51 protein-coding genes, 1 tRNA gene and 1 pseudogene (2 of these 53 cut by a window edge) are annotated in these 56,108 nt (G+C 63.4%); 27 read left to right on the top strand and 26 right to left on the bottom strand.

The window, feature by feature from the left end; all coding sequences use genetic code 11:
• A protein-coding gene (locus J5X93_RS24930) for a LysE family transporter (RefSeq protein WP_090344276.1) crosses the window boundary here: on the top strand, positions 1-268 show its end. 365 nt of this gene lie to the left of the window's left edge; 268 of the gene's 633 nt are visible here — the last part of the coding sequence; its start codon lies beyond the left edge, outside the window; its stop codon occupies positions 266-268.
• A gap of 55 nt (positions 269-323) precedes the next feature.
• On the opposite strand, the gene J5X93_RS24925 is transcribed toward J5X93_RS24930, so the two are convergent.
• Together J5X93_RS24925 and J5X93_RS24920 are read right to left on the bottom strand one after the other, a co-directional pair.
• Positions 324-1,076 carry a slipin family protein gene (locus J5X93_RS24925; protein ID WP_043208196.1) on the bottom strand — a complete coding sequence of 251 codons (753 nt, stop codon included), beginning with the start codon at positions 1,074-1,076 and terminating at the stop codon, positions 324-326.
• A 2-nt stretch (positions 1,077-1,078) separates the two neighbouring features.
• Positions 1,079-2,425 (bottom strand): NfeD family protein, encoded by a 1,347-nt coding sequence (locus tag J5X93_RS24920; protein ID WP_250034194.1) that lies wholly within the window; start codon positions 2,423-2,425, stop codon positions 1,079-1,081.
• Positions 2,426-2,521: 96 nt separating this feature from the next.
• Between J5X93_RS24920 and J5X93_RS24915 the strand changes: the two genes are divergently transcribed.
• From J5X93_RS24915 to J5X93_RS24905, 3 genes are all read left to right on the top strand, one after another.
• Positions 2,522-2,980 (top strand): aminoacyl-tRNA deacylase, encoded by a 459-nt coding sequence (locus tag J5X93_RS24915; protein WP_043208200.1) that lies wholly within the window; start codon positions 2,522-2,524, stop codon positions 2,978-2,980.
• Between the two features lie 60 nt (positions 2,981-3,040).
• The gene (locus tag J5X93_RS24910) at positions 3,041-3,283 is read left to right on the top strand and encodes a DUF2789 domain-containing protein (RefSeq protein WP_043208202.1); all 243 of its coding nucleotides are present in this window, start codon (positions 3,041-3,043) and stop codon (positions 3,281-3,283) included.
• A 70-nt stretch (positions 3,284-3,353) separates the two neighbouring features.
• Entirely contained in the window at positions 3,354-3,992 is a 639-nt protein-coding gene (locus J5X93_RS24905) for a hypothetical protein (RefSeq protein ID WP_043208204.1), read from the top strand.
• A gap of 89 nt (positions 3,993-4,081) precedes the next feature.
• Here the strand turns inward: J5X93_RS24905 and J5X93_RS24900 are convergent, their stop codons facing one another.
• The 6 genes from J5X93_RS24900 to J5X93_RS24875 all read right to left on the bottom strand — a co-directional run bounded on the left by J5X93_RS24900 (position 4,082) and on the right by J5X93_RS24875 (position 8,401).
• On the bottom strand, positions 4,082-4,519 hold the full coding sequence (locus tag J5X93_RS24900; RefSeq protein WP_043208206.1) for a CBS domain-containing protein: 438 nt from the start codon (positions 4,517-4,519) through the stop codon (positions 4,082-4,084).
• A 278-nt stretch (positions 4,520-4,797) separates the two neighbouring features.
• On the bottom strand, positions 4,798-6,531 hold the full coding sequence (locus J5X93_RS24895) for a dipeptidase (RefSeq protein WP_250034191.1): 1,734 nt from the start codon (positions 6,529-6,531) through the stop codon (positions 4,798-4,800).
• A 151-nt stretch (positions 6,532-6,682) separates the two neighbouring features.
• Complete coding sequence (locus tag J5X93_RS24890) at positions 6,683-7,006, bottom strand: hypothetical protein (protein ID WP_043208210.1); 324 nt, start codon at positions 7,004-7,006, stop codon at positions 6,683-6,685.
• A 55-nt stretch (positions 7,007-7,061) separates the two neighbouring features.
• The gene (locus J5X93_RS24885) at positions 7,062-7,592 is read right to left on the bottom strand and encodes a DUF5384 family protein (RefSeq protein WP_043208212.1); all 531 of its coding nucleotides are present in this window, start codon (positions 7,590-7,592) and stop codon (positions 7,062-7,064) included.
• Between the two features lie 11 nt (positions 7,593-7,603).
• Positions 7,604-8,113 carry a hypothetical protein gene (locus J5X93_RS24880; protein WP_232092057.1) on the bottom strand — a complete coding sequence of 170 codons (510 nt, stop codon included), beginning with the start codon at positions 8,111-8,113 and terminating at the stop codon, positions 7,604-7,606.
• A 211-nt stretch (positions 8,114-8,324) separates the two neighbouring features.
• A tRNA-Arg gene (locus J5X93_RS24875) sits at positions 8,325-8,401 on the bottom strand.
• A gap of 185 nt (positions 8,402-8,586) precedes the next feature.
• On the opposite strand from J5X93_RS24875, the gene J5X93_RS24870 reads away from it, so the two are divergent.
• The 8 genes from J5X93_RS24870 to J5X93_RS24835 all read left to right on the top strand — a co-directional run bounded on the left by J5X93_RS24870 (position 8,587) and on the right by J5X93_RS24835 (position 15,838).
• Positions 8,587-9,336: a GntR family transcriptional regulator gene (locus J5X93_RS24870; protein WP_043208214.1), complete on the top strand. Its 750-nt coding sequence runs from the start codon at positions 8,587-8,589 to the stop codon at positions 9,334-9,336.
• The gene (locus J5X93_RS24865) at positions 9,333-11,057 is read left to right on the top strand and encodes a fumarate reductase/succinate dehydrogenase flavoprotein subunit (RefSeq protein ID WP_182816715.1); all 1,725 of its coding nucleotides are present in this window, start codon (positions 9,333-9,335) and stop codon (positions 11,055-11,057) included. The genes J5X93_RS24870 and J5X93_RS24865 overlap by 4 nt, the downstream gene beginning before the upstream one ends.
• Before the next feature lie 113 nt (positions 11,058-11,170).
• Positions 11,171-11,416 (top strand): 4Fe-4S dicluster domain-containing protein, encoded by a 246-nt coding sequence (locus tag J5X93_RS24860; RefSeq protein ID WP_043208219.1) that lies wholly within the window; start codon positions 11,171-11,173, stop codon positions 11,414-11,416.
• Between the two features lie 123 nt (positions 11,417-11,539).
• Positions 11,540-12,946, top strand: a complete 1,407-nt coding sequence (locus J5X93_RS24855; protein WP_182941996.1) for an ABC transporter substrate-binding protein — start codon at positions 11,540-11,542, stop codon at positions 12,944-12,946.
• Between the two features lie 15 nt (positions 12,947-12,961).
• Positions 12,962-13,744 carry an ABC transporter permease gene (locus J5X93_RS24850; RefSeq protein ID WP_250034189.1) on the top strand — a complete coding sequence of 261 codons (783 nt, stop codon included), beginning with the start codon at positions 12,962-12,964 and terminating at the stop codon, positions 13,742-13,744.
• Positions 13,744-14,601, top strand: a complete 858-nt coding sequence (locus J5X93_RS24845; RefSeq protein WP_250034187.1) for an ABC transporter ATP-binding protein — start codon at positions 13,744-13,746, stop codon at positions 14,599-14,601. The genes J5X93_RS24850 and J5X93_RS24845 overlap by 1 nt, the downstream gene beginning before the upstream one ends.
• A complete protein-coding gene (locus tag J5X93_RS24840) occupies positions 14,598-15,563 on the top strand; it encodes a HEAT repeat domain-containing protein (protein ID WP_043208225.1) in 966 nt (321 codons plus the stop codon). The genes J5X93_RS24845 and J5X93_RS24840 overlap by 4 nt, the downstream gene beginning before the upstream one ends.
• Positions 15,563-15,838 (top strand): DUF971 domain-containing protein, encoded by a 276-nt coding sequence (locus J5X93_RS24835; RefSeq protein WP_070572047.1) that lies wholly within the window; start codon positions 15,563-15,565, stop codon positions 15,836-15,838. The genes J5X93_RS24840 and J5X93_RS24835 overlap by 1 nt, the downstream gene beginning before the upstream one ends.
• 84 nt (positions 15,839-15,922) lie before the next feature.
• Here J5X93_RS24835 and J5X93_RS24830 read toward each other — a convergent pair whose 3' ends face one another.
• Both J5X93_RS24830 and J5X93_RS24825 read right to left on the bottom strand, forming a co-directional pair.
• A complete protein-coding gene (locus J5X93_RS24830) occupies positions 15,923-16,786 on the bottom strand; it encodes an ABC transporter ATP-binding protein (protein WP_043208230.1) in 864 nt (287 codons plus the stop codon).
• Positions 16,783-18,375 (bottom strand): ABC transporter permease, encoded by a 1,593-nt coding sequence (locus J5X93_RS24825; RefSeq protein ID WP_250034185.1) that lies wholly within the window; start codon positions 18,373-18,375, stop codon positions 16,783-16,785. The genes J5X93_RS24830 and J5X93_RS24825 overlap by 4 nt, the downstream gene beginning before the upstream one ends.
• 299 nt (positions 18,376-18,674) lie before the next feature.
• Here J5X93_RS24825 and J5X93_RS24820 point away from each other — a divergent pair, with 299 nt between their 5' ends.
• Complete coding sequence (locus J5X93_RS24820; RefSeq protein ID WP_250034184.1) at positions 18,675-19,736, top strand: ABC transporter substrate-binding protein; 1,062 nt, start codon at positions 18,675-18,677, stop codon at positions 19,734-19,736.
• A 34-nt stretch (positions 19,737-19,770) separates the two neighbouring features.
• Positions 19,771-20,676: a TauD/TfdA dioxygenase family protein gene (locus J5X93_RS24815; RefSeq protein WP_250034182.1), complete on the top strand. Its 906-nt coding sequence runs from the start codon at positions 19,771-19,773 to the stop codon at positions 20,674-20,676.
• A gap of 169 nt (positions 20,677-20,845) precedes the next feature.
• On the opposite strand, the pseudogene J5X93_RS24810 reads toward J5X93_RS24815, so the two are convergent.
• A pseudogene (locus J5X93_RS24810) lies at positions 20,846-21,759 on the bottom strand (LysR family transcriptional regulator).
• Between the two features lie 193 nt (positions 21,760-21,952).
• On the opposite strand from J5X93_RS24810, the gene J5X93_RS24805 reads away from it, so the two are divergent.
• From J5X93_RS24805 to J5X93_RS24785, 5 genes are all read left to right on the top strand, one after another.
• Positions 21,953-24,298, top strand: a complete 2,346-nt coding sequence (locus tag J5X93_RS24805) for a TonB-dependent receptor (RefSeq protein ID WP_182941990.1) — start codon at positions 21,953-21,955, stop codon at positions 24,296-24,298.
• A gap of 16 nt (positions 24,299-24,314) precedes the next feature.
• Positions 24,315-25,991 (top strand): aryl-sulfate sulfotransferase, encoded by a 1,677-nt coding sequence (locus tag J5X93_RS24800; protein WP_043208242.1) that lies wholly within the window; start codon positions 24,315-24,317, stop codon positions 25,989-25,991.
• A gap of 300 nt (positions 25,992-26,291) precedes the next feature.
• Complete coding sequence (gabD, locus tag J5X93_RS24795) at positions 26,292-27,734, top strand: NADP-dependent succinate-semialdehyde dehydrogenase (protein WP_043208245.1); 1,443 nt, start codon at positions 26,292-26,294, stop codon at positions 27,732-27,734.
• Positions 27,735-27,914: 180 nt separating this feature from the next.
• Positions 27,915-29,192, top strand: a complete 1,278-nt coding sequence (gene gabT, locus J5X93_RS24790) for a 4-aminobutyrate--2-oxoglutarate transaminase (RefSeq protein WP_043208247.1) — start codon at positions 27,915-27,917, stop codon at positions 29,190-29,192.
• Positions 29,193-29,330: 138 nt separating this feature from the next.
• Positions 29,331-30,539, top strand: a complete 1,209-nt coding sequence (locus J5X93_RS24785) for a response regulator (RefSeq protein WP_043208248.1) — start codon at positions 29,331-29,333, stop codon at positions 30,537-30,539.
• Positions 30,540-30,553: 14 nt separating this feature from the next.
• Here the strand turns inward: J5X93_RS24785 and J5X93_RS24780 are convergent, their stop codons facing one another.
• On the bottom strand, positions 30,554-31,585 hold the full coding sequence (locus J5X93_RS24780) for a GGDEF domain-containing protein (protein WP_043208359.1): 1,032 nt from the start codon (positions 31,583-31,585) through the stop codon (positions 30,554-30,556).
• A gap of 98 nt (positions 31,586-31,683) precedes the next feature.
• Positions 31,684-32,868 (bottom strand): delta-9 fatty acid desaturase DesA, encoded by a 1,185-nt coding sequence (desA, locus tag J5X93_RS24775; RefSeq protein ID WP_043208250.1) that lies wholly within the window; start codon positions 32,866-32,868, stop codon positions 31,684-31,686.
• Between the two features lie 150 nt (positions 32,869-33,018).
• Between desA and dibA the strand changes: the two genes are divergently transcribed.
• Positions 33,019-34,914: a phosphodiesterase DibA gene (gene dibA, locus J5X93_RS24770; RefSeq protein ID WP_250034179.1), complete on the top strand. Its 1,896-nt coding sequence runs from the start codon at positions 33,019-33,021 to the stop codon at positions 34,912-34,914.
• A 98-nt stretch (positions 34,915-35,012) separates the two neighbouring features.
• Here the strand turns inward: dibA and J5X93_RS24765 are convergent, their stop codons facing one another.
• The 9 genes from J5X93_RS24765 to tcyJ all read right to left on the bottom strand — a co-directional run bounded on the left by J5X93_RS24765 (position 35,013) and on the right by tcyJ (position 43,918).
• Positions 35,013-35,657: a methionine ABC transporter permease gene (locus J5X93_RS24765; protein WP_043208255.1), complete on the bottom strand. Its 645-nt coding sequence runs from the start codon at positions 35,655-35,657 to the stop codon at positions 35,013-35,015.
• Entirely contained in the window at positions 35,647-36,753 is a 1,107-nt protein-coding gene (locus J5X93_RS24760) for a methionine ABC transporter ATP-binding protein (protein ID WP_043208257.1), read from the bottom strand. The genes J5X93_RS24765 and J5X93_RS24760 overlap by 11 nt, the downstream gene beginning before the upstream one ends.
• A 1-nt stretch (position 36,754) precedes the next feature.
• A complete protein-coding gene (locus J5X93_RS24755; protein ID WP_043208259.1) occupies positions 36,755-37,555 on the bottom strand; it encodes a MetQ/NlpA family ABC transporter substrate-binding protein in 801 nt (266 codons plus the stop codon).
• Complete coding sequence (locus J5X93_RS24750) at positions 37,548-38,936, bottom strand: LLM class flavin-dependent oxidoreductase (protein WP_250034178.1); 1,389 nt, start codon at positions 38,934-38,936, stop codon at positions 37,548-37,550. The genes J5X93_RS24755 and J5X93_RS24750 overlap by 8 nt, the downstream gene beginning before the upstream one ends.
• The gene (locus tag J5X93_RS24745; RefSeq protein WP_090344310.1) at positions 38,936-40,141 is read right to left on the bottom strand and encodes an SfnB family sulfur acquisition oxidoreductase; all 1,206 of its coding nucleotides are present in this window, start codon (positions 40,139-40,141) and stop codon (positions 38,936-38,938) included. Before J5X93_RS24745 ends, J5X93_RS24750 begins: the two co-directional genes overlap by 1 nt.
• Positions 40,142-40,238: 97 nt before the next feature.
• Positions 40,239-41,465: an SfnB family sulfur acquisition oxidoreductase gene (locus J5X93_RS24740; protein ID WP_182941986.1), complete on the bottom strand. Its 1,227-nt coding sequence runs from the start codon at positions 41,463-41,465 to the stop codon at positions 40,239-40,241.
• A 235-nt stretch (positions 41,466-41,700) separates the two neighbouring features.
• Positions 41,701-42,456, bottom strand: coding sequence for an L-cystine ABC transporter ATP-binding protein TcyN (gene tcyN / locus J5X93_RS24735; protein WP_043208268.1), 756 nt, complete (start codon positions 42,454-42,456; stop codon positions 41,701-41,703).
• A 2-nt stretch (positions 42,457-42,458) separates the two neighbouring features.
• The gene (gene tcyL / locus J5X93_RS24730; protein ID WP_043208270.1) at positions 42,459-43,127 is read right to left on the bottom strand and encodes a cystine ABC transporter permease; all 669 of its coding nucleotides are present in this window, start codon (positions 43,125-43,127) and stop codon (positions 42,459-42,461) included.
• The gene (gene tcyJ, locus J5X93_RS24725) at positions 43,124-43,918 is read right to left on the bottom strand and encodes a cystine ABC transporter substrate-binding protein (RefSeq protein ID WP_043208272.1); all 795 of its coding nucleotides are present in this window, start codon (positions 43,916-43,918) and stop codon (positions 43,124-43,126) included. Before tcyJ ends, tcyL begins: the two co-directional genes overlap by 4 nt.
• 292 nt (positions 43,919-44,210) lie before the next feature.
• On the opposite strand from tcyJ, the gene epsC reads away from it, so the two are divergent.
• On the top strand, positions 44,211-45,143 hold the full coding sequence (epsC, locus tag J5X93_RS24720; RefSeq protein WP_043208361.1) for a serine O-acetyltransferase EpsC: 933 nt from the start codon (positions 44,211-44,213) through the stop codon (positions 45,141-45,143).
• Between the two features lie 342 nt (positions 45,144-45,485).
• Complete coding sequence (gene betT / locus J5X93_RS24715; RefSeq protein WP_178113783.1) at positions 45,486-47,447, top strand: choline transporter BetT; 1,962 nt, start codon at positions 45,486-45,488, stop codon at positions 47,445-47,447.
• Positions 47,448-47,521: 74 nt separating this feature from the next.
• Here betT and tauD read toward each other — a convergent pair whose 3' ends face one another.
• The 4 genes from tauD to tauA all read right to left on the bottom strand — a co-directional run bounded on the left by tauD (position 47,522) and on the right by tauA (position 51,161).
• Entirely contained in the window at positions 47,522-48,355 is an 834-nt protein-coding gene (tauD, locus tag J5X93_RS24710; RefSeq protein ID WP_090344316.1) for a taurine dioxygenase, read from the bottom strand.
• Positions 48,356-48,396: 41 nt separating this feature from the next.
• The gene (gene tauC / locus J5X93_RS24705) at positions 48,397-49,236 is read right to left on the bottom strand and encodes a taurine ABC transporter permease TauC (RefSeq protein WP_090344319.1); all 840 of its coding nucleotides are present in this window, start codon (positions 49,234-49,236) and stop codon (positions 48,397-48,399) included.
• Positions 49,233-50,027 (bottom strand): taurine ABC transporter ATP-binding subunit, encoded by a 795-nt coding sequence (gene tauB / locus J5X93_RS24700; RefSeq protein ID WP_043208280.1) that lies wholly within the window; start codon positions 50,025-50,027, stop codon positions 49,233-49,235. The genes tauC and tauB overlap by 4 nt, the downstream gene beginning before the upstream one ends.
• A 162-nt stretch (positions 50,028-50,189) precedes the next feature.
• A complete protein-coding gene (gene tauA / locus J5X93_RS24695; RefSeq protein WP_250034175.1) occupies positions 50,190-51,161 on the bottom strand; it encodes a taurine ABC transporter substrate-binding protein in 972 nt (323 codons plus the stop codon).
• 497 nt (positions 51,162-51,658) lie between these two features.
• Between tauA and J5X93_RS24690 the strand changes: the two genes are divergently transcribed.
• The 5 genes from J5X93_RS24690 to J5X93_RS24670 all read left to right on the top strand — a co-directional run.
• A complete protein-coding gene (locus tag J5X93_RS24690; protein ID WP_090344324.1) occupies positions 51,659-52,975 on the top strand; it encodes an OprD family porin in 1,317 nt (438 codons plus the stop codon).
• A gap of 162 nt (positions 52,976-53,137) precedes the next feature.
• A complete protein-coding gene (locus tag J5X93_RS24685; protein ID WP_043208283.1) occupies positions 53,138-53,776 on the top strand; it encodes a peroxiredoxin in 639 nt (212 codons plus the stop codon).
• A gap of 443 nt (positions 53,777-54,219) precedes the next feature.
• Entirely contained in the window at positions 54,220-54,474 is a 255-nt protein-coding gene (locus J5X93_RS24680) for a DUF3077 domain-containing protein (protein ID WP_070090815.1), read from the top strand.
• A 266-nt stretch (positions 54,475-54,740) separates the two neighbouring features.
• Positions 54,741-55,334 carry an NADPH-dependent FMN reductase gene (gene ssuE / locus J5X93_RS24675; protein ID WP_070090814.1) on the top strand — a complete coding sequence of 198 codons (594 nt, stop codon included), beginning with the start codon at positions 54,741-54,743 and terminating at the stop codon, positions 55,332-55,334.
• Between the two features lie 92 nt (positions 55,335-55,426).
• On the top strand, positions 55,427-56,108 hold the 5' portion of the coding sequence (locus J5X93_RS24670) for a sulfonate ABC transporter substrate-binding protein (RefSeq protein WP_070572025.1). The gene runs 284 nt beyond the window's last position; 682 of the gene's 966 nt are visible here — the first part of the coding sequence; its start codon is at positions 55,427-55,429; the stop codon falls past the right edge of the window.

Here is a 56,108-nt window from a genome sequence, read left to right as displayed (position 1 = left end):
CAGCAACCCCAAGGCACTGGTGTTCATGCTCGCGGTGTTGCCGCAGTTCATCAATCCGCATGCGCCGCTGGTACCCCAGTACCTGGCCATCACCGCCACCATGATCACCGTGGACATGCTGGTCATGGCCGGCTACACCGGCCTGGCGGCCCGCGTACTGCGGTTGCTGCGCACACCCAAGCAGCAAAAGCGCATGAACCGCACGTTTGCCGGCCTGTTCATCGGTGCGGCGGCGTTTCTGGCGACCTTGCGCCGCGCGCCGGTCTGAACCGTTCGCAGCCCCCACAGGCTTGGCTTCGAGCCGGTGGGGGCTGCAGTGAGGATCAACGCGGCTTATCGACCAACCCTTTGAGCAAGTCCACCGGCAGCGGAAACACGATGGTCGAGCTCTTGTCCCCGGCAATCGCCCCCAGCGTCTGCATGTAGCGCAACTGCATCGCCCCCGGCTCCTTGCTCAACATCTGCGCCGCCTGCATCAGCTTCTCCGAGGCCTGCAGTTCACCTTCGGCGTGGATCACTTTGGCCCGCCGTTCACGCTCGGCTTCGGCCTGACGGGCGATGGCCCGAACCATCGATTCATTGAGGTCAACGTGCTTGATCTCGACGTTGGCCACCTTGATGCCCCACGCATCGGTCTGCGCGTCGAGCACTTGGCGTATGTCCAAGTTGAGCTGCTCACGCTCGGCCAGCAGTTCGTCCAGCTCATGCTTGCCGAGTACCGCGCGCAGGGTGGTCTGGGCCAGCTGGCTTGTGGCGCTGAGAAAGTCTTCCACCTGGATGATCGCCTTCTGCGGGTCGAGCACGCGAAAGTACAACACGGCATTGACCTTGACCGAGACGTTGTCGCGGGTGATCACGTCCTGGGGCGGCACGTCGAGTACCACGGTGCGCAGATCGACCCGCACCATCTGCTGGATCCCCGGGATCAGGATGATCAAGCCCGGCCCTTTGACCTGCCAGAAGCGCCCCAGTTGGAACACCACGCCCCGCTCGTACTCGCGCAGGATGCGCAGGGCCGACAGCAACAGCAGGCCGATGACCGCCAGCAAGGCGCCAAAACCGAATTGAACGAACATCTTTACTCTCCTTGCGCGCAGGGCGCGGTGGCACTGACCTCCAGCATCACGCCATGGCGGGCCGTCACGCGCACATGTTGGCCAGGCTGCAGTGGGGTCGCGCACTGGACTTGCCATTGTTCGCCCTGGGCCTGCACAGAGCCGCAGAACGGATTGTCTGCCACCACCTGGGTCACCGTGACCAAGCTGCCCACCAGCCCGGCATCGCCACTGACCAAGGCGCGGCGCCTGGCCTTGATGGCCATGCCCAAGACGCCGCCGAGCAACAGTGCCGAGACCGCCGCCAAGGCGACGATCAGCCCCAGGGGAATGCCGAAGCCCGGCGCGTCGGTGTCCATGAGAATCACCGCGCCGACCACGAACGCGACGATGCCGCCGAAGCCGACCACACCGAAGCTCGGCAAGAACGCCTCGGCGACCATGAAGGTCACGCCCAGTAGGATCAGCGCTACCCCCGCATAGCTCACCGGCAGCAACTGCATGGCGTACAGGGCCAGCAGCAGGCAGATGCCACCGATCACACCGCCGACGCCGGAGCCCGGGTTCATGAACTCGAACAGCAAGCCATAGATCCCGATCATGATCAGGATGAGCGCCACGCTGGGATTGGTGATCACTGCTAGCAGTCGGGTGCGCCAGTCCGGCAGGTGTTCGACGATGGCGGCGCCGGCGGTGTGTAACTGGCGCGGCTGGCCGGCAGCGATGAAGGACTTGCCGTCCAGTTGCTTCAACAGGTCCGGGAGGTCATCGGCCAATTGGTCGATGACTTTGATGCGCACCGCCTCGCTGGCCGACAGGCTGACCGCCTCGCGCACGGCCTTCTCTGCCCACTCGGCGTTGCGCCCACGCAGCAGGGCCAGACCGCGAATGTACGCGGCGGCATCATTGACCTGCTTGCGCGCCAGGGTGTCGTCTTCGCGCAGCGCGTTGGGCTCAGGTTTGCCCGGCGGTGCCGCCCCGATCTGCACAGGCGTGGCGGCGCCCAGATTGGTGCTTGGCGCCATGGCGGCCACGTGGCTGGCATAGAGGATATAGGTGCCGGCGCTGGCTGCCCGGGCCCCGCTGGGGGCGACGAAGCTGGCCACGGGCACGGGGCTTGCGAGAATCGCCTTGATGATCTGGCGCATGGCGCTGTCCAGCCCGCCCGGGGTGTCCAGGCGGATCACCACCAGTTGCGCGTTTTGTGCCTGTGCCTGTTCCAGGCCGCGTACCAGGTAGTCGGCAGTGGCTGGGCCGATGGCATCGTCGACATCCAGCAACCAGACGCTGGCACCGGACGCTGCAAAGCCACTCGGAACCATGCCGAGCACGAGCATCAGCAGCAGCCAGCGCCAGCCGCGAGCGATCACCTGTCGTCACCTTGTCCGGGCCTGTCACCGAAGTTTAGTCGTACCCGCCGGACCTCGGCCTAAACTTCCTAGATGGGGGTAAACCGGAGGTGCATCATGCGTATGGCCAAAACCCTGCAGCAGCGCCTGGACAAGGCCAACTGCGACTACGACATCATTCCCCATCCTCACTCGGCCACGAGCCTGGAATCGGCGCGCACGGCCGGCGTACCTGCCGAGCGGGTCGCCAAGTCGGTGATGCTCGATGACCGGCATGGCAACTACATCATGGCCGTGCTACCGGCCAACCGCCATCTGGACATGAGCAAGGTACGTATGTCCGGCGCCTGGCAACTGACCCGTGAAAGCGGCCTGCCGAGTCTGTTCGGGGACTGCGAGCGCGGCGCTGTGCCAGCCCTGGGCGATGCCTATGACATAAAAATGCTGCTCGACCCGAGCCTTACCCGCCAGGGTGATGTCTATCTGGAGGCGGGGGATCACGATCACCTGATCCACATGAGCATGGAGCAATACCTCAAGCTGGTTCCCCGCGCCGAAGTGCGCGAACTGTGCTGATGATCATCAACCCACTGCCGGGCCGGCGTCGTGGACGGCCGCCCGGCCCGAGGAGGCACCATGGAAGCACCGAACCATCCATTCGCCGAACTGTTCAAGCAACTGGGGCTGGCGGACGATGCCGAGAGCATCGACAAGTTCATCACCACGCATTCACCACTCAAGAACGAGATCAAACTGGTGGATGCGCCGTTCTGGACCGAGGCCCAGCGGGCCTTTCTCAAGGAGAGCGTGATAGAGGATGCCGATTGGGCCGTGCCGTTCGATCAACTCAACGAGGCCTTGCGTCGCCCCCGCAAATAAAGCGCCGAGCGGCACCTGATGGGTGAATTGGCCGTTGCTATGCTCAGGTAAAACAACAGGGGATAGCGCGATGAAAGATCCCTACGCATCAGGCTTCTGGTGCTCCGTGACGATCCTGGGCACGCTGACGGCCGGTTACTTCTACGGCATCCGCCACGTCCACTCCATGGACCACGCGCTGCAGTTCATGTATGCCGCCGCCGCCATCACGGCGGCGGTGGCGCTTTGCGCTCTGGCCTGGAGCGCCTGGCAACAGTTGCGCTTGAACAAGCGCGAGGTGATCCAGGGGCATACGTTGGTGACCATCTGGAACACCAAGGTGGCCCTGCGTCGGGTCGAGACGGTTTTCGATCGCTATTTCTGGGGAAGCTACTGGCATTCAGGGCGGACCTTCGAAGAGGTCATGGGTGAGCTCAAGGGCACACCCCTGGAGCAGAGTCTGGACGCGCTCAAGCGTCAGTGCCGGGAACTGGACCGCGAGATCCGTGACCATCAACACCGCTGGTTGGCCAACGCCCGCGACCTTTCCAGCGTAGCCACGGCCATGGCGCGCGAGCGCTATCAGCTGGACCTGTGCGACCCCCAGGGCCGCGATGGCGGCAATACCGCGGTGCTCAATCGGGACCTTGAGGTGTTGGTGTACACCTGGTCAGCGCGCCTGCGCAGCTTCGACCATCAGTTGGACGAGCTGGAGCGCGCATACCACTAGCGTCTGGGAGCCAAGCGCCATGGAGCCGCTGCGACGGGAGCACAGCAGCCCTGAGAACCGGACGGACGAGTGCGGCCACTCAGCGGGCATCAATCACCGCGGATGTACTGCTCCAACTGCATGATGAGATTGGCCTGTTCGGCGATGGTTTCCTTGACCAAGTCGCCGATCGACAGCAGGCCGAGCAACTCGCCGTTGCTCACCACCGGCAGGTGGCGCAGGTGCCGGTCGGTCATCAGGTTCATGCAGTACTCTAGGCTCTGCCTGGGCTCGACCGTGACCACCGGCGCACTCATGATCTCGCGCACTGGCGTCGCCGCCGATGAGCGCCCCTTGAGCACCAGCTTGCGGGCGTAGTCGCGCTCACTGACGATCCCCACCACTTGGTTGTTTTCCACCACCGGCAAGGCACCGACGTTCTTCTCCGCCAGCAGCTTCAGGGCGTCGAGCACCGAGTCGTCAGGGCCGATGGTGTAGACGGTCTGATGCTGGGACTTGGTCTTGAGGATTTGTTCGACGTTCTTCATACGGGCCTCTGCGGGGTGAAAACCGATGTGTCGGAATAACTAAAGCATCCGGCACGCCAGCCTGCACGGCAATGCAGGAAACGGCATGGACTCGATTGAAAAACGTCATGTGATCTTTAAAAGGCCTGCTCGCGCGCATCTGTAACAGGCCAGCACAGCGATGGACCGCACAGCGGCCCCAGGCTCAATAGGATCAAGGCATTCAAGACAGCCGCTCCCACAAGGCCTTGGATGGACAATGTGGGAGTGGGCAACCGGCACGGCTTGCAGAATGCCGATCAGAGTTTGGGCATCTGTCCAATCCGCGCGATCATCTCACTGACGATCTGCAGATCCAGCATGAACTGCTCCACGGTCTTGAACTCGTTGTCGTTGTGCCCGGTGTACTTCACGTTGGGCATCGCCAGGCCGAACTGCACGCCGTTAGGCAGGTCATGCACCGAGGTGGCGCCAGCAGAGGTGCCGAACTCGTGAGGCAGGCCCAGGTTCTGGCTGGCCACATCCAGCAGGGCCTTGACCCATTCACCCTCGGGGTTGCGGTACATCGGCTCGTCGAGGCTGTACTCGAAGGCCACCGAGGTGTGGCTGCCGCGCGCCCAGTTGCCCAGCTTGTCGGCCAGCTCGTCCTTGAGGGTGGGCAGCGGCTTGCCTTTGGGGATGCGCAGGTTCACCGCAAGCTTGAGGGCTTTCTGGTCGAGCCCGACGTAGGTCAGCGAGGCGGTCAGCGGCCCCATGAACTTGTCTTCGAAGTTCACGCCCAGCTGTTTGCCCAGGTAGTCCAGCCCCCAGTTGTCTGCCGCATAGCGCGCCGCATCGGTGATGTGGTTTTGCTTGAGGGGCACTTGGTTGCCCAGGCCATTGAGGAAGACGAGCATCCGCGAAACCGGGTTGACGCCCGATTCAGGCTCCGAAGAGTGGGCCGAGACACCGGTCACCGTGAGGATCACTTCCTTGCCGGCCACCTTGGCGTCGATGGTGAAGTCGCCACCGTTGCGCTTGACGTACTCGGCGCCTGCCTTGTTCAGGGCATCGGCCAGGGCGGCGGGATTGTCGCCGAGCAGGGTCGCCACCGAAGTGGTGGGGATCTGGTTGGTGGCCAGGCCACCGGTGAGTGTGGTGACTTCCGCGCCCGTGCCGGTGGCCGGACGCCGATGGAAGCTCGCCATAACGGTGCCATAGCCTTTTTCGGCGATCACCACTGGATAGCCGCCATCGAGCGCCAGGTTGTAGTTGGGCACCGGGTTGCGGGCGAAATAGTAGGGGATGGCATCACCGCTGGTTTCTTCAGTGGTGTCCACCAGCAGCTTGAACTGCCGGGCCAGCGGCAGTTTTTCGTCCTTGGCCACCTTGAGCGCGTACAGCGCCACGACGATGCCGTTCTTGTCGTCCTCGGTGCCACGCCCGTACATGCGGTCCCCTACCAGGGTCACCTTGAACGGGTCCAGGCGCGTGCCGTCTTCGAGTTTCCAGTTACCCGGGTTCACCGGCACCACATCGGCGTGGGCGTGGATACCGACGACTTCCTTGTCGTTGTCGCCTAGGGAGATTTCATAGACCCGGTTGTCGATGTTGCGGAACTTCAGACCGAAGCCCTCGGCCAGGGTCTTGATCTTTTCGGCGATTTTGAGGAACTGCGGATTCTCGTGCTGCGGAACGCCCTCGACCTGGAAGGTCGGAATGGCCACCAGCTCGCGCAGGGTTTCGGTGGCTGCCTTGCCGTATTTGATCCGGGTGTACAGGCCGAGCAGTCGGTTGATCTCGTTTTGCTGATCAGCGTTGAGCGGCTTGCCGGCCAGGTAGGTGGTCAGCGTTTCGTTCAGCGTGTCGGCCTTGGCCAGGTGGCTGTCGTTGAGCTTGCCGATGAACTGTTTGAAGTCCGTTGGTTCCTGGCCTTCGAAGGCCGTGAGAATGGCACTGGACTGCTGCACGGAGAGGTTGGCCTGGGCCTGGAGGCTGTAAAAACCAATGCCGGCCAGCAACAGCGTCGTGGCAGCGAGTTTTCTGAGATACATGGATGTCGCACTCCTTCGCGAATCGTGAATGTCCGTGCAGGGCGCACGTGGATGCTCACGCTAACATCAATGACTTGGAGGCGGGAGGGTGTCACAGCAACGAAAAGGCCCAGGTCGTGACCTGGGCCTTTGTGAGTTGGGGCCTGCGTAATCAGAGCCCGTTGGGCAAGAACCGCGTAGCGCCACTGACATCGTCGATTTTCTTGATACGAAAAGCCTTGATGCAGGTTTCGTTGCGGGTGTTGCTGTCCGGGCAATATTGCTTGACGAAGTCGCCAAAATCCATGTCCTGGCCGTTGACGCTCAGGACGCGTTTGAAATACTCGCCCTGAATGCCCTGTGCCTGACGCGAGTCGGTCATCGCTTGATCGACGACCAGCCGACCATGCAGGTCGACGGTGGGGAACTCGGCTTCTTCTTTCAGACAGCCGCTCAGCAGCAGGCCCGCTGCGGCCAGCGTGATCAGTCGTAGCATGGTGTGATCTCTGCAGTAGGCGCCCCGATGCTGCACCGGGGGCTCCTATGAATGGTTATTCGCCGAACAGGCTGCCAGCGCGCTTGACCTCTGCCTTGCCAGCATCTTCGAGCAAGGACTTGGTGCCTGAGGTCACGTTGCGGGCGGCATCGGCATTGGACTGGATCACGTCGGTGCGTGCGGCGCTGTCGCGTAGTTCGGCATCGATGTAATCGTTGGCGCGGGCGACCTTGGCTTTTTTCGCTTGCAAGGCCAGGCGGCGCTCTTCCAGCTCCAATGCGCGCAATTCGTCTTCATAGCCTTCTTCACGGGCCTGCACGCGCTTGCGCTCAGCCGCCTGTGCCTGCTGCTGTTCAGCCGCGCGCTGGGCGGCGGCACGCTGGGCGGCGGCGCGCTGCTGGCGGGCGGCTGCTTCGCGGGCATCGGCACGCCGCTGGGCCGCTTCGGCCTGGCGCAGGCGTTCGGTTTGCGCTGCGGCTTCAGCCTGTTTGGTCTGTTGTTCGATTTGATACAGCTGATCGAACTGACCGGCCATGGCGGTAGCGGCAGACAGTGCGAGGGCGGTGCCCAGAACAATAGATTTCATGCCTGCCGACCTCAGCTCTTCTTCGGTTCTGGGCAGGTGGCATTTGGTTGAATGCGGGTTTCGTTGGCCATGGTCATGACCATGAGGGAAATACCACCCACCTCGAAGTCGCATGGACGGCCAACCTGGGCCGAGGTGTAGATCTTGCCGTTTTCCTGGTAACCGATCAGCACGCCTGGCACCAGGGAGGTGTCGCTGACCAGCGAGCCTGCCATAGCACCACCGGCACCACCGGCGACGCCGCCGACGATAGCGGTGTCCTTGTTGTGGCCTGCGCCCAATGCTGCACCACCCAAAGCGCCCAGAACACCACCGACCATCATCGCGGCTTTCTTGTTCTTCTCGTTGCTGACTTTGATCTTGGTCGGAGAAACCGTGAGGATCTTCACGGTCTTGGCCTCTTGCTGAGTGTTCACCTGGCTGGCGTCAAACACATCTGATTGGTACTGCTCGCCGGTTGCCTGGCAACCTACGAGAACGGCGGCAACGGCCAATGGCAGACACTGTTTCAGCATTTTCATTCCCAAATTCCTTGGAGGGGTGTGAGTAACCTTGCAGCAGTCCATTTCTAATGGAGGCGTAATGCCATCATTTTAAGCGCAGAGTTTCGCTTCGGTAAAGCTGGTCGAATCAAGAAGTAAGGAGGTTAGCGCAAACAGGAATAACGCTGGAAGGGATGTATCAACCGGCCAGAAACGACAAAGCCCGCACAAGGCGGGCTTCGGTGATACATGGCGCACTCGGCGGGATTCGAACCCACGACCCCTGCCTTCGGAGGGCAGTACTCTATCCAGCTGAGCTACGAGTGCAACGGGGCGCAATGATACCCATCTCGTGGGGTTGCGTCCATCGCCTTGATCTGTAGCTGTTTTTGCCACAACGGCATGGTCGCCGAAAATATCCATATTCGAAAACGATATTTCTCACATAACGCTTATGCGCTATCCTCTGGTCACAACTTGTTATAACAAGTCACGTCAGAGTGAAGAGAATCATGGCCGAATTGCTCCCCCTGTCCCCGGTGCCGCTGTACAGCCAGCTCAAGGAGCTGCTGCGTGAGCGCATCCTCGACGGTACCTATCCGCCCCACAGCCGCATGCCCTCCGAAGCCGAGCTTGGCAAGGCCTTCGACGTCAGCCGCATCACTGTGCGCCAGGCCTTGGGCGATCTGCAGAAGGAGGGTCTGATCTTCAAGATCCATGGCAAAGGCACCTTCGTTGCCAAGCCCAAGGCGTTCCAGAACGTCACCACCCTGCAAGGCCTGGGCGAATCCATGAGCCAGATGGGTTACGAGGTGATCAACCGCCTGCGCAGCTTCCGTCATGTACCGGCCAGTGCACTGGTGGCCGAGCGTCTGCAGGTGGAGGAGGGCAGCTTGGTCACTGAGATCCGCCGGGTGCGGCTGATCAACCGTGAGCCGGTGTCGCTGGAACTGACCTGGCTGCCCAAGGCCGTTGGCGAAAAGCTCGAAAAGGCTGACCTGGTCACCCGCGACATCTTCCTGCTGCTGGAAAACGACTGTGGCATCGCCCTGGGCCACGCCGACCTGGCCATCGATGCAGTGCTGGCCGATGCCGACCTGACCCAGGCGCTGGAAGTGGAGGAGGGCTCGCCAATCATGCGCATCGAGCGTCTGACTCACGCCGCCGACGGCACGCCGCTGGACTTCGAACACCTCTACTACCGCGGCGATGCCTTCCAGTACCGCCTGCGCATCGACCGCCAGAAGGGAGCCAAGGCATGAGCATCGAGACCCGCGACTACGACATCATCGTCATCGGCGGCGGCACCGCAGGGCCTATGGCCGCGATCAAGGCCAAGGAACAGGACAAGTCCTTGCGCGTGCTGCTGCTGGACAAAGCCAACGTCAAGCGCAGCGGTGCCATCAGCATGGGCATGGACGGCCTGAACAACGCGATCATTCCAGGCCACGCCACGCCCGAGCAGTACACCAAGGAAATCACCGTAGCCAACGACGGTATCGTCAATCAGGCCGCTGTGTATGCCTACGCCACCCACAGCTTCGAAACCCTCGAGCAACTGGACCGCTGGGGCGTGAAGTTCGAGAAGGACGAGACCGGCGACTACGCGGTGAAGAAGGTCCACCACATGGGGGCTTACGTGCTGCCCATGCCCGAGGGCCACGACATCAAGAAGGTCCTCTATCGCCAACTCAAACGCGCGCGGGTCGAGATCACCAATCGCATGGTCTGCACCCGCGTGCTGCTCGATGGCGAAGGTGCCGCTGCCGGGGTCATGGGCTTCGATTGCCGCAGCGCAGAGTTCCAGGTGATCCGCGCCAAGGCGGTGATCCTCGCCTGTGGTGCGGCCGGGCGGCTGGGCCTGCCCTCGTCGGGCTACCTGATGGGCACCTATGAGAATCCGACCAATGCCGGCGATGGCTACGCCATGGCCTATCACGCGGGGGCGGAGCTTGCGAATCTGGAGTGCTTCCAGATCAACCCGCTGATCAAGGACTACAACGGCCCGGCCTGCGCCTACGTCACCGGCCCCCTGGGTGGTTACACCGCCAACAGCAAGGGCGAGCGCTTCATCGAGTGCGACTACTGGAGCGGGCAGATGATGTGGGAGTTCCACCAGGAGCTCGAAGGCGGCAACGGTCCGGTGTTCCTCAAGCTCGATCACCTGGCCGAGGAAACCATCCAGAACATCGAAGAGATCCTGCACAGCAACGAGCGCCCCAGCCGTGGGCAGTTCCACGCCAACCGTGGCACCGATTACCGCCAGCACATGGTCGAGATGCACATCTCCGAGATCGGCTTCTGCTCCGGGCATTCAGCCTCTGGTGTGTGGGTCAACGAAAAGGCCGAAACCAGTGTTCGCGGCCTGTATGCCGCCGGTGACATGGCTGCAGTGCCGCACAACTACATGCTCGGCGCTTTCACCTATGGCTGGTTCGCTGGGGTCAACGCTGCCCGCTACGTCGCTGGGCGCCCCTTCGCCGAGGTGGACACGGCTCAGGTCGAGCGCGAGCGCGAACGGGTGTTCGCGCCTTTGCACCGCGAACACGGCCTGCCACCGGCCCAGGTCGAGTACAAGCTGCGGCGCATGGTCAACGACTATCTGCAGCCGCCGAAGGTGACCAAGAAGATGGAGATCGGCCTGGCCCGCTTTGCCGAGATCGAGCGTGACCTGTCGCAGATGAAGGCCAGCAACCCCCATGAGCTGATGCGTGCCATGGAAGTGAGCGTGATCCTCGACTGCGCCGAGATGGCCGCAAGGGCTTCGCTGTTCCGCGAGGAGAGCCGCTGGGGGCTGTATCACCATCGGGTGGATTTCCCGGAGCGCAACGATGGCGAGTGGTTCTGCCATTGCCACCTGAAGAAAGGCGAGGACGGCCAGATGACCAGCTTCAAGAAACCCATCGAGCCCTACCTGATTGCCCTGGATGCCCAAGAGCAGACTGCCTATGACCGGCTGCGGGTCAAAGCCGACGCTGCCTAGGCATCGACGAATCCAGTGGGAGCGGCTTTTCCCGCGAACAAGGCACCGCCGGGCAAGACCGTTGCCCCCGCAGGACGGTGCAGAGGCTCAACGAACCCCGAGGACTCCGTGAAATGGCCTACCAACCCCAAGAGATTTTCTTTCGCAGCAACGCCCCGGTCACCATCGACGAAGACAAATGCATCGCCGAGAAAGGCTGCACCGTCTGCGTCGAGGTCTGCCCCATGGACCTGCTGGCCATCAACCCGGCGACCCAGAAGGCCTACATGGCCTTCGACGAATGCTGGTACTGCATGCCGTGCGAGAAAGACTGCCCGACCGGCGCGGTGAAGGTGGACATTCCCTACCTGCTGCGCTGAACCACGCCACACGCCATCCGGCCCACCACCGGACGCCCATTCGAAATGCCCCCTCGTTTCCCACCACCGCGCCAGGTGGCGGAGACGACGCCAACACCTAAAAACGATTCGAGGGGAAACACCATGCGCCTTGCAGCAACCGTGGCCGGCCTCGCGCTGGCAACCATTGGCCTGAATGCCAACGCCGAAACCATCCGCATCGCCATCGGCACCCAGGACACCACCATCAACTGCGCCACTGGTGGCCTGCTAATCCGTGAGCTGGGCCTGCTGGAGAAGTACCTGCCCCATGACGGCAAGTACAAGGACGCGACCTACCAGGTCGAGTGGAAGAACTTCACCAGTGGCGCGCCGCTGACCAACGAAATGGTCGCGGGCAAGCTGGACTTCGGCGCCATGGCCGACTTCCCCGGCTCGTTCAATGGCGTCGCGCATCTGGATGCTGGCAAGCGCAGCCTGTTCATCAGTGTGCTGTCCGGCAGCGTACAGGGCAGCGGCAACGGCATCGTGGTGCCGGCGGCGTCGACCGTGCAGGCGCTCTCCGAACTCAAGGGCAAGACCATCTCGGTGCCGTTCGCCTCCACCGCCCATGGCATGCTGCTGCGCGCCGTCGCCGCCCAGGGCTGGGACCCGCAAAAAGACGTGCGCATCATCGCCCAGGCCCCAGAGATCGCAGGCTCGGCGTTGCGCAGCAACCGCATCGAGGCGCACGCCGACTTCGTGCCCTTCGCCGAGCTGTTCCCCAACCGTGGTTTCGCCCGCAAGATCTACGACGGCGCCCAGGCCAACGCACCGACCTTCCATGGCGCCCTGGTCGATGCCGACTATGCCAAGCAGTACCCAGAAGTGGTCACCGCCTACCTGCGCGCCAGCCTCGAAGCCGACCGTCTGATCGCCGCCGAGCCCGAGAAGTACAGCGAGCTGATCGAGAAGGTCACCGGCATCGAAGCCGAGGTGAACTACCTGTTCCACGGCCCGCTGGGCCTGCAGACCCGCGACCTGACCTGGAAACCTGAGTACCGCCAGGCCGTGGCCACATCCATCGATACCCTCAAGCTACTGAAGAAGACCGACCGAGGCCTGGACACTGCCCAGTTCATCGACGATCAGTACATCCGCGCCGCCTTCAAGCAGGCTGGCCTGGACTACGACAAGGCGCTGAAGAACTACGCTCCACTGCCGCTCAGTGCCACCGATGCGCTGACTGGCCAGCCGATCAAAGATTTCAGCCGCCTGGCGCAGATCTGGGTGCGCGGCGAAGACAAGGTCCGCCACTACGCCTCGCCAGAGGCCGCCCTTGGGGCCCTGGCGCAACTGGACCAGGAGGGCAAGGACATCCGCGCGATCTACGCCCAGGCCGCCGACAGCGGCATCAAGCTGCTGGCCAACCAGGCCTGGTTCGTGCGCAACGCCAAGGGCGAGCTGGCGGCCTTCCTGCTCAAGGACCAGGCCGAACAGTACGCCAAAGCCCACGGCGGTGAGGCGCTGGACTTCGTCAGTGCCAACCGCAAGCTGCTCGCCCAGCGCTGATCCGGAGGCAATGTCATGACCCGCGACCTCACGCGTTGGCCGCTGCGCCTGGCGTCCTTGCTGGCCTGCCTGCTTTTCTGGCAGGTGGCGGCCAGCCATAAGCTGGACCTTGGCCTGTTCACGTTTACCTATGTGCCCACGCCGAGTGCCGTGCTCGAGGCCGCCTGGCAGCTGTTGGCATCGAGCGCCTTGCTGGCGCATGTGTCCAGCAGCCTGGCGCGGGTATTCGCCGGTTATCTGGCCGCCGCAGTGTTGGGTGTCGCGCTAGGGCTGTTGATCGGTCGCTCGACGTGGGCCGAGGACACCCTGTTGCCACCGCTGGAAGTGCTGCGGCCGATCCCGGCGGTGGCCTGGATTCCGCTGGCGATCCTGATGTTTCCGTCGTCTGAGCTGTCGATGGTGTTCATCACCTTCACCGGCGCGCTGTTTCCCATCCTGCTCAATACCGTGCACGGCGCAGAGGCGGTCGACCCGCGCCTGGTGGCCTCGGCGCGCAGTCTAGGCGCAGGACGCGGCGCGATCCTGCGTGAGGTGGTATTGCCGGGCGCGCTGCCGAGCATCGTCACCGGGCTGGCCATCGGCATGGGCACGTCGTGGTTTTGCCTGGTCACCGCCGAGATGATCTCCGGACAGTTCGGCATCGGCTATTACACCTGGGAGTCCTACACCTTGCAGAACTACCCGGACATCATCGTCGGCATGCTGTTGATCGGCGTGCTGGGCATGGGCAGCAGCACCCTGGTCAAACGCCTGGGCGCGCTGGCCACTCCCTGGTACTGCGCGCGGAGGGCAGCCTGATGAACAGCTATCGACAGGCGCCGCAGGCCGGACGCATCGAGGCGCATGGCGTGTCGATCCGCCTGGGCCAGGGGCGCGATGCCTTCGAGGCGGTGCAAACCTTGGACTTTGCCGTCGCTCCAGGCGAGTTCGTGTGCATCCTCGGGCCTTCGGGCTGTGGCAAATCAACCCTGCTCGGCGCCTTGGCCGGCCACCTGGCGCCCAGCGCCGGGCGGCTCGAGGTCGATGGCCAGGCAGTCGAAGGCCCTTCGCCCCAGCGCGGCATGGTGTTCCAGCACCACACCTTGCTGCCCTGGCGCAGCGTGCTCGACAACGTCGCCTTCGGCCTGAAGATGCAGGGCGTGGGCAAGGCCGAGCGCCAGCGCCGCGCCCAGGACATATTGCAACGGGTGGGGCTCGCCGACTTCGCCGAGCGCTGGCCGAGCCAGCTTTCCGGCGGCATGCAGCAACGCGCCGAAATCGCCCGCGTGCTGATCAACCGCCCACATCTGCTGTTGATGGACGAACCCTTCGGCGCGCTCGATGCCCAGACCCGCTCGCGCATGCAAGAGCTATTGCTGGAGGTCTGGAGTGGCATTCGCACCACCGTGGTGTTCGTCACCCATGACATCGACGAGGCGCTGTTCCTCGCCGATCGCATCCTGGTGATGAGCCCGCGACCCGGACGCTTCATCGAGGACCTGCCACTGAGCTTCCCGCGGCCACGTCGCGCAAGCCTTTTGACAAGCCCCGAATTCACCCATCTCAAGCGCCATTGCCTGGCGCTGCTGCGCCACGAAGAAGGCCGCGAACTGCCGCGCCTGACCCCGCTGGGCCTGCCCGGCACCGATCATCCACCGCTGCGGATAGCCCTATGACCGAACGAATCACTGATAACCCTGACATCCTCCCGCTGCTGCCACGCCTGGCCGATGCCGATGCTGGCGTGCGGCGTATCGCCCTGATCGAACTGGCCGACCTGGAAGACCCGGACGGCCTGCCCTGGCTGACCGATGCCCTGCTGGTCGATCCGCATGTCGAGGTCCGCGCCGAAGCCGCGCGCCTGCTGGAAGCCTGGGAAGAGCCCGAAGTGGTGCAGGCGTTGTGTGCCGCCTTGGCCGATGTCGCCGAGCCGGTGCGCCTGGCGGCGGCCCAGAGTCTGAGCGAACTCAAGTCCCTGGAGGCGGGCACGCTCATCCTGCCGTGGGCCAGTCATGCCGACGCGTTCGTTCGCGCCAGTGCCTTGCGGGCATTGCGTGAGCTGCGCCTGGAGGACGCTGCAGGCCCTGCGCTGCTGGCCCTCGATGACGCCGACGCTTCGGTGCGTCGAGAGGCCGTGGGCATCCTCGGCTGGCTCAAGCATGCCCCCGCCTTGCCGGCGCTGGCGCGGCTGGCCGGGGAAGAGACTGACACCGAAGTTCGCCGTGCTGCCATCGGCGCTCTGGGCCTGGCCCGCGATACCAGCGTGCTGCCGGCATTGGTCGCAGCGCTAAGGGACGAGGCCTGGCAAGTACGCGAAGAAGCTGCCACCACGCTGGGCAAGGTCGGATTGGGCGCTGCCGGGCCTGCATTGATCGCGGCCTTGGACGACAGCTACTGGCAGGTGCGCCTGCGTGCGGCACGGGCGTTGGGCCGCCTGCGGCATGGCGAGGCGTTGGATGCCCTGGCCCAGCTGCTTGGGCATGCCATCGCCAATCTGCGCAAAGAGGCAGCGCTGGCCCTGGGCGAGTTAGGCCAGGCCCGGGCGTTGCCAGCGCTGCAGGCCGCCGAGGCCGATGGCGACCCCGAGGTGCGCAAGGCCGTGCGCATTGCCCTGGCGCAACTGCAAGGGGCGGCGTGATGAACGCGCCCCAGTCGCTGCGCAACCTGCGTGGGCGAGGCGAATTGGCCGTGCACTGGCCCGATGCGTTGCAGATCGTCAGCCATGCCCGCCTGCGCGGCGCCTGCCCCTGCTCGCAATGCCGCGCGGCGAAGTTGCGCGGTGGCATCGCCGTGGTACGTGAGGATGTGCGTGTTGAGCGGATCGAGGTGCAGGGGTATGGCGTGCAGCTGGTGTTCAGCGATGGGCATGAGCGCGGGATCTTCCCTTGGGCATACCTGCGGGACCTAGGGTGAGGTTGCCGGCGCGTTCGCGGGTAACTCGCTCGTATTTGGTCCGTGCGGGCGCTGTAGCGGAGTCACCCGCGAACACGCCGTGACTCACAGCGCGATCAATTCCGGCCGCAGCCCTTCCACGCGCGCTGCCGCTGGTTTCAGATAACCGCCATCGCCTGTGATCTGATGCAACACCTTCTCGCGCAGATGGTGCAGCGCCACGCCGGTGCGCTGGCGCGGATGCGGCAGGTCGATATCCACCACCGACTTGATCCGCCCCGGTCGCGGCTCCAGCACCACTACCCGGTCAGCCAGGTACGTCGCCTCCTCGGCATCATGGGTGACCAGCAAAGTGGTGATGCCTGAGCGCTCGCGAATCGCCAGCAGCTCGTCCTGTAATTGCTGGCGGGTCAGGGCATCGAGGGCGCCGAAGGGTTCGTCCAGCAGCAAGATGCGTGGGCTGGCGACCAGTCCGCGGGCGATTGCCACGCGTTGGGCCATGCCGCCGGAGAGCTGGTGCGGGTAGGCCGACTCGAACCCTGCCAGCCCCACCAGTTGCACGAACTCATGGACCCGACGTGCCCGCTCACCTTGGGTGAGCGGCTCGTTGACCAGGCCCAGGGCAATGTTCTGCTGCACCGTCAGCCACGGAAACAGCCGGTGCTCCTGGAATACGATGCCGCGTTCGCCACCGATGCCGCTGACCGGCTGGCCATCGACGCGGATGCTGCCGCTGTAGTCGGTGTCCAGCCCCACCAGCAGGCGCAGCAGGGTGGACTTGCCGCAGCCGGAGGCGCCGACGATGGCGATGAACTCGCCCTCGTTGATCGCCAGGTTGAAATTACGGATGGCCTCGAACGGCTGACCATCGACACTGAAGACTTTGCCGACGCCGTCGAAGCTGACCAGCGGCGGCGTGGTGTCGGGTTGATTGGCTGCGTGCAGGGCCGAGGTGTTGAAAGCGTTCATGCGGTTCTCCAGCGCGTGGCGCGCGATTCGAGGCGTTGTCCAAGGGTGCCCAGCAGGGCGCCGACCAGGCCGATCAAGACCATGGCCGCCATGACCTGGTCCATGCGAAACAGTTGCTGCGCGCCGAGCATCAGGCTGGCGATACCGCCATCGGAGGGCATGAAGTATTCGGCGCCGATGGTGCCCAGCCACGCGTAGATCAGCGACAGGCGCAGGCCGGCGAAAATCGCCGGCGCCGCCCCGGGCAGCACCAGCAGACGCAGGCGTCGTGGCAGGCTCAGGCGCAAGACGCGAGCCGCCTCGCCCAATTGCGGCGAGAGGCTGGCGATGCCGCGCTGGGTGGCGATGAACAGCGGAAAGAACGCCGCCAGGCCCACGAACACGGCCTTGGCCTCTTCACCCAGGCCGAACCAAGCCGTGAGCAGCGGCACCCAGGCGAACAGCGCCACCTGGCGCAGCGCCGACAGGCTTGGTCCGAGCAGGCGCTCGGCCGGTTGCGACAGGCCGAGCAGGACACCCAGCGCAAAACCCGCGCCGCCGCCGAACAACAGCCCGACAAGGGTGCGCTGCAGGCTCAGGTAGAGGGCCTCGGGCAGTGAGCCGTCCGCCAGCCCCGCCAGCAGGCTGCGCAGGACTTCCCAAGGTGAAGTGAGAATGTTGCCGTCGACCCAGCCGAAGCTGTTGGCGGCCTGCCATAACGCCAGCAGCGCAACCGGTAGCAACAGACCTTGCCAGGCGGATGCGTGGGCGCTGCGTTGTTGCTCACCGGTTGCCGGTTGCGGCCAATACAGCAGGCGCCGCTCCAGTGCCGAGAAACCGCGGTCCATGAAGGCGCCGACCAAGCCGATCACCAGGATGCACAGGAACACCAGATCAAGCATGAACAGCTGCCGACCCCAGACCATCAGGTAGCCGATCCCTTCGCTGGAGGCCAGCAGTTCCACGGCCAGCAGCGAGGTCCAGCCCGTGGCCAGGGCCAGGCGTATACCGGTCAGGAAGGCCGGCAGGGCGGCGGGCAGCAGCAGGCGCAGGAATAGCAGGTGTGTCGGCAAACGTAGAGCAGCGGCGGCTTCGCGCAGTTTGGGCTGGGCATCGCGTACGCCGACCAAGGTATGCAGGGCCACCGGCACGATCACCGCCTTGATCAGCACCACCAGCTTGAGCATTTCACCGATACCGAAGAACAGCATGAACAGTGGGATCCATGCCAGCGTGGGGATCTGTGCCAAGGCCACGAAGGTCGGCAATACCCAGGCCTGAGCCCTGCATGAGGCGCCCAGCCAGGTGCCCAGCAGCAGGCCACTGGCGATGCCAGCGAGCAGGCCGAGCAGCAGGCGTTGCAGGCTTATCCACAGGTGGCTCCAGAGCTCACCGGAGCCGAATTCCAGCGCGCTCTGCCAGACCACCGACGGGGCTGGCAGGATCTGCTCGCTCATCCAGTGCCAATGGCTGGCGATGACCCATAGCGCCGCCACCCCCAATGGCACCAACCATGGCAGCAGAGGTTCCTGTAAGCGGCCCTGTGTCGCGAAAGGGGGGCGCAGCGGCCCCAGAAGGCCTTGTCCACGCTTGCTCAAAACCTCGCTCATCCAGGCACCTCTTGAATCATTCCTTGGTTATGCGCTTATGGAATTAAAAATTCATAAGTACGTTCATCAAGGGATAAGAACATGTCTTCAAGACGCCACGAAAGCCCTGCGCCGTTGCGTTTTCCTCATATTTTCCATGCGTTTTCCGCAAGCCGTCCGGCAGCGCCCGTGACGCTTGGGTTATGACTTTTGGTTACTAAAAAATGAAGTTTTGGTCTTTGTGGGTTTTAACTCGCCCGGCCTAGCTTCTGGCCAAAGCGCCGGCCATCGCCGGTGGCAGCCTGCCAAGGAGCCTGGTCATGAAAATCCCATTCCGACGTTTGTTCAGTACGTTCGCCTCGCCGCTGTTGGCGGGCCTGCTGGCGGCCAGCGTGCTGAGCGCTCAAGCGGCCCAGGCGGACGCACCCCATAGCATCCGCATTGCCGTGCCGGACCTCAGTGCCGGCAGCCAGCCCAGCGCGGGCGGGGTGGTGGATGTGCTGCGTAGCCAGCAATTGCTGGAGCAGGAGTTTGCCAAGGACGGCATCCACATCGACTGGTGCTTCTTCAAAGGCGCGGGGCCGGTGATCAACGAAGCCCTGGCCAACGGCCAGGCCGATTTTGCCTACCTGGGCGACCTGGCCGCGATCATCGGCAAGGCCAACGGCCTCGACACCCGGGTACTGTCTGCCGGCGTGCGCGGGGTGAAGAGCTATCTGGCCGTGGTTCCAGGCTCTGGTATCCACAGCCTGCAGGATCTCAAAGGCAAGCGCGTGGCTGTGTTCCGCGGTACCGCCAACCAGCTGTCGTTCGCCAGCGCCCTGGCCAGCCAAGGGCTGTCCGAGCGTGACCTGAAGATCATCAACCTGGATTTCAACGCCGCCAATGCTGCCATCGCGGCCAAGCAGATCGACGCCACTTGGGGCCTGTCGACCCTGTTGTCCCTGCGCGAACGGGGGTTGGTGGAGCTACCGGTGAACTCCCGCGACCTCAAGGGGGCGGGTAGCACCCAGGCGGTACTGCTGGGCACCGGGGCCTTCATCGACCAGCACCCGGACCTGGTGGCGCGCCTGGTCACGGCCCAACAGAAGGCGGTGAAGTGGCTGCGCGATGAGAACAACCGCAAGGCTTATGTGGACCTGGTCGCCAGCACCGCCAACTACCCCCGGGTGATCCTCGAAGGCGACCTGGCCCAGGAGAACCTCGCCCATTACTTCGACCCACGCCTGGACGCCGAATTTGTCGGCCTGCTGCAGCAGGGTGTGGACCTGGCTGCCAAGGAGCGTTTGATCCGCCGTGGCTTCCAGGTGAGCGACTGGATCGAACCGCGTTTTCTCGATGCCGCCCTACAGCAGGACCAAGCCGTCCAGGCCGCCCGCTGAAACCCCTATCCATCCCCATCGCAAGGACATGACCATGAGCAATGCCGCACTGGCCCGCGCGCCACACACCGCTGCACTCGACATCCATCCGATCGCCGGGCGCATCGGCGCCGAGATTCGCGGCGTGACATTGTCCGCCGACTTGGACGCCGCCACCATCGACGCCATTCAGGCGGCCCTGGTGCAACACAAGGTGATTTTCTTCCGCAACCAGACGCAGTTGGACGACCAGAGCCAGGAGGCCTTCGCCAAACGTCTTGGCGAGCCGATCGCCCATCCCACCGTGCCGGTGGTCGACGGCACGGACTACCTGCTGCAGCTCGATGGTGCCGAAGGTCAACGGGCCAATTCCTGGCACACCGATGTGACCTTCGTCGAAGCCTACCCCAAGGCTTCTATCTTGCGCAGTGTGGTGGCGCCGGCCTTTGGTGGCGACACTGTCTGGGCCAACACCGCAGCGGCTTACCAAAGCCTGCCCGAGCCGCTGCGCGAGCTTGCCGACAAGCTCTGGGCGGTGCACAGCAACGAATACGACTATGCCGGTACCAAGCCCGATGTGGACCCGGCCAAGCTTGAGCGTTATCGCCAGGTGTTCACTTCCACGGTGTACGAGACCGAACATCCAGTGGTGCGGGTGCATCCGATCAGTGGCGAAAGGGCCTTGCAGCTGGGGCATTTCGTCAAGCGCATCAAAGGTTATTCACAGGCGGACTCGGCGCACCTGTTCAATCTGCTGCAAGGGCATGTGACGCGCCTGGAAAATACCGTTCGCTGGCGCTGGCAGGCCGGTGACGTGGCCATTTGGGACAATCGCGCGACCCAGCATTACGCGGTGGACGATTACGGCACCCAGCCGCGCATCGTGCGTCGGGTGACATTGGGCGGGGAGGTGCCGGTAGGTGTGGACGGACAGCAGAGCCGGACCCTTCGCAAGGGCTGATCTATTGCAGGCCTGTGCCGCCATCGCGGAATCGAAGAGACAACTAGGTGGGCTGCTTGCGCTGGCGCTATTCGCGGATAAACCCGCTCCTACAAGGGGCGGTGTTTCTTGTGGGAGCGGGTTCACCCGCGAAGCAGGCGGCGCGGTGCAATGGCACCATACTGCCCGGTCATGACTCGCTGTCACAGGCAATCAACTGCCTCACCAATCCCTGGGCCAACGCCGACAGTCCATACCCCACGCGGCTCACCACGCCATAGCGGGTGTAGAACGCCTCTTCATGCTCCGGCGCAAGGTCGGCGAGCGGAGCGCTACCAACCCGCCTTCTCGTTGATAGGGCCGCAGATTGGCATTGCAGGCAATGCCGATGGTGTCCGATTGCTGCACCACGTTGAGCAGCGCATAGCCGTGTTCACACTCCACGCTGGGCAAGAAATCCTGGCGGCCGCTCAGGTCGCTCAGCACCTTGCGGATGTTCGGCGGGCGGAAGGTCGTGGCCAGCGGGTAGTCGAACAGATCACGCGCACGGACCTCGGCGCGCTCGCTCAACGGGTGCCCGGCGCGGCAGCAGAAGTGCCAGCGCTGAGGCTTGAGCTTGTGCACTTGGTAGTCCGGATCGGCTTCGAACTGACGGGTGTCTGCAACGAAAAACTCGATCTCCTCGGCTACCAGCCGGCGGTTCAGTGCCTGCCAGTTATCCACCTGAAAGCAGGTGCGCGCAGCGGGGTACTCGGCCACGAAACGCGCCACCGCTCTTGGAACCAGCCCGCCTGCCGGTGCCGGCCCGGAGCCGAACCGCACGACACCCGTGGTGGCGCCATTGAACTGGTTGATTTCGTTGGCCAGGTGATGGGCTCCATGCACCAGGCGGCGCGAGTGCTCCAGCACCAGCAGGCCTTGCCGGGTAGGGGACAAATCCTTGCTGGCGCGATCGACCAGGCGGCAGCCGACGTTGTGCTCGAGCGTCTGGATGCTCCGGCTGAAGGCCGATTGCGACAGGTTCACCGCAGCCGCCGCAGCGACGAAGCTGCGGTGATCGACCAAGGCGATGAAGTGACGAAGCTGACGGAGATCTATATGCATTTTCTACATGAAAACTTTCGGTGAAATGCAATTGCTGACAAGGGTTACGAACCTTATAAAGGGAGTCACTTATTCCACAAAATATGAATTAAAAATATTTATATCTCTTAAAAGAATATAGCCCGACTGTCCGCGATTCGGTTCCGCCAACGGAAATGCTCGCCCCAGGGCCCATGCCTCAAGGAGCATTTGCATGTCCCGACTTCCCCGATGGCCGGCGTGCGCGTCGCTGTTCACCTTGCAACCCTTGGCCGCAGGCGTGCTACTGGCTGTCGCCGGCACCAGCCTGCCTAGCCTTGCCGAAGAGACCGTCGTTGCCACGCCAGTGCCCGAGCAGCAAGCCACCCTCGGCACTGTCACGGTCAATGCTCGACGCCGCGAGGAAAGCGCCCAGAGCGTCCCCACGCCGATCAGTGTGCTCGACAGCGAGACCCTGGAGACCCAGCGCATTTACCGTGTGCAGGATCTGCAACAGCTGGTACCCAGCACCAACGTCGCCTATGTCCATGCTCGCCAGTCGAGCATCTCGATCCGCGGCCTGGGCAACAACCCGGCCAGCGATGGCCTCGAAGGCAGCGTGGGTATCTACCTGGACAACGTCTATCTGGGTCGCCCTGGCATGGCCGTGTTCGACCTGCTGGATGTCGAGCAGCTCGAAGTGCTGCGCGGCCCGCAAGGCACGCTGTTCGGCAAGAACACAACCGCCGGGGTGCTCAACATCACCACCCGCAAACCGACGTTCCACCGCGAAGGCAGCGTCCAGTCGTCACTGGGCGAGGATGGTTACTGGCAGACCCAGGGCAGTTTTTCCGGGCCGATCAGCGAAACCCTGGCCGGGCGCATCAGCGCTTACCACACCGAGGACGATGGCTACGTGAAGAACGTCTACAACGGCCACGACCTCAACGGCGGCAAGCGCCAGGGTTTTCGGACCCAGTTGCTGTTCGAGCCGAGCGAGACCTTCAACTTGCGCTGGATCGGTGAGTACAACGAAGAGGACTCCGACAACGGCGTATTGGCGCTCTACAGCACCGGCCCGACCATCAACGGTGTCAATCGCTACGAAAGCCTGGCGGCCCAAGCCGGCGCTACCCTGGTGTCGGGCAAGGATCGCAAGGTCAACTTCGACGCCGACCAGCAGGTGACGGTGTTCCAGGGCGGCACTTCGGTGGAGGCCAACTGGACCTTGCCCAACGACTTCACCCTGACCTCCATCACCGCTTACCGCTGGTGGGACTTCACCCCGCGCAACGACGACGGCCTGAACGTGCCGGTCTACCGCAACGTCGGGGTGTCGGTGCGCGACAAGCAGTATTCCCAGGAGATCCGCCTGGCATCGCCCACCGGCGGCTTCTTCGACTATGTGCTCGGCGCCTATTACTTCAAACAGGACCTGGATAACCAATCATTCTTCTACTACGGCCCCCAGGCCGATATCTGGAGCGGCACGCCCCCAGGCGCGCTGGCCAACGTCACCAGCCTGGGTGACGGGCACATCGACACTGACAGCTATGCGTTGTTCGCTCAGGGTACCTGGCACCTGACCGACCGCCTGGACTTCACCGCCGGGGTGCGCGGCACCTATGAAGAAAAAAGCGCCTGGGTCACCCGGGATGCGCCTGTCGGCGGCGCAGCGGTCACCGGCGGTGCGGCTGCGGCGCGCAATGGTCGGGCCGGTGCCTACGACTCGGGCGATCTGAACCAGTACAGCTTCAGCCCCTCCGGCCTGCTGAGCCTGAGCTACCGCTTCAACGAGCAGGTGCTCGGCTATGCGAGCCTCAGCCATGGCGAAAAGTCCGGCGGCATCAATCTCACCGTGGGGGCAGCGCCGCGCCTGGGCACCGACTCGTTGCTGGTGGGCACCGAGCGGGTCAACAACGCCGAGCTGGGGGTCAAGAGCACGCTGCTGGACAACCGCCTGCAGCTCAACGCCAACCTGTTCTGGGCCGAGGTGCATGGCTACCAGGCCAACGTCTACGACGAAGCCAACCGCGTGCAGTACCTGGCCAACGCCGGCAATGTCCGCTCCCGTGGCCTGGAGTTCGAGGCCACGGCGCTGCCGGTGCGCGGCCTTACGCTCAACTTCAACGGCTCGTGGAACGATGTGCGCTACACCGAGTACGACGACGCCCCGTGCCCGCCGGAGGTGGGTCTGGCCAACCCCGGCGCGACCTGCGACCTCAGTGGCCATCAGGTGGTCGGCGCCTCCAAGTACATCGCCAACCTCAACGGCCAGTACAAGTGGCAGTTGGCCGAGCGCATCGAGCCCTACGTCACCGCCAGCTACGCCTTCCGCTCCCGCGCGGTGGGCACCATCGACGATTCCGACTACGGTCAGATCCCCAGCTACGCCATCGTCAACCTCTCTACCGGCGTGCGCCTGGACCAGGGCGACGGCGTGCTCGACCTGTCGCTGTGGGTGAAGAACGCCGGCGACAAGACCTACTTCACCAGCCTGTGGAACGCCGCCAACGGTGGCTATTCCGGTGTGCTCGGCACCCCGCGCACCGTGGGTGCAACCGCCCGTTACGACTTCTGAGAAAAGGAGCTTTGCCATGAATGCCAAGACCGAAACGCCCGCATTGCCCGAAGGCGCCTGCATTACCGCCAAGGTCCCGGATCACGACGAGGCCCTGCTTGGCGATGTCGTGGTCAACCCGTACCGCCTGGCGCCGCTGACCGCGATCATCCGCGACGGTGGCCGCACGCTCAGTGCTGTCCACGTTCGGGTGCTGGGCCGTGGCGAGCGCGGCGTGGACATCGCCTATGAGGTGTCTGACCGCTCTCTGTGGACCTACGGCGGGATCCCGGTGTTCGGCCTGTACCCGGACTACGTCAACCAAGTGGAAGTGACCTACAAGCTCGACGGCGAGCGCATCCGCGAGCGTTTCGAGATCTACGCCCCGGCCGTGCGTCTGCCGGTGGTGGCCAAGCAGACTGCGGCCCTGCCTGAGGTGGAGCCGGTCAAGGTGTCGCCAGGCTTCGAGAAGCGCCTGTACCTGTTCAACCATCTGCAAGGGGATATCCCCGGTGCGCGCGCCTTCAAGTGGAACGGCCTGGGTGGCGCCGCCGAGTGGGACCAGGTGGGCAACAACTGGATCGCCGACAGCAATGGCGATGTGCGCTGGTACCTGGACATCGAACAGATCCACGACTCCAACCGCCGCGACGGCCTGGGCGGGACCATGGGCTTCCAGCAGACCCGCGACGGCAAGCTGATCTGGGGCCAAGGCCAGACCTATTCCAAGTACGACCTGCTGGGCCGGCGCATCTGGCAGCGTAGCCTGCCGGACAAGTTCGCCGACTTCTCCCACGAGATCCGCGAAACCGTGAACGGCACCTACCTGTTGCGCGTGGGCACCAGCGATTATCGACGTCCGGACGGCAAGCGCGTGCGTTCGATCCGTGACCACATCATCGAAGTGAACGAGGCGGGCGATGTGCTGGACTTCTGGGATCTCAACCAGATCCTCGACCCGTACCGCGGCGACTTGCTCGAAACCCTGGGCAAGGCGGCGATCCAGCTGCCCGCAGACGTGGCGCGCCAGGACAGCACCCTGGCCAACGAGCTGGCCGAAGGCGACCTGCCATTCGGCGATGCTCCGGGCGTCGGCACTGGACGCAACTGGGCCCATGTCAACGCCATCGACTACGACCCGGCCGATGACAGCATCATCATCTCTGCCCGCCATCAGGGCGTGGTGAAGATCGGTCGCGACAAAACGGTGAAGTGGATCCTCGCCTCGCCGCAAGGATGGCCGGCACGCCTGCAAGACAAAGTGCTCAAACCTGTGGCGAGCGAGGACTTCGACTGGTCCTGGACCCAGCACACGGCCTGGCTGACCGGCCGCGGCACGCTGACCGTGTTCGACAACGGCTGGGGACGTGACTTCGCGCCGACCAAACTGTCGGGCAACTACAGCCGTGCGGTGGAGTACCGCATCGACGAAGCCAAGGGCACCGTCGAGCAGGTCTGGGCCTACGGCAAGGAGCGAGGCGATGAGTGGTACAGCCCGATCACCTCGGTGGTGGCCTACCGTCCGGAAACCGATACCCAGTTCATCTACTCGGCGTCGGTGGGTTTCCTCACGCCGGAAAAACTCACCACCTCGGTGCTCAACGAGGTGCGCAGCGGTACCCAGGAGGTTCTGGTGGAACTGAAAGTGCACAGTCGCCAGCCGGGTAGCGTCGGCTACCGCGCACTGGTGATCGACCTCGACAACGCGTTCTGATCCTGCCGGGAGGGCCGTCGGTCCTCCCATCGACCCTCCTTCAGGCCTTTGGACTAACCTGAACTTCTTCCCTGCACCGATCCGGAAATCCGGCTCGGTGTTCAACCGTTCGTTCTTTTTTTCGAACAGCCTATTGTCCAACACCCCAGCACCCGCTTAGCATTCCGTTTGAGATTTCAAACGCTCGATGCCCAGGCGTTGAACACCCCTGGTGCAAGAATTCCTGATGGCGCCCTTGGGCGCCTTTCAACAATCAATAATTAGCGCCGTCCGTGCACGGTGCTCTCAAGGGAATCCGACATGCAGCTCAAAGACGCTCAGTTGTTCCGCCAGCAAGCCTTCATCAACGGTGAGTGGCTGGACGCGGACAACGGTCAGACCATCAAGGTGACCAACCCGGCTACCGGTGAAGTCATCGGTACCGTGCCGAAGATGGGCGCCGCCGAAACCCGCCGCGCCATCGAAGCTGCCGACAAGGCCCTGCCGGCCTGGCGCGCACTGACCGCCAAAGAGCGTGCTGGCAAGCTGCGTCGCTGGTTCGAGCTGATGATCGAGAACCAGGACGACCTGGCCCGCCTGATGACCACCGAGCAGGGCAAGCCACTGGCCGAAGCCAAGGGCGAGATCGCCTACGCTGCCTCGTTCATCGAGTGGTTCGCCGAAGAAGGCAAGCGTGTCTACGGTGACGTGATTCCTGGCCATCAGCCAGACAAACGCCTGATCGTCATCAAGCAGCCGATCGGTGTCACCGCCGCCATCACTCCGTGGAACTTCCCGGCCGCGATGATCACCCGTAAAGCCGGCCCGGCCCTGGCCGCTGGCTGCACCATGGTCCTCAAGCCTGCTTCCCAGACCCCATACTCCGCCCTGGCCCTGATCGAGCTGGCCAACCGTGCCGGCATCCCGGCTGGCGTGCTGAGCGTGGTCACCGGCAGCGCTGGCGAAGTCGGCGGCGAGCTGACCGGCAACGCCCTGGTTCGCAAGCTGTCCTTCACCGGCTCGACCGAAATCGGTCGCCAGCTGATGGAAGAATGCGCCAAGGACATCAAGAAGGTCTCCCTGGAGCTGGGCGGCAACGCGCCGTTCATCGTGTTCGACGACGCCGACCTGGACAAGGCGGTCGAGGGCGCGATCATCTCCAAGTACCGCAACAACGGCCAGACCTGCGTCTGCGCCAACCGTATCTACGTTCAGGACGGCGTTTACGACGCGTTCGCCGAGAAGCTCAAGGCCGCTGTCGCCAAGCTGAAGATCGGTAACGGCCTGGAAGAAGGCACCACTACTGGTCCGCTGATCGACGGCAAGGCTGTCGCCAAGGTCCAAGAGCACATCGAAGACGCAGTCTCCAAGGGCGCCAAGGTGCTGTCCGGCGGCAAGCTGATCGAAGGCAACTTCTTCGAGCCGACCATCCTGGTCGACGTACCGAAGAGCGCTGCCGTGGCCAAGGAAGAAACCTTCGGCCCGCTGGCGCCGCTGTTCCGCTTCAAAGACGAAGCCGAAGTCATCGCTATGTCCAACGACACCGAGTTCGGCCTGGCTTCGTACTTCTATGCCCGTGACATGAGCCGAGTGTTCCGTGTCGCCGAGGCCCTGGAGTACGGCATGGTGGGTATCAACACCGGCCTGATCTCCAACGAAGTGGCACCGTTCGGTGGCATCAAGGCCTCGGGCCTGGGCCGCGAAGGTTCCAAGTACGGCATCGAGGACTACCTCGAGATCAAGTACCTGTGCATCAGCATCTGATCACGTACTGAATTTCCCTCTGCCAGCGGGGCGCGAGAGCGACGTCTCGCTGGCCTTTTTGACACCGTAGTACCTGGTGACCAGGGTGTTCGCGACAGTCGATCAACGCATGCTGATCGTGAACGACCCCAGCCACCCTCGAATAACAGCGCCATTATCGTCGGCGCGAATGAGGGCATTATGAGCAAGACCAACGAATCTTTGATGCAACGCCGTGTCAACGCCGTCCCACGTGGCGTTGGCCAGATCCACCCGATCTTCGTCGACACCGCGAAGAACTCGACCGTGATCGACGTTGAAGGCCGCGAACTGATCGACTTCGCCGGCGGCATCGCAGTACTGAACACCGGCCACCTGCACCCGAAAGTGGTTGCCGCCGTTCAAGAGCAGCTGACCAAAGTCAGCCACACCTGCTTCCAGGTTCTGGCATACGAGCCCTACGTAGAGCTGTGCGAGAAGATCAACGCCATGGTCCCTGGCGACTTCGCCAAGAAGACCCTGCTGGTCTCCACCGGTTCCGAGGCCGTCGAGAACGCCGTGAAGATCGCCCGTGCCGCCACTGGCCGTGCCGGCGTGATCGCCTTCACCGGCGGCTACCACGGTCGTACCATGATGACCCTGGGCCTGACCGGCAAGGTCGTGCCTTACTCCGCTGGCATGGGCCTGATGCCAGGCGGCATCTTCCGCGCCCTGTTCCCGAGCGAACTGCACGGCATCAGCGTTGACGACGCCATCGCCTCGGTCGAGCGCATCTTCAAGAACGACGCCGAGCCACGCGACATCGCTGCCATCATCCTCGAGCCGGTACAAGGCGAAGGCGGCTTCCTGCCAGCACCGAAAGAGCTGATGAAGCGCCTGCGCGCCCTGTGCGACCAGCATGGCATCCTGCTGATCGCCGACGAAGTCCAGACCGGCGCTGGCCGTACCGGTACCTTCTTCGCCATGGAACAGATGGGCGTCGCGCCTGACCTGACCACCTTCGCCAAGTCCATCGCTGGCGGCTTCCCGCTGGCCGGTGTGTGCGGCAAGGCCGAGTACATGGACGCCATCGCTCCAGGCGGCCTGGGCGGCACCTACGCCGGTTCGCCGATCGCTTGCGCTGCGGCCCTGGCCGTCATCAAGGTGTTCGAAGAAGAGAAACTGCTGGACCGCAGCAAGGCTGTCGGTGAGCGTCTGACCACTGGCCTGCGCAAGATCCAGGAAAAGCACCCGATCATCGGTGACGTGCGTGGCCTGGGCTCGATGATCGCTGTTGAAGTCTTCGAGAAAGGCACCCACACCCCGAACGCCGCTGCCGTTGCCCAGGTCGTGGCCAAGGCACGTGACAAGGGTCTGATCCTGCTGTCCTGCGGTACTTACGGAAACGTCCTGCGTATCCTGGTTCCGCTGACCGCCGAAGACGCGCTGCTGGACAAAGGCCTGGCAATCATCGAAGAGTGCTTCGCTGAGCTGGCTTGAATCTGACGCGATGCATAAAAAAACCCGCTTCGGCGGGTTTTTTTATGCCCAAGCCAGGCACGGGACGCTATCGTTGTCCGAGGATTTGCCCAGGATGCTGCAACGGATTGCGTGTCAAGGATTACCAGGAGCCCGCCGATGAGCGCTGCCAACCCCATCCCGCCTTGCGTACTGATTGCCGAAGGCGATCCTTGGGTGCGCGACATGCTCCGCGACATGCTGCTCAGCGTCCGCTGTGATGCTCGTTTGCAGGTATGTGCCAACGGACCGGAGGCTTTGGCCGCGCTGGCGAGCAAACCCGACCTGATCATCGCTGCTCGCGAGCTGGCCGGCGGCGACGGCCTAGACTTGCTGCGCAACGTGCGTGCCCAGCAACAAACCGCTACCTTGCCATTCATCCTCATGAGCGAGCGCAGCGACAGTGCCAGCGTGCATGAGGTGCTGCCGCTGCATCCCACCGCTTACCTGAGCAAACCTCTGGATCTGGACAATCTGCGCAAACGCTTGGAGAAACTCCTGCTGGAGGTGGGGGAGCAGGTCGCCTGCCCGGCTCCGGCCTTGCAGCCGGGGATCAAGCTGCCGACCTACTTAGAACAACGCCGCGCCAGCGCCGATGGCGGGCCGCTGCTGGCCGATGTGCAGGTGGCAATCAAGCGTGCGCTCAACCCCCAAGGGCTGAACCTGAAGACGCTGGAAGAAGAAGTGCGCAACGATCCGCAGATCACGGCGGTGCTGATTGCCGCTGCCAACAGTGCCGCCCTGCATAGCGAAGTACCGGTGCAGACCCTGTTGCAGGCGTTGAACAAACTCGGCAGCACCCAAAGCATGAACCTTATCCTGGGCCTGGCCCTCAAGCGCAGTGCGCGCCTGAGTGACCCGTTGCTGGCGCGGCACGCGGCGCATTTCTGGGACCTTTCGCTGCACACCGCAGAGTACGCCCGCAGCCTGGCGCGCCTGCTCGAAATCGATGAAGAACGCTGCTACTGCGCGGGCTTGCTGCATTGCCTGGGCGATCTGGCCGTGCTGCGTTGCCTGCAGGAGTGGTGCCTGGCGGGCGGTGAGCTGGACGAGGACCAGGTGCAACTGTCGCTCAATGAATTTGGCGCTGCTTTTGGCTCGGCGCTGCGCACGCGATGGCGCCTGCCGCTGAGCCTGCGTGAGCTGATCGCCGCGATCTATCAACTTGGCGGCGGGGTCTATTCGCGGGAAATCCTGGCCATGAACCTGGCCGGGCAATTGTCGCGCCTGTCCGAGGAACAGGGCCTCGAGAAAGTCGCCAGCGGCAAGACGGCTCGCCTGCTCAAGCTAGGAATGGCGCAACTGAGCCGGCTGCGCAGGCAGGAGTGAGGTCGCGCCGAGCCTCAGCCACGCACGATCTGGTTCTTGCCCTGGCGCTTGGCCTGGTACATGGCGGCGTCGGCGCGGGCGAAGAGGGTGTCGATCAGGTCGTCCGCATCGGTGAGCTCGGTCACGCCTTGGCTGACCGTGACGCCATACACTTGCTGCCCATGGCTGAAGCTCAAGTGCTGGATCTCCCGTTGCAGCCGTCCGGCGATCTGTTCGGCGATCTGGGCGGTGCAGCCTGGGAACACGGCAGCAAACTCCTCGCCGCCGATCCGCCCGAACAGATCGCCTCGGCGTAGCACGGCGCGGCCGCTGTCGGCGATGCGCTGAAGCACCTGGTCACCTTCCTGGTGGCCATAGGTGTCGTTGATCTGTTTGAAGTCATCGATGTCCAGCAGCAGGAAGGCCAGGGGCTTGCCTTCCTCCCGGGCGGTTTCCAGGGCCTGGCGGGCGCACTCGAAGAAGTGGCGGCGATTGCTGCTTTGGGTCAGCACATCGGTGGTGGCCAGACGTTGCAGCTCGCCTTCGAGCTGCTTCTTCTCGGTGATGTCCTCGGCGATGCCGACGATGATCACGCGTTGGTCGCTGTCGCGCTGCTGGTTGACGTAGCACTTGTCGCTCAGCCAGCGCACTTGGCCGGCGGCGTTGATGATGCGGTATTCGCGATCTTCCACCGAACCTGTGTCCAGCACTTGCGCCAGGCTGCGCTCGGCGTATTCCAGGTCGTCCGGGTAGATGCTGTCGCGCCAGGCGTTGTAATCGGCCAGTACCAGACTGGCCGGACGACCGAAGATCCGCTCATAGGCGGGGCTGACATAAAGCACCCGGCGGGTTTCCCAGTCGAACGCCCACAGCACAGCGTTGACGCTGTCGAGCAGCGAACTGTAGAGCTGCTCGCGTTCGCTCAGGCGGGCGACTTCGCCCTGGGCATGGAGGAGGGCGAGCAGGGTCTGTGCAGCTTCCGGCGGTGGATTGCCGAAGAGGGTCGAGGTGAGGTCTTTGGCCATGAGCACGAAGCGATTCTCGGCGTGAAAGCGTGCGGCCACGATCCGGCCCGCCACGCGGGCGATATGCCGGATTTGAGTCGGGGAGGGGAGTGAAGTTCCGGTCGGCACGCCCCAGGGCGAGGCGTGCCGATCAACGGTGCTCAGGCGCCGGAAGGGCGCAGGGAGTAGGTTTTCAGCTGGTCGGCGAAGTCGCGCAGCGCCTGGATGCCACTGGCCTCGGCCTCGTGGACCCAGTCCTTCATGGCGGCCAGCATGTCGTGGCCGTTGGCGCTGGTGCGCGCCCAGATCTGTTGCAGGGCCAGGCGTTTTTCATAGATGGTCTTGAGCGACTGGCTGTGGGCGAGCATGGACTCGATGCGCACGTGATGGCGGTCCTGCAGCAGGCTCGTTTCACGCGACAGCAGGCGCTTGGCACGGCGGAAGTGGTGGCGCACCGAGGTGTCGACACGATCCAGCTCTTGCTTGACCAGTGGCGCGATGACCAGCTTGCGGTACTGGGCCATGATCTGGAAGCGGTTGTTGAGGATCGCCATGGCGGTGTCCATGTCCAGATGCGCCTTGCCCTCGACCCGATGGGCGATCGGTGCCACGCGCTGGACCTTGGCCAGGCGCAGCAGGCACAGCAGACGAATCCACATCCAGCCCATGTCGAACTCCCAGCGCTTGACCGAGAGCTTGGCCGAGTTGGGGTAGGTGTGGTGGTTGTTGTGCAGCTCCTCGCCACCGATCACGATGCCCCAGGGCACCAGGTTGGTAGCTGCGTCCCGGCACTCGAAGTTGCGATAGCCCAGCGCATGGCCCAGGCCATTGACCACCCCCGCGGCCCAGAAGGGAATCCACATCATCTGTACTGCCCAGATGGTGATACCGATGGTGCCGAACAGCAGCAGGTCGATCACCGCCATCATGGCCACGCCGCCGAGCTTGTAGCGCGAATAGAGGTTGCGCTCGATCCAGTCGTCCGGGCAGTTCTTGCCATAGATGCGCAGTGTCTCGGGGTTGCGTGCCTCTTCGCGATAGAGCTCGGCGCCCTTGCGCAACACGGTGCCCAGGCCCTTGTAGACCGGGCTGTGGGGGTCGTCCGGCGTTTCGCACTTGGCGTGGTGCTTGCGATGGATGGCGGTCCATTCACGGGTGTTCTGCGCCGTGGTCAGCCACAGCCAGAAGCGGAAGAAATGTTTGAGCCCGGCGTTGAGCTCCAGGGCGCGATGGGCGGAATAGCGATGCAGGTAGAGGGTGACGCTGATGATGGTCACGTGGGTCATCAGCAGGGTGACGCCGACCAGTTGCCAGGCCGACAGATCGAGAAAACCGGAGTACCACATAGGTGTTGAGACCCTCGAAAAAACAGGGGAACCGCGCGGGCATTATCGCCGGGTGAGGAAATAAAACCAGTCACCCTTTCCGATAGGAAGTCACGGCATGTTTCAGCCTTTATAATGCCCCATTCTTTTTCAGGGGCTTATCCACCCGACATGTCTGTTTCCGTTCGCGACGCCTTGCGCATGGCCGCGCTGTACTTGGGTTTCTCGTTGCTCTGGATGGTGGTGTCCGAGCAGGTGTTGCAGGGGCTTTTCGATGATTCCGAGATGCTGGCGGTCGCGCGGCAGGTCAATGCGTTCGTCTGGATACTGCTCACCACCGGGCTGATCTTCGTCACCCGTGCCCGCCTGCTCAATTTCATCGGCATCGGTGCACAGCTGCGCAGCGAGGATCGCGAGCGTCTGCGCATGGCCGCGGCGGTGTTCGACAGCACCCTCGAAGGGGTGCTGGTGACCGACAGCAATGGTCTGATCGTGCACGTCAACCGCGCCTTCATGCGTATCACCGGCTACGCCCAGGACGAAGTCCTCGGCCAGCGTCCGAGCAAGTTCAAGTCCGGACGCCATGGCTTGCCGTTCTACCAGCAGATCTACGCTTCCCTGGCCGAGAAGGGCGAGTGGAGCGGAGAGATCTGGAACCGCCGCAAGAGCGGCGAAATCTACCCGCAGTGGCAGACGATCTGCGCCATTCGCGACGATGCCGGTGCGCTCACTCATTACGTGGCGGTGTTCAGCGACATCAGCGCGATCAAGCACACCGAGCAGGAACTCGCCTACCTGGCGCACCACGACCCGCTGACCGGGCTGCCCAACCGCCTGCTGTTCAACGACCGCGCCGAGCAGGCCTTAGCGTCCGCCCAGGCCAACAAGCGCGGGTGTGCGTTGCTGCTGCTGGACCTCGACCATTTTCAAAGCATCAACGATGGCCTGGGCCATACGTTGGGCGACCAGTTGCTCAAACTGGTGGGCGAGCGCCTGCGCGAGTTGCTGGGCAGTGGCGTGACTCTGGCGCGCCTGGGTGGGGACGAATTCGGCGTGTTGGCCGAGAACTGCCGACAGGTAGGCCAGGCCGCAACCTTGGCCCAAGGCATCATTGAACGCCTGCGCGAGCCGTTCGTCTTCGAGGGGCATCGCCTGTTCATCAGCGTGAGCGTTGGTATCAGCCTGTTCCCAAGCGATGCGCAGAGCGCCGCGCAACTGCTGCGCAACGCCGATGCGGCGCTGTTCAAGGCCAAGAACAACGGTCGCGCCTGCTATGCCTTGTACACCGAAGAATTGACCGCCCACGCCCAGCAACGTGTGCAGACCGCTGGCGATCTGCGTCGAGCGCTGGAGCAGCAGGAGTTGCGGGTGTTCTACCAGCCGGTGCACGACTTGCTGACCAACCGGTTGGTGGGCGTCGAGGCACTGGTGCGTTGGGAGCACCCCACCCGTGGGATGGTCTCACCGGGCGAGTTCATTCCTATTGCCGAGAGCACCGGGTTGATCGCCGAAATCGACGCCTGGGTACTGCGCCAATCGTGCCGGCAGATGGTGCAATGGCAGGTCGAAGGGCGTGGTCTGCAGTTCGTCGCCGTGAACATCTCCAGCCGCCTGTTCGGTCAGCGCGAGCTGTACCTGCAGGTGGCCGAGGTGCTGCACGATACCGGTCTGGACCCCGCCCTGTTGGAGCTGGAAGTCACCGAGAGCGCGGTGATGGAAGACCCGGAAGTGGCACTTGAACAGTTGCATCGGCTGCGCGAGCTGGGGCTTAGCCTGGCCATCGATGATTTCGGCACGGGTTATTCCTCGCTGCTGCGGCTCAAGCGTCTGCCGGTGCAGAAGCTCAAGATCGACCAGGGCTTCGTGGCGGGCCTGCCGTGCGACGAAGACGACATTGCCATCGTCCGGGTGATCATCGCCCTGGCCAGGAGCATGGGCATGCAGGTGCATGCCGAAGGGATCGAACAGGCCGAACAGGCGCGCTTTCTGCTCGAGCAACAGTGCGACCTGGGGCAGGGCTACTGGTACGGGCGGCCGGTGCCGGCGGTGGACTTGCGCTGGAGCTGAAATGCTTGGGGCTGCGTTGCAGCCCATTGCAGGCTTCGCACTTCCCACAGACCTGTAGGCGCTGGCGGAGCCTGCGTTGGGGCGCGGCGGTCCCCAAGCTAACGTTTGTTCAACCCTTTGGCCAGGCGGTCGCCACCTAGCTGAATCACCGCCACCAGCGCCACCAGCATGGCGATCACGGTCAGCATGATCTGGCTGTCGAAGCGCTGGTACCCATAGCGATAGGCGATATCGCCCAATCCTCCCGCCCCGATGGCGCCCGCCATGGCTGAGGAGTTGATCAAGGTCACCAAGGTGATGGTGAAGCCGCCTACGATGCCTGGCAGCGCCTCGGGCAGCAGCACATGCCAGACGATGTGCCAGCGCCGGCACCCCATGGCCTGCGCCGCCTCGACCAAACCGTGGTCGACTTCGCGCAGGCTCACCTCGGCGATCCGTGCGAAGAATGGCGTGGCGGCGATGGTCAGCGGGACCACGGCGGCCCACACGCCATAGGTGGTGCCGACCACCAGGCGGGTGAAGGGAATCAGCGCGACCATCAAGATCAGGAACGGGATCGAGCGGAACAGGTTGACGATCGCGCCCAGCGTTCGGTTCAGCACAGGCGCTTCGAAGATCCCACCTTTGTCACTGGTGACCAGCAGCACCGCCATCGGTACACCGACCAACAGCGCGATGAACGACGACACACCCACCATCAACAGCGTATCGAGCAACCCTTCGAGCAGACGATCAAGCCACATAACCCAGTACCTCCGCGTTCTCGGCCCAGCGTCTGGCGCGCTCGAGCAATTGGTGCGAGCTATGGGGCGAGCCCTGCACGGAGAGCACCAGTTGCCCCAGGGCGTGGGCACCGATGGTCTCGATGCCGCCTTGAAGCAGGCGTATCCGCCCGCCCAAGTCGTTGAACACCTCCGACAGTTGCGGTTCGCCCAGCAGGTTCAGGCGCAGGACCACGGCATCCCCAGGGCCAGTCGGGCTGGCGCGCAGATTGGCCTGCAGGGCAGCGGGTAGCCTGGCCTGCAAGGGCGCGAGCAAGGTGCGGGTCACCTCGTGGCGCGGAGCGCCGAATACCCGCCAGACCTCGCCCTGCTCGACGATCTCGCCGCGCTCGAGCACTACGACGCGGTGGCAGATATCACGGATCACCGCCATCTCATGGGTGATCAGCACCACGGTGAGCCCCAGGCGCTGGTTGATGTCACGCAGCAGATCGAGGATCGAGGCGGTGGTTTCAGGGTCCAGTGCCGAGGTGGCCTCGTCGCACAGCAGGATTTCGGGGTCATGCACCAGCGCCCGGGCGATGCCGACGCGTTGTTTCTGCCCACCCGACAGCTGCGCCGGGTACACGTGATGCTTGTGCGCCAGGCCCACCAGCTCCAGCAGCTCGCTGACCTTGCGCTGGCGCTCGGCCTTGGGCACGCCGGCGACCTTCAAGGGCAACTCGACGTTCTGCCATACGGTCTTGGCCGACATCAGGTTGAAGTGCTGGAAGATCATGCCGATGCGTCGGCGCAGGGCGACCAGGCGCTCTTCGTCAAAGGGGGCGATGTCGGTCTGGTCGATCAGCACCCGGCCCTGGCTGGGTTGCTCTAGGCGATTGATGGTGCGCAGCAGGGATGACTTGCCGGCGCCGCTGCGGCCAATGATGCCGAAGATCTCGCCGCGACGGATGTTCAGGTCTATGCCCTGCAAGGCAGGTTGCGCCTGGCCGGGGTAGGTCTTGCCCAGGCCGATGAAGCGCACATGGGCCTGATTGACCTCCGGGCGCAGGGCCTGCTCGCGGGCAGGCGGCGACGTATGCGGGACAGGCGCCTTGAGGGCGCTGGCGTTGCTCATCTCAGCCCTCCCAGCCGGCCTGGTACAGGCTGCCGTGGGCTTTGTTCAGCGCGGCGCGCACGGTCGGCGAGTGCTGGTAGATGTCGACGAACTTCGCCAGACGCGGGTCGTCCTTGCTCTGTGGGCGGATCACGAACTGGATCACGTACTCCTTGTTCTCCAGGCCGTCGAACAGCAGGGCCGAGGTGGGATCGAAGCTGTTGGCCAGGCGGATGTAGGCCGGGTAGCCCTGGACCAGGTCGGCGTCGTCATAGGCCCGCACCAATTGCACGGCCTCGACCTGCAAGATCTTCAGTTTCTTGGGGTTGGCGACGATGTCGTCCTCGGTGGCTTTGTAGCCCACGCCCGGCTTGAGGGTGATCAACCCCGCCTTGGCCAGCAATTGCAGGCCGCGCCCACTGTTGATCGGGTCGTTGGCGATGGCCACGCTGGCGCCTTCGGGCAGCTCGGCGAAGCTTTTGTAACGCTTGGAGTAGAGCCCGACGTTGTTGATGATGCCGGGGGCGTAGGGCACCAGGTTGAAGCCGGCGGCGGCCTTGGCATTTTCCAGGAACGGGATGTGCTGGAAGTAGTTCACGTCGATGTCGCCGCTGTTGAGGCTGACATTGGGGGCGATCCAGTCGCTGAACTCGATCAGCTTCACCTCCAGGCCTTGCTTGTGGGCTTCCTCCACCGCCGCTTCCAGCGGGATGGCGAAAGCTGCGGTGGTGCCGATCTTCAGCGGCTCGGCGGCCAGGGCGACGCCGCTCAGGCCCAGGGATAAGACAGCGGCCGCGACGGGCCGGAACAGTTTTTCAAGCATGGTGCAGGGCTCCAATCGGGGCAGGGATCGGGTTGCGGTAAGTGGCGCCGGGGTGGCCGGCGGGAAGGTAGGCGTGACGAGCGCCGAACAGTTTTTCGCGCAGCGTGCCTTCGCTGTAGGCGGTCTTGTAGCGGCCACGCCGTTGCAGCTCCGGCACCACCAGGTCGATGAAGTCTTCGAAGCTTTCCGGGGTGACAGTGCGGGTCAGGTTGAAACCATCCAGGCCGGTTTGGTCGATCCAGTCAATCAATTGCTCGGCGACCTGCTCGGGCGCGCCGACCAGCGTCACGTAGCGCCCGCCCAGGGCGTGCTGTTGCAGCAGGCGGCGGCGCGTCCAGACGTTGTCCTGCAGCTGGCGGGTGGCGGACTGAATCGCGTTGCCCTTGGCAAAGCCGATCGGTTCGTCCAACCCATAGGCGGCGAAGTCGATACCCGTGGAGCTGGCAAAGTGCGCCACGCCGGCTTCGGGGCTGGCATGGCGCAGGTATTCGGCGTGCTTGGCACGAGCCTGGGCTTCGGTGGGCGCGACGATCACGGTGATGCCCATGAACACCTTGATCGCTCGTGGGGCGCGGCCAGCGGCGCGGGCGGCGGCACGGACCTTGTCGACCTGTGCGCGGGTGGCGGCTTGGTCCTGGCCGCTGATGAAAACGCACTCGGCGTGCTGGCCGGCGAACGCCAGGCCCCGGGACGAACTGCCGGCCTGGAACAAGACCGGCGTGCGTTGCGGCGAAGGCTCGCACAGGTGGTAGCCCTCGACCTTGTAGAACTCGCCCTGATGCTGGACTTTGCGCACTTTGCCCGGTTCGGCATAGACCCGCCGCTCACGGTCAGCGACCACGGCGTCGTCATCCCAGCTGCCTTCGAGCAGTTTGTACAGCACTTGCAGGTATTCATCGGCTTGGTCGTAACGCCGGTCGTGCTCGGGTTGCTGGGCCAGGCCCATGGCCCGGGCGGCGCTGTCCAGGTAACCGGTGACGATGTTCCAGCCGACCCGGCCATTGCTCAGGTGGTCGAGTGTGGAAAGGCGCCGGGCGAACAAATAGGGCGCCTCGTAGGTGAGGTTGGCGGTCAGGCCGAAGCCCAGGTGGCGGGTGACCGAGGCCATGGCCGAGACCAGCAGTAACGGGTCATTGACCGGCAGCTGGATCGACTCCTTGAGCGTCACGTCCAGCGACTGCCCATACACGTCGTAGGTGCCGACGATATCGGCGATGAACAGGCCATCGAACAAGCCGCGCTCCAGCAGGCGGGCAAGATCGGTCCAATAGGCCAGGGTCTTGTACTGGGTCGAGGTGTCCCGTGGATGGGTCCACAGGCCATGGTTGATATGCCCGACGCAGTTCATGTTGAAGGCGTTGAGCAGGATCTCTTTGGCCATCAGATGGTCCCCCGACGCGGCGGGTTTTCCCCATTGAGGTAGTAGTTACCGATGGCGTGGTACTTCCAGCGCACCGGGTCGTGCAGGGTGTGCACTCGGGCGTTGCGCCAGTGCCGGTCGAGGTTGTGCTCGGCCAGGGTGGCCTGGCTGCCGGCCAGTTCGAACAGGGTGGTGCCGGCGGCGAGGGAGACCTCGGTGCTGATCGCCCGGGCTTCTGCCACGGCAATGGAGGCGGCGGCGACATTGTCGGCGCTGCTGTCGTCGCGGGCCCGGTCGAGGAATTCCCCGGCCCGCTCCAGCAAGGCCTCGGCAGCGTGCAGGCGGATGGCCAGATGACCGAAGCTTTTGAGTGTGAGCGGGTCGTCACTGGCCTTGTCGATCCCCGCGTCGACCCACGGCCGACTGCGGGTGCGCACGAAGTGCAGAGCGTCCTCGAGGGCAGCGCGGGCGATGCCGGTGTCGATGGCGGCATGGAGGATCTGCGCCAGGGGGCCGACGGGGGTCGGGCGGTCGAAGGCGCTCTGGAACGGCACCACGTCTTCATCGCGCACCGGCACGTTGTCGAACACTACCGAACCGCTGCCGGTGGTGCGTTGGCCGAAGCCGCTCCAGTCGTCGATCACTTGCAGGCCTGGACTGTCGGCGGGTACGAACACCAGCTGCTGAACGCCGGCATCATCGACCACCGAGGTGGGAATGCGCTGGGCATACAGGGCGCCGGTGGCGTAGAACTTGCGACCGTTGATGCGCAGGCCATCGCCGTCGCGGCTCAGGCGGGTGGTGCGGTCGTGGGCGGTCTTGGTGCCCAGCTCGGCCAATGCGTTGCCGAAGCGTCGGCCCGCCAGGACTTCAGCGTAGAGACGCTGTTGTTGCTCGGGCGTGCCGTTTACCCGCAGCACTTCCAAGGCATAGAAATGGTTCTGCGGAATTTGGCCCAGGGCGGCGTCGGCCTGGGCAATACGCGCGACGACCTTGGCCAGGGTCACGTTGGATACGCCAGCGCCGCCAAAGGCCTTGGGCACGCTGATGCCCCACAGGCCGGAGCGGGTGAACAGCTCGAGTTCGGCGTAGGGCAGCAGGCGTTCGCGGTCGCGTTGGGCGCTGTCGCGCTGCAGTTGCTGGGCGAGGTCCTCGGCGACGGCCAGAGCCTGGGCATCGCTGGTGATGACCGCCGCCTTGGGGGTGGGGTGGGTCAGTGCGTTCATGTGTTTCTCCAGTGCGGATCGTAAGGGGCTGCTCCGTGCCCCATCGCAGGCTGTCGCCAGCCCTGCAGGTTCAGTGCAGGTGCTGGCGCAGGCTCACTCAAATCCAGGAATGACGGGCAGGGCGGGTACCGTTGAGGTGCCAGGCGCCGACAGCGTGGTATTTCCAGCGCACCGGGTCGTGCAGCGTATGCACGCGGGCATTGCGCCAGTGGCGGTCGAGGTTGAATTCGGCGAGGGTGGCGCGGCTGCCGGCCAGCTCGAACAGCTTCTCGCTGGCCTGCAGGGCCACTTCGGTGGTCAGCACCTTGGCCTCGGCCACGGCGATCGAGGCGCGAGCTGCCGACGCTTCGTCCACCGGACCTGCATTGACCTCGTCGAGTACCTGGGCGGCCTTGCGCAGCAAGGCCTCGGCGGCATGCAGCTCCAGCTTCAGACGGCCGATGTCGGCGATCACATAGGGGTCATCGCTGGCTCGATCCACCTTGGCTTCGATCCAGGGGCGGGATTTTTCCCGCACGAAGGCAATGGCATCGTCGATGGCCGCCTCGGCGATACCGGCATCGATGGCGGCCTGGATCAACTGCGAGGCCGCGCCCTGGGTGTTGGGCACCTCGCGCTGGCGCCAGTTGTCCACCACCAGCTCGGCGTCCACCGGGACTTTATCCAGCAACACGGTGCCGCTGGCGGTGGTGCGCTGGCCGAAGCCGGACCAGTCGTCGACGATGCGCAGGCCCGGGCTGCCCCGGCGGACGAAGGCCAGGCGCTGGCGGCCCTCTTCATCCAGGGCTTTGACCGCGACCCAATGGGCGAACAGGGCGCCGGTGGAATAGAACTTCTCGCCGCTGACGCGATATTGCTCACCGTCACGGACGATCCGTGCCTTGAGGGTGAGGGTGTCCTTGGTGCCACGTTCAGGCCCGGCATTGCCGATGCGCCAGCCGTCGAGCACGGAGCGGAACAGCACGGCTTGCTGGGCCTCGGTGGCGGTCAGGCGCAGCAGTTGAATCATGCCGAATTGGTTCTGTGGGATCTGTCCCAGGGCCGGGTCGGCGGCGCTGATCACGCGGAAGACTTCGGCGATGGTCTGGAACGAGACCTCGGGTCCGCCAAAGGCTTTGGGAATGCTGATGCTGCCCAAGCCGCTGCGGGTGAATTGTTCGATCTCGGCCCAGGGCAGCTTGCGCTGCTGGTCGCGGCGCGAGGCCTGTTGGCGGGCCGCGTCGGCCAGTTCCCGAGCAGCCTGGAGGGCCTCGGCGTCGTTGCGCAATACCTTGGCTGGCAGTAGCGGGGGTGAGCTGTCGAGATCGCTTGTGGACCAGACCATTCCTTACCTCACAAAAGTTGAAAGCGTCGCTGGCGGCGACTGACGTTTGCTGGTCCGGTGGTCCGGTTTATATACCCTATTCGCTTATAAAAACTTTATGAACTAACTTTTTGGACTATGTATAGAAGCCATGCTTTTGTGTCGCGCACGCGAACGCATTCGCGGGCAAACCCGCTCCTACAGAACTGTGGGAGTGGGTTTACCCGCGAATAGGTAAGGGGGACAGCGAGAAAAATCAGCCGGCTGCGGTGCCCAGGAACTTGCGCAGGAACTGCCGCGTCCGCTCTTCCTTGGGATTGGCGAACAGCGCCTTGGCTTCACCCTGCTCCACGATCACGCCCTTGTCGAAGAAGATCACCCGGTTGGCCACGTCCCGGGCAAAGCTCATCTCGTGGGTGACAATGATCATGGTGCGCTTTTCCTCGGCCAGGCCGCGGATGGTCGCCAGCACCTCGCCGACCAGCTCAGGATCGAGCGCAGAGGTCGGTTCGTCGAAGAGGATCACTTCCGGCTCCATGGCCAAGGCCCGGGCGATGGCCACCCGTTGCTGCTGGCCACCGGACAGCCGCCGAGGGTAGGCGTCTTCCTTGCCCGCCAGACCGACCTTGGCCAGCAGGCGCCGGCCCAGTTCGACGGCTTTGTCCCGAGGCGTCTTCTTGACGATCACCGGCCCTTCGATGACGTTCTCCAGGGCGGTGCGGTGGGGGAACAGGTTGAAGTTCTGGAACACGAAGCCGGCCTGCTGGCGCAAGCGCCGGATCGCACCTTGCTGGCTGCCCAGCGAGCGGTTGGCGTCGATGCTGATGTCGCCGATCTGGATGCGTCCGGCGTCGGGCGTTTCCAGCAGGTTGAGGCAACGCAGGAAGGTGGTCTTGCCCGAACCACTGGGGCCGATGATGGCCACCACTTCGCCGGGCTGGACGGTCAGGTCGATGCCGTTGAGCACGGTCTGGCCCTTGAACTGCTTGGTCAGGCCTTCTACTACGATCATCTTCAGTGCTCCTGGTCGTGCTGGTTGACCCGCGCTTCCATGCGGTTCTGGAAGTGCGCAAGGATGGTGCACAGGATCCAGTAGATCACTGCCACAGCCAGGTACATGGTGAAGACTTCGAAGGTCCGGGCGGTGATCAGCTGCGCCTGGCGGAACAGCTCAGGCACCTGGATGGTCGCCGCCAGGGCGGTGTCCTTGACCAGGGAAATGAAGCTGTTGCCCAGCGGCGGCAAGGCGGTGCGCATGGCCTGGGGCAGGATCGCCCGGCGCATGGCCTGGGTGCGGGTCATGCCGATGCTGGCGGCGGCCTCCCATTGGCCACGGTCGATCGAGGAGATCGCCGCGCGCAGGATTTCGCAGATGTACGCGGCCATGTTCAGCGAAAGGCCGATCAGCGAGGCCGGGATCGGGTCGAGTTCGATACCGATCTGCGGCATGCCGAAATAGATCACGAACAGCTGCACCAGCAGCGGCGTGCCACGGAAGAACGACACATACACTCGGGCCAGCCAGTCCAGCGGCAGGATCTTCGAGCGGCGCATCAGGGCCAGGGCAAAGCCCAGGACCAGGCCGAAGAACATGCCGCCGACACTCAGCAGCACCGTATAACCCGCGCCCTTCAACAGGAAGGGCGTGGAGTCGATGACAAGTTGCAGGCTTTCGGAAATCATTTAGTGACGTCGGCACCGAAATATTTCTCGGACAGCTTGGCCAGGGTCCCGTCGGCCTTGAGCTTGTCCAGCGCCTTGTTGATCGCCTCGAGCAGTTCAGGCTCGCCCTTGCGCAGGGCCACGCCCGACTCCAGGCGCGAGAAGGCTTCACCGGCGAGTTCGGTGTCCTTGGCTTTCTGGGCGTATTCCAGGGCGGCCAGGCGGTCGATCAGGATGGCGTCGATGCGGCCGTTGCGCAGGTCGGCGAATTTGCTCGGGTCGTCTTCATAGGTGCGCACGTCGGCTTGAGGAACGTCCTTCTTCACCCACTGCTCGTAGTTGGTGCCCAGGCCTACGCCGACCTTCTTGCCGGCGAGGTCCGCGGCCTTGTGAATGTTCAACTGGTCGGCTTTCTTCTTCAGGATCAGGGCCTGGATGCCGGAGATGGTGTAGGGCTCGGAAAAGTCATACTTCTTCTTGCGCTCGTCGGAAATGGTCACTTGGTTGATCACCACGTCCAGGCGCTTGGACTCCAGCGCGGCGAGGATGCCGTCCCACTTGGTTGGTTGCAGCTTGGCTTTCACGCCCAGCTCTTTGGCCAGCAGTTCGGACAGTTCGACCTCGAAGCCGGCGAGCTTGCCGTTTTCGTCAACGAAGCTGAAGGGTGGGTAGGTGCCTTCCAGGCCGACGCTGATGCTGCCTTTTTCCTGGATGGTCTTGAGCTGCTCGCCTGCGAATGCATGGCTGAACAGGCCGGTACCAAGCACAAGGGCCAGGCTGGCATTGAGAAGGGGTTTGGCGAATTTGGTCATGTAGGGCCCCGCGCTTGTTGTGGAAGTAGTGGGTGGCGACTATAGAGGTGGCCTTTATAGGCCTGGAAATAATAAAAATTTATTTTGTTATTTCTTTTTATAAGCTTTGTCGAATTGGACAGCATTGAGGGTAGGCGAGGATTACACACTCTGTCAGCGCTGCTTATACCCGACTTAGCGCAGGATGGAATAAAGCGTTGTTTTTTCCAAGCACTGGATTTGCCGTACAGTTGAATCCATAGCGCGGCCCGCTTCCATGAAGGCCCGCACAGCCTCGATCCAGGAGACCACCGTGAGCGAACATCCATCCACCGGACACTGGCAACTGCAGACCATCGTCAGCGACCTGCGCAGCGCCCGCGAGCAATGGCGAACCCGCAATGGCCGCAGCAGCGGCGAACAGGGCGGGCGCGAGCTGCCTTCGCGCGAGGCGATGCGCCAGATTCTCGAGCAACTGTGCGGGGCGTTGTTCCCCATGCGTTTGGGCCCGGTGGACCTGCGTGAAGAGAGCGAAGACTTCTATGTCGGGCATACCTTGGATGCCGCACTCACTGCGTTGCTGGCCCAGGCGCGCCTGGAACTGCGCTATGCCTCGCGCCATGGCAAGGCCGAGGTGGAGGACGTCGACGCCCATGCCCTGCAGCTGATCCAAGGCTTTGCCGCCGCGCTGCCAAACCTGCGTGTACTGCTCGATACCGACGTGCTGGCCGCTTATCAGGGCGACCCGGCGGCGCGCAGCGTCGATGAGGTGCTGCTGTGCTATCCGGGGATCCTGGCGATCATCCATCACCGCCTGGCTCATCACCTGTACCGGGCCGGGCTGCCGTTGCTGGCGCGGATCAGTTCGGAGCTGGCGCATTCGGCCACCGGCATCGATATTCACCCTGGCGCCCAGATCGGTCCGAGTTTCTTCATCGATCATGGCACCGGCGTGGTGATCGGCGAGACCGCGATCATCGGCGAGCGGGTGCGCATCTACCAGGCCGTGACCCTGGGCGCCAAGCGCTTCCCGGCGGACGAGACCGGCATGTTGCACAAGGGCGAGCCGCGCCACCCGATCGTCGAGGACGATGTGGTCATCTACGCAGGAGCCACCATCCTTGGGCGGATCACCATCGGCAAGGGCTCGACCATCGGTGGCAATGTCTGGTTGACCCGCAGTGTCCCGGCCGAGAGCAACATCACCCAGGCGAATCTGCAGTTGGAGTGTGAAGGGCAGAAATAGCCCGTAACCGATGCCTTCTATGGCGCTCCATTCGCAGTTGTAACCGCGCCTACAGGTCCGGCGCTGACGCCAGGACCGAGCTGGACTTGTAGGCGCGGGTTCAACCGCGAACGTGTCGGAATTCACTGCAAATGACCGGTTCAGCGGTCGGGCAAGGTCGCGTTGAAAGCCGATCCGTGTTTAACTTGAACGCTTGTTCAAAGTAAAAACGCTGGTCCATTGCCGGTGTTCAACAGGAGGATCCCCTTTGCTGAACCCGTTCAATCCGAGTCTTTCAACGCTTCATGAGGTGCGCGCCCAATGAGTGCACCTACCCCCTCACTTGCCAATGGCAAGATCCGCATGAACCCTCCGGTGTTCTACTTCGCGGCAAGTTTCATCCTCATCTTCGGCCTGGTGGTCATCGCCAACCCCAAAGCGGCGGGCGACTGGTTGCTCGCGGCGCAGAATTGGGCGGCCAACACGGTCGGCTGGTACTACATGCTGGCCATGACTCTGTACCTGGTCTTCGTGGTGGTCACCGCCTTGTCGGGCTACGGCAAGATCAAGCTCGGTGCCGACCATGACGAGCCCGAGTTCAGCTACCTGTCCTGGGCCGGCATGCTGTTCGCCGCTGGCATCAGCATCACCTTGTTCTTCTTCTGCGTCTCCGAACCGCTCACCCACATGCTGCAACCGCCCCAGGGCGAGGGTGGCACGGTGGAGGCCGGGCGCCAGGCAATGGAGCTGCTGTTCCTGCACTGGGGCCTGCATGGCTGGGGCGTGTTCGCCTTCGTCGGCATGGCCCTGGCGTATTTCGCCTATCGCCACAATCTGCCATTGGCGCTGCGTTCGGCGCTGTATCCATTGATCGGTAAACGCATCAACGGGCCGATCGGCTACGCCGTCGACGGCTTCGGCATCATCGCCACGGTGTTCGGCTTGGGCGCCGACATGGGCTTTGGTGTGCTGCACCTGAACGCGGGCCTGGATTACCTGTTCGACATCAGCCACAGCCAGTGGATACAAGTCGCGCTCATCGTCCTGATGATGGGCGCCGCGGTGGCTGTGGCGGTCGCCGGGGTGGAGAAGGGCGTGCGGGTGATGAGCGACATCAACCTGTTCCTGGCCTGTGCGCTGCTGCTGTTCGTGCTGTTCGCAGGCCCCACCCAGCACCTGTTCAACACGTTGATCCAAAACCTGGGCGACTACCTCGGCGCCTTGCCGCGCAAGAGCTTCGATGTCTATGCCTACGGCGAGAACCGCGACTGGCTGGGCGGCTGGACCGTGTTCTACTGGGCCTGGTGGATCGCCTGGGCGCCGTTCGTGGGGTTGTTCATCGCGCGTATTTCCCGTGGCCGGACCATCCGCGAGTTCGTCTTCGGCGTGCTGTTGATCCCGCTGGGCTTCACCCTGGCGTGGATGTCTATCTTCGGCAACAGCGCCATGACCCAGGTGCTCGACCACGGCATGACCGCCCTGGGCCAATCGGCCCTGGAAAACCCGTCCATGAGCCTGTACCTGCTGCTGGAGACCTACCCGTGGAGCAAGACCGTCATCGCGGTGACGGTGTTCATCAGCTTCGTGTTCTTCGTCACGTCGGCGGATTCCGGCACCGTCGTGCTCTCCACGCTGTCGGCCAAGGGCGGCGATGCTGACGAGGATGGCCCGAACTGGCTGCGCGTCTTCTGGGGCGCCATGACCGCGCTGATCACCAGCAGCCTGCTGTTCGCCGGTAGCATCGACTCGCTCAAGTCGGCGGTGGTGCTGACGTCGCTGCCGTTCTCGCTGATCCTGCTGTGCATGATGTGGGGGCTGCACAAAGCGTTCTACCTGGAGTCCCAGCGGCAGATCGCGCAGATGCACTCGCTCGCACCGTTCGCCGTGTCGCGCCGTGGCCGGGGTGGCTGGCGCCAGCGCCTGAGCCAGGCGGTGCACTTCCCGTCACGCGATGAGGTGTACCGCTTCATGGACGACGTGGTGCGCCCGGCCATTGGCGAGGTGACTGAAGTCTTCGTGCAGAAAGGCTTGAACGTGATCACCCAGGACGACCCGAGCCACGACAACGTGAGCTTGAAGATCGGGTTGGGCGAGGAGCAGCCGTTCATCTACCAAGTGCAGATGCGCGGGTACTTCACCCCGTCGTTCGCCTTGGCCGGGTTGGGCACCCAGGAGCTGAAGAACCGCCGTTACTACCGCGCCGAGGTGCATCTGTCCGAAGGTAGCCAGAACTACGACCTGGTGGGCTACAACAAGGAGCAGATCATCAACGACATCCTCGACCAGTATCAGCGGCACATGCAGTTCCTGCATCTGGTCCGCTAGCCGCTTCATTGCAGGTAAACCCGTTCCCACAAGGATCGTTACAAACCCTGTGGAAGCGGGTTTACCCGCGACTTTCAGAACGGCGCATCCCCCAGGATGGTCGCCCGATGCATCACCCGCCGGCTCGGCCGGTAGTCATCCACCGCATAGTGCTGGGTCACCCGGTTGTCCCAAAACGCTACGTCGTTCTCTTGCCACCGCCAGCGGATCGTGAACTCGGGCCGGGTCGCATGGGCGAACAGCAGCTTGAGCAGCGCCTCGCTCTCCTGCTCGCTCAGTTCGTTGATCCGCGTGGTGAATCCTTCGTTGACGAACAGCGCCTTGCGCCCGCTGACCGGGTGGGTACGCACCACCGGATGCGACAGCGGCGGGTTGTTGCGCCGGGTGGTCTCCCAGCGCGCCAGGTCTTCGGGCGTGGTGCCGAAGCGCTCTAGCGGGAAGGACTTGGTGAAGTCGTGGGTGGCGGTCAGGCCGTCGAGCAACTGCCGCAGCGGCGCCGATAGCGCCTCGAAGGCCGCGATGCCGCTGGCCCACAGGGTATCGCCGCCGAAGGTGGGTAACTGCTTGGCGCTGAGCACCGCGCCCAGGGCGGGTGTGGGCAGGAACGTCACGTCGGTGTGCCAGACCGCATTGTCGCGCACGTCGGTGACCGCAGTGTCGAGCACCAGCACCTGCGGGGTATCCGGCACGTTGGGGTAAATCGGGTGGATGTGCAGGTCGCCGAAGCGGGCGGCGAAGCGGGCCTGTTGCTCAGGGGTGATGGGCTGGTCTCGGAAGAACAGCACCTGGTGTTTGAGCAAGGCCTGCTCGATGGCATCGCGTTGCTCGACGCTGATATCGCAGGAGAGGTCCACGCCACTGATCTGGGCGCCGAGCGCTGGGCTCAGGGGGGTGATGGTCAGGCTCATGTCGGTCTCGCTTGAATGTTTTGTGCCGGAGCAGGTGTTCATCAGTGGCTTTGCCCGTGCCAGGGCACCAGCTTGCGTTGCAGGGCGCGCAGGCCCATTTCAAGGGCGAAGGCGATCAGGGCGATCAGCAGGATCCCCAGTACCACCACGTCGGTGACCAGAAACTGCGCTGCCGACTGCACCATGAAGCCCAGGCCGCTGGTGGCGGCGATCAGCTCGGCGGCCACCAGGGTCGACCAGCCGACCCCAAGGCCGATACGAATGCCGGTGAGGATGTCGGGCAGTGCACTGGGCAGGATCACATGACGGATCAACTGCGCCCTGGTCGCGCCCAGGGACTGGGCGGCGCGCAGCTTGGCCGGGTCGACCGTGCGCACGCCGGTGGCGGTGGCGATGGCGATCGGGGCGAAGATGGCGAGGTAGATCAACAGCACCTTCGACAGCTCGCCGATGCCACACCAGATCACGATCAGCGGCAGGTAGGCCAGCGGCGGGATCGGCCGATAGAACTCGATCAGCGGGTCGAGAATGCCGCGGGCGACGCGGTTGTGGCCGATGGCCAGGCCCACCGGGATGGCCGTCAGGGCGGCGGCGACCAGGGCCAGGCCGATTCGTCCGAGGCTTGCACCCAGGTGCTGCCAGAGGCTGGCGTCCATGTAGCCCTGCGTGAGCAAGGTCCAGGCCTTGGCCAGGATATCGGCGGGCGAGGGCAAAAACAGCGGCTCGATCCAGCCGGCGGCGGTCACCAGCCACCAGGCCAGCAGCAGGCTGGCCAGGGTCAGGGCGCTGATCCAGCGGGTGGGCAACGGGCGGCGTACCTTGGCGGTTGGGGTTGGCCGGGCGACAGGTTTGTCGGCGGCCGTCAGGTCCAGGCTGCTCATGCGGACTCCTGCCGACGGGCGGCTTCGCGTTGAGAGAACACCCGCGCCAGGACGTGCTCGCGGGTCTCGATGAAACGTGGATCGGACTTGATCGCCCGGGCCGATTCACCCGCGGCGTAGCGTTGGCCGAAATCCAGGTGCAGGCGTTCGACCACCCGTCCAGGATTGGGCGCCAGCAACACCAGCTCGCTGGCCAGGAACACGGCTTCCTCGATGTCATGGGTGATCAGGAACACCGGCTTGGCGGTGCGCTGCCAGACCTGCAGCAGTAGCTCCTGCATCTGCTCACGGGTGAAGGCGTCGAGGGCGCCGAAGGGTTCGTCCATCAGCAGCACGCGCGGGTCGGCGGCCAACGCACGGGCCAGGCCCACGCGCTGCTTTTGCCCGCCGGAAAGTTGCCAGATACGTCGGTCGCCGAATCCCGCGAGGTCGACCAGCGCGAGCATTTCGCGGGCTTTGGCTTCGCGTTCTGCGCGGGCGACGCCTGCCAGCTCAAGGCCGAAGGCGACGTTGCCCAGGACGTTCTGCCAAGGCAGCAGTGCGTCATCCTGGAACACCACGCCGCGCTCGGCACCCGGGCCTTCGACCGGCTTGCCGTCGAGGGTGATGCGACCGGCGCTGGGGGCGACGAAGCCGGCGATGAGGTTGAGCAGCGAAGTCTTGCCGCTGCCGGAGGGGCCCAGAGCCACCAGCAACTGGCGTGGCCCCAGGCTCAGGTTGATGTCGGTCAGCACCGGGGCATCGGTGCCGGGGTACTGTGCGCTGATACGCTCCAGTTCGAGCAAGGCCATGGCAGGCTCCGTCGTGACGTGTCGTACGAGGGTGGGGCGTTGCGCGGTCTTGTGGGACCGGGGTTGCCCGCGAATGCTGTTTCGAACTGACTGGCACATTCGCGGGTACCCCGCTCCCTCATGCAGTGCGCTGCTCTCGTGGGAGAGCGGCCCCCATTTGGATCAGTTGGGCAGGTACTGGGCGCTGACGTACGGTGAGTAGTCCGGCAGCACCGCCTCGACCTTGCCCTGTTGCTTGAGGAAGTTGGCCGTGTCGGTCAGTGCCTGGGTGGTCGGAGCACCCAAAACGCTGGCCTGGTCGCTGGCCAACGGGTAGACGTTGCCCTGCAGCAGTACCGGGATGTCGGTGGGCTTGGCGCCAGACAGCTTGGCCAGCTTGCTGACGTTGTCGGGATTGGCCAGCCAGGCTTTCGGGTCCTTGCGGTAGTCGGCGTAGGCGTCGAGGGTGACCTTGGCGAACGATTTGACGATGTCCGGGTGCTTGGCGGCGAAGTCTTTACGCACGATCCACGCATCGAAGGTCGGGGCGCCTTTGCTGGCCAACTCGCCGGAGGTGATCAGTACTTTGCCGGTCTCCTTGGCCACGCCCAGGGCGGGGTCCCAGACGTAGGTGGCATCGATGTCGCCACGCTTCCAGGCGGCGATGATCGCAGGAGGGGCGAGGTTGAGGATCTGCACCTTGCTCGGGTCGATGTTCCAGTTCTTGAGGGCGGCCAGCAGGCTGTAGTGGCCGGTGGAAACGAACGGCACGGCGACTTTCTTGCCGACCAGATCCTGCGGCGTCTTGATGCTGTCGCGGGCGACCAGCGCTTCGCCTGCGCCAATCTGGGTGGCGATCAGGAAGGTCTCCACCGGCAGCTTGCGGGTGGCCGCGGCAGCCAGGGGGCTGGAGCCCAGGTAGCCGATCTGCACATCGCCGGAGGCCACGGCGGTGATCACGTCGGCGCCATTGTCGAATTTGCGCCAGTCGATGCTGGCCTTGCTGGCTTTTTCATAGGTGCCATCGACTTGGGCGACCTTGGCTGGGTCGACGGTGGTCTGGTAGGCGACGGTCAAGTCGGCGGCCTGGGCAAGCCAGCTGGCGCTGGCGAGGGTCAGGGCGGCGAACAGGCGCAACGGAGTGTGCGGGATCATGGATGAGCTCCTCGTCAGGCAAATCAGGGCTGGGTTGACGAGAGACTAAGTGATCTAAGAAATCAAAAATAAATAACTTTTTAGAATTAGCTTAGGAGCCAATGGCTGGTTTTCTTGATCGGAGGGTCAGCTTCACTGGCAAAGCCAGAAATGGCAGCTACGCTTTTTCGGTTTTGCGAGGACGTGAAGTCAGTTATGGGCAAACGTTTGCAAATAACCATTAGGAATAAGTAAATATGGTTTATACAACGAAGGGGAGTAAAGGTTCCAAATATATTCCTTAAAAATCTTAAAAAGTCATAAAACAGTCATTTTGGATTTATAGGATTGTCATTATCCTGTGGCGCAAGCGGCGTCTTAGACCAAAGTCGCGAAACGATTGGTAACGATTGACTTCGCAGACACTGTTTGGTGCTAAATCGCCCAATCCATGGCGAGCGGGGCAACAGATCCTGCCGCTTGAGATACACAAGAATTAGAACGTAGAGGAGCAAAACATGTACAAGTCCAGCCTGGCCCTGGCCGTGGCACTGGGGGTTCTCGCCCAACAAGCAGGCGCTGCCGGTTTCGTTGAAGACAGCAAGCTGTCTGTGAGCTCGCGCACCATGTATTTCAATAACGATAACCGTGAACCTGGCGGGAGCGACAACCGTGAATCGGGTCAGGGCTTCAAGCTTGACTACTTGTCCGGTTTCACCGAAGGCACCGTTGGTTTCGGTGTTGATGTTCAGGCCCTGTGGGGTATCCATCTGGATGGTGGCAAGGGGCATCACCCGGATACCAGCAGCTTCTTCCCAAGCGACAGCGACGGCTCCGCAGTGGGCCAATGGGCACGCATTGGGGGTAACGCGAAAGCACGGTTCTCCAAGACCGAAGCGCACTTCGGTAGCGCCCTGGCACCGAACCTGCCGATCCTTGTCTCCAACGATGGCCGTCTGCTGCCGCAGACCTTCGAGGGTGGCACCATCACCTCGAAGGAAATCGACAACCTGACCATCAACGCAGGTCAACTGACCCATGCGATGGGCCGTGCTTCCAGCAACCGTACAGGTCTCTCTGTCCAGGGTGCTACCCAGGAAAGCAACAAGTTCCGTTACGCCGGTGCTGACTGGAAGGTCACCAAAGACCTGACCCTGCAGTATTACTACTCCAACCTCGAAGACTTCTACAAACAGCACTTCCTGGGCGCGACACACGTGTTCCAGATCGCTGATGACCAGTCGTTTAAGACCGACCTGCGCTATTTCGACAGCAGCAAGGATGGCCGCAACGGCGAAGCGGGTTACGAGTTCAAGAACAACAACGGCTACGCCAAGAACCCTGGCGAGGTTGATAACAAGACCTGGTCCGCCATGTTCACCTACACCCTCGGTGCCCACTCTCTGATGCTCGGTCATCAGCAGGTCAGCGACGATGGCGGTTTCGTATGGCTGAACCAAGGCAGCCTGGTCGACGAAGGTGCTGGTGGGTCGAGCTTCTATCTGTTCACCGACAGCATGATCAACCAGTTCGCCAAGGCTGGTGAGAACACTACCTTCGGTCAGTATTCCTATGACTTTGCGCGGCTGGGCGTGCCGGGCCTGAAGGCTTCCGTGGCCTACTTGCGTGGCGAGGATGGCCGCAGCTCCGATGGCCATGGCACCTTCAGTGAATGGGAGCGTGACGCACGGATCGATTACGTGCTGCAGGAAGGTACCCTCAAAGGTCTGGGCTTCAGCCTGCGCCAAGGTGTCTACCGCGGCACCGGTTCGGGATCGGCGAAGGACCAGGATCAGACTCGCTTCATCGTGAACTACACTTACAACTTCCTGTAAGTCGTAGCTGCACAAAAAGCCTCGCCTAGCGCGAGGCTTTTTTATGTCTGTAACTCGAAATGCCTAATGGTTATAAATAAATCAATATTTATTCTTTTTGTTTTTAATCGAATGCAGGCACATTGAATCCATCGACCAGACACAGCACAGGAGCCCACCCCCATGAGCCTCAAACTCGGTGACATCGCCCCCGATTTCGAGCAGGAATCCAGCGCCGGCAAGATCCGTTTCCACGAATGGCTGGGCAACAGCTGGGGTGTGCTGTTCTCCCACCCGGCCGACTTCACGCCGGTATGCACCACCGAGCTGGGCCTGACTGCCAAGCTCAAGGACGAATTCGCCAAGCGCGGCGTCAAGGCCATCGCCCTGTCGGTGGACCCGGTCGACTCCCACACCCGCTGGATCGATGACATCAACGAGACCCAGAACACCGTGGTCAACTTCCCGATCCTCGCCGATGCCGATCGCAAGGTGTCCGACCTGTACGACCTGATCCACCCCAACGCCAGCGACACCCTGACGGTCCGTTCGCTGTTCGTCATCGACCCCAACAAGAAGGTGCGCCTGACCATCACTTACCCGGCCAGCACCGGGCGCAACTTCAACGAAATCCTGCGGGTGATCGACTCGCTGCAACTGACCGACAACCACAAGGTGGCCACGCCAGCGAACTGGCAGGATGGCGACGAGGTGGTGATCGTGCCTTCGTTGAAAGACGAAGATGAAATCAAACAGCGCTTCCCCAAAGGGTACCGGGCGGTCAAACCCTATCTGCGCCTGACCCCGCAACCGAATCGTTAAGGAATCCTCGTTGCATTGCTCTTAGCCATAGCAGGGATCTTTGGGCCGTTTCGACGGCCCTTTTTTATGCGCGGAGATTAGTGGTGTCCCCTGTAGGAGCGTGCCGACCTCCAATGTGTCGGATATTTCCGAACCTCAAGCCAAGCGCTTCAGGCCTTTGCAGGTAACGACCTATCCTACGCACCTGCCGGAAGCCGCTGCATTGTTGGGGTCACACCCCAGGGATAACGTCGTCGGGTCGTCCTGTTTGGCGACCGGGTGTGAGAACCCGAAGACAGCTAAGGTTTCGGCATTTCCGTTATGGCAGCCGTGTACGGGCAGACCTCGGTCTGGCCGGGTTTTCCTTGTGTCCCGGTTTCTCACCCTGTGCACGGCTGCCACCTTGATCTCGTGAGAAAGAACCTGGGTGGTGGTTCCAACACCACATGAGGAATTTTTGAGCGATGACCGACAACTCAAGTACATGGAAAACCGCAGGCGTCCAGACCTGCCTGGACTTGTACCGCATCCAACCCGACATCCCCTTCCAACAAGCCTTCGACGAACTCTCCGTGTTGCTCGGGTGCATCCGCCATCTGACCTGTGAGGCGGAGATGGAAGGCGACCAGATGTCAGGCAGCGCCGCCCGGATCCTCAGTGCCATGGCCAAGGCACTGATCGACGATATGGAAGTTGGGATGAATCGGGGCTGTGATTAGTTGCTCCGAGGCACCTCTTCGCGGGTAATCCCGTGCCTAAAAGGATCACCGCCCACCCTGTGGAAGCGGGTTTAGCCGCGAATGCGTCAGTGCATTCCCCATCGCATCCACAGGAGTACCCAGCGAAATCACTGAATCGACAAAATGGAATAAACAAATGAAAAAATATGATTTCTAGATATATATGACTGCCTGTTAATGTCGATTCCATTCCAGCGAGGCCAACTCCTCGCGGCCCTGCAATCGAATCGAAGGAAGCGTTTTTCATGCTGGTTGTTTCTCTCGGTGGTAGCCCCAGTACCCGTTCACGCTCCGGCGTGCTGCTCGAGCGCTCGCGCCAGTGGCTGCAGGATCGTGGCGTGGAGGTGGTGACCTTCCAGGTGCGCGAATTCCCGGCCGAGGACTTGCTCCACGCCCGCTTCGACAGCCCACAGGTCCAGCACTTTCAGCAACTGGTCGCCCAGGCCGACGGCCTGGTAGTCGCCACGCCGGTGTACAAGGCGTCTTTCGCCGGTGCGCTGAAAACCCTGCTCGACCTGCTGCCTGAGCGCGCGCTGGAGCACAAGGTGGTCTTGCCGATTGCCACTGGCGGCAGCATCGCCCACATGCTGGCGGTGGATTACGCCCTCAAGCCGGTGCTGTCGGCACTCAAGGCGCAAGAGACCCTGCAAGGGATCTTCGCCGACGACAGCCAGATCGCCTACGGCGAGCACGGCAAGCCCGCGCAACTGGCCGCCGCACTCGAGGCGCGGCTTGAGGATTCACTGGAACTGTTCCACAGCGCCTTGGCCCGACGGCCCAAACCCGTGGCCCCGGGCGTGCTCAACGAACGCCTGCTCACTGCCCGCTGGAGCATCTGAGCCGGCATCACCGCTTCACCGTTTTCCCACCTTACTCGCCCGCCAACGGGCAAGCAGGTGCAACCCGAACCCAACTCGCACAGGAGAGCGCCATGCGCACAGTCTTCTTGCGTCGTGGTCTGGTCGCCCTGTTTGCGGCGGCTGTGTCCTTCGGCGCCATCACCCAGGCCCAGGCAGAAAGCCTGCGTATCGGTTATCAGAAATACGGCACCCTGGTGCTGCTCAAGGCCAAGGGGTCGCTGGAGAAGCGTTTGGCCGAGCAAGGCATCCAGGTGCAGTGGACCGAATTCCCCGGCGGCCCTCAGTTGCTCGAAGGGCTGAACGTCGGCTCCATCGACTTCGGCGTTACCGGCGAGACCCCGCCGGTGTTCGCCCAGGCCGCCGGTGCCGACCTGCTCTACGTGGCCTACGAGCCGCCAGCACCGCACAGCGAGGCGATCCTCGTGCCCAAGGGCTCGCCCGTGCAGTCGGTGAAAGACCTCAAAGGCAAGAAGGTCGCCTTCAACAAAGGCTCCAACGTCCACTACCTGTTGGTCCGCGCCCTGGAAGACGCAGGCCTCAAGTACAGCGACATCCAACCGGTCTACCTGCCGCCGGCCGACGCCCGCGCCGCCTTCGAGCGTGGCAGTGTCGATGCCTGGGTCATCTGGGACCCGTACCAGGCCGCTGCCGAACAGCAGCTGCAAGCCCGCACCCTGCGTGACGGCAAGGGCTTGGTCGACAACCATCAGTTCTACCTGGCCACCCGCAAGTACGCCACTTCACACCCGGCGG

Origin of the sequence: Pseudomonas sp. BYT-1, assembly GCF_023611805.1 — a bacterium.
Classification (GTDB): domain Bacteria; phylum Pseudomonadota; class Gammaproteobacteria; order Pseudomonadales; family Pseudomonadaceae; genus Aquipseudomonas; species Aquipseudomonas guariconensis.
The sequence above is the reverse complement of the archived record's forward strand: the minus strand, read 5'-3'. Positions and strand labels throughout refer to the sequence as shown.

Coding starts and splice junctions, on each gene's coding strand:
- J5X93_RS24925 (WP_043208196.1), bottom strand. CDS start 1,076: ATGTTCGTTCAATTCGGTTTTGGCGCCTTGCTGGCGGTCATCGGCCTG.
- J5X93_RS24915 (WP_043208200.1), top strand. CDS start 2,522: ATGCGTATGGCCAAAACCCTGCAGCAGCGCCTGGACAAGGCCAACTGC.
- J5X93_RS24910 (WP_043208202.1), top strand. CDS start 3,041: ATGGAAGCACCGAACCATCCATTCGCCGAACTGTTCAAGCAACTGGGG.
- J5X93_RS24905 (WP_043208204.1), top strand. CDS start 3,354: ATGAAAGATCCCTACGCATCAGGCTTCTGGTGCTCCGTGACGATCCTG.
- J5X93_RS24900 (WP_043208206.1), bottom strand. CDS start 4,519: ATGAAGAACGTCGAACAAATCCTCAAGACCAAGTCCCAGCATCAGACC.
- J5X93_RS24895 (WP_250034191.1), bottom strand. CDS start 6,531: ATGTATCTCAGAAAACTCGCTGCCACGACGCTGTTGCTGGCCGGCATT.
- J5X93_RS24890 (WP_043208210.1), bottom strand. CDS start 7,006: ATGCTACGACTGATCACGCTGGCCGCAGCGGGCCTGCTGCTGAGCGGC.
- J5X93_RS24885 (WP_043208212.1), bottom strand. CDS start 7,592: ATGAAATCTATTGTTCTGGGCACCGCCCTCGCACTGTCTGCCGCTACC.
- J5X93_RS24880 (WP_232092057.1), bottom strand. CDS start 8,113: ATGAAAATGCTGAAACAGTGTCTGCCATTGGCCGTTGCCGCCGTTCTC.
- J5X93_RS24870 (WP_043208214.1), top strand. CDS start 8,587: ATGGCCGAATTGCTCCCCCTGTCCCCGGTGCCGCTGTACAGCCAGCTC.
- J5X93_RS24865 (WP_182816715.1), top strand. CDS start 9,333: ATGAGCATCGAGACCCGCGACTACGACATCATCGTCATCGGCGGCGGC.
- J5X93_RS24860 (WP_043208219.1), top strand. CDS start 11,171: ATGGCCTACCAACCCCAAGAGATTTTCTTTCGCAGCAACGCCCCGGTC.
- J5X93_RS24855 (WP_182941996.1), top strand. CDS start 11,540: ATGCGCCTTGCAGCAACCGTGGCCGGCCTCGCGCTGGCAACCATTGGC.
- J5X93_RS24850 (WP_250034189.1), top strand. CDS start 12,962: ATGACCCGCGACCTCACGCGTTGGCCGCTGCGCCTGGCGTCCTTGCTG.
- J5X93_RS24845 (WP_250034187.1), top strand. CDS start 13,744: ATGAACAGCTATCGACAGGCGCCGCAGGCCGGACGCATCGAGGCGCAT.
- J5X93_RS24840 (WP_043208225.1), top strand. CDS start 14,598: ATGACCGAACGAATCACTGATAACCCTGACATCCTCCCGCTGCTGCCA.
- J5X93_RS24835 (WP_070572047.1), top strand. CDS start 15,563: ATGAACGCGCCCCAGTCGCTGCGCAACCTGCGTGGGCGAGGCGAATTG.
- J5X93_RS24830 (WP_043208230.1), bottom strand. CDS start 16,786: ATGAACGCTTTCAACACCTCGGCCCTGCACGCAGCCAATCAACCCGAC.
- J5X93_RS24825 (WP_250034185.1), bottom strand. CDS start 18,375: ATGAGCGAGGTTTTGAGCAAGCGTGGACAAGGCCTTCTGGGGCCGCTG.
- J5X93_RS24820 (WP_250034184.1), top strand. CDS start 18,675: ATGAAAATCCCATTCCGACGTTTGTTCAGTACGTTCGCCTCGCCGCTG.
- J5X93_RS24815 (WP_250034182.1), top strand. CDS start 19,771: ATGAGCAATGCCGCACTGGCCCGCGCGCCACACACCGCTGCACTCGAC.
- J5X93_RS24805 (WP_182941990.1), top strand. CDS start 21,953: ATGTCCCGACTTCCCCGATGGCCGGCGTGCGCGTCGCTGTTCACCTTG.
- J5X93_RS24800 (WP_043208242.1), top strand. CDS start 24,315: ATGAATGCCAAGACCGAAACGCCCGCATTGCCCGAAGGCGCCTGCATT.
- gabD (WP_043208245.1), top strand. CDS start 26,292: ATGCAGCTCAAAGACGCTCAGTTGTTCCGCCAGCAAGCCTTCATCAAC.
- gabT (WP_043208247.1), top strand. CDS start 27,915: ATGAGCAAGACCAACGAATCTTTGATGCAACGCCGTGTCAACGCCGTC.
- J5X93_RS24785 (WP_043208248.1), top strand. CDS start 29,331: ATGAGCGCTGCCAACCCCATCCCGCCTTGCGTACTGATTGCCGAAGGC.
- desA (WP_043208250.1), bottom strand. CDS start 32,868: ATGTGGTACTCCGGTTTTCTCGATCTGTCGGCCTGGCAACTGGTCGGC.
- dibA (WP_250034179.1), top strand. CDS start 33,019: ATGTCTGTTTCCGTTCGCGACGCCTTGCGCATGGCCGCGCTGTACTTG.
- J5X93_RS24765 (WP_043208255.1), bottom strand. CDS start 35,657: ATGTGGCTTGATCGTCTGCTCGAAGGGTTGCTCGATACGCTGTTGATG.
- J5X93_RS24760 (WP_043208257.1), bottom strand. CDS start 36,753: ATGAGCAACGCCAGCGCCCTCAAGGCGCCTGTCCCGCATACGTCGCCG.
- J5X93_RS24755 (WP_043208259.1), bottom strand. CDS start 37,555: ATGCTTGAAAAACTGTTCCGGCCCGTCGCGGCCGCTGTCTTATCCCTG.
- J5X93_RS24750 (WP_250034178.1), bottom strand. CDS start 38,936: ATGGCCAAAGAGATCCTGCTCAACGCCTTCAACATGAACTGCGTCGGG.
- J5X93_RS24745 (WP_090344310.1), bottom strand. CDS start 40,141: ATGAACGCACTGACCCACCCCACCCCCAAGGCGGCGGTCATCACCAGC.
- J5X93_RS24740 (WP_182941986.1), bottom strand. CDS start 41,465: ATGGTCTGGTCCACAAGCGATCTCGACAGCTCACCCCCGCTACTGCCA.
- tcyN (WP_043208268.1), bottom strand. CDS start 42,456: ATGATCGTAGTAGAAGGCCTGACCAAGCAGTTCAAGGGCCAGACCGTG.
- tcyL (WP_043208270.1), bottom strand. CDS start 43,127: ATGATTTCCGAAAGCCTGCAACTTGTCATCGACTCCACGCCCTTCCTG.
- tcyJ (WP_043208272.1), bottom strand. CDS start 43,918: ATGACCAAATTCGCCAAACCCCTTCTCAATGCCAGCCTGGCCCTTGTG.
- betT (WP_178113783.1), top strand. CDS start 45,486: ATGAACCCTCCGGTGTTCTACTTCGCGGCAAGTTTCATCCTCATCTTC.
- tauD (WP_090344316.1), bottom strand. CDS start 48,355: ATGAGCCTGACCATCACCCCCCTGAGCCCAGCGCTCGGCGCCCAGATC.
- tauC (WP_090344319.1), bottom strand. CDS start 49,236: ATGAGCAGCCTGGACCTGACGGCCGCCGACAAACCTGTCGCCCGGCCA.
- tauB (WP_043208280.1), bottom strand. CDS start 50,027: ATGGCCTTGCTCGAACTGGAGCGTATCAGCGCACAGTACCCCGGCACC.
- tauA (WP_250034175.1), bottom strand. CDS start 51,161: ATGATCCCGCACACTCCGTTGCGCCTGTTCGCCGCCCTGACCCTCGCC.
- J5X93_RS24690 (WP_090344324.1), top strand. CDS start 51,659: ATGTACAAGTCCAGCCTGGCCCTGGCCGTGGCACTGGGGGTTCTCGCC.
- J5X93_RS24685 (WP_043208283.1), top strand. CDS start 53,138: ATGAGCCTCAAACTCGGTGACATCGCCCCCGATTTCGAGCAGGAATCC.
- J5X93_RS24680 (WP_070090815.1), top strand. CDS start 54,220: ATGACCGACAACTCAAGTACATGGAAAACCGCAGGCGTCCAGACCTGC.
- ssuE (WP_070090814.1), top strand. CDS start 54,741: ATGCTGGTTGTTTCTCTCGGTGGTAGCCCCAGTACCCGTTCACGCTCC.